At 54.7% G+C, this 57671-nt stretch carries 52 protein-coding genes (1 of these 52 running past the window's edge); 16 read left to right on the forward strand and 36 right to left on the reverse strand.

Going from position 1 to position 57671, the window contains the following annotated elements:
• Nucleotides 1-356 precede the first annotated feature (356 nt).
• Nucleotides 357-917 carry a D-glycero-beta-D-manno-heptose 1,7-bisphosphate 7-phosphatase gene (gene gmhB / locus OOJ60_RS14010; protein ID WP_042289808.1) on the reverse strand — a complete coding sequence of 187 codons (561 nt, stop codon included), beginning with the start codon at nucleotides 915-917 and terminating at the stop codon, nucleotides 357-359.
• A 190-nt stretch (nucleotides 918-1107) separates the two neighbouring features.
• Between gmhB and metN the strand changes: the two genes are divergently transcribed.
• The 6 genes from metN to proS all read left to right on the forward strand — a co-directional run bounded on the left by metN (nucleotide 1108) and on the right by proS (nucleotide 6696).
• Nucleotides 1108-2139: a methionine ABC transporter ATP-binding protein MetN gene (metN, locus tag OOJ60_RS14015; RefSeq protein WP_042289810.1), complete on the forward strand. Its 1032-nt coding sequence runs from the start codon at nucleotides 1108-1110 to the stop codon at nucleotides 2137-2139.
• Complete coding sequence (locus tag OOJ60_RS14020; protein WP_042289812.1) at nucleotides 2132-2785, forward strand: methionine ABC transporter permease MetI; 654 nt, start codon at nucleotides 2132-2134, stop codon at nucleotides 2783-2785. The genes metN and OOJ60_RS14020 overlap by 8 nt, the downstream gene beginning before the upstream one ends.
• A 39-nt stretch (nucleotides 2786-2824) precedes the next feature.
• A complete protein-coding gene (gene metQ / locus OOJ60_RS14025; protein ID WP_060570041.1) occupies nucleotides 2825-3640 on the forward strand; it encodes a methionine ABC transporter substrate-binding lipoprotein MetQ in 816 nt (271 codons plus the stop codon).
• Nucleotides 3641-3758: 118 nt separating this feature from the next.
• The gene (rcsF, locus tag OOJ60_RS14030) at nucleotides 3759-4163 is read left to right on the forward strand and encodes an Rcs stress response system protein RcsF (RefSeq protein WP_042289817.1); all 405 of its coding nucleotides are present in this window, start codon (nucleotides 3759-3761) and stop codon (nucleotides 4161-4163) included.
• Complete coding sequence (gene tsaA / locus OOJ60_RS14035) at nucleotides 4160-4867, forward strand: tRNA (N6-threonylcarbamoyladenosine(37)-N6)-methyltransferase TrmO (RefSeq protein ID WP_060570040.1); 708 nt, start codon at nucleotides 4160-4162, stop codon at nucleotides 4865-4867. Before rcsF ends, tsaA begins: the two co-directional genes overlap by 4 nt.
• Before the next feature lie 110 nt (nucleotides 4868-4977).
• Nucleotides 4978-6696, forward strand: coding sequence for a proline--tRNA ligase (proS, locus tag OOJ60_RS14040; RefSeq protein ID WP_060570039.1), 1719 nt, complete (start codon nucleotides 4978-4980; stop codon nucleotides 6694-6696).
• A 50-nt stretch (nucleotides 6697-6746) separates the two neighbouring features.
• Here the strand turns inward: proS and nlpE are convergent, their stop codons facing one another.
• Genes nlpE through OOJ60_RS14055 form a run of 3 tightly spaced genes read right to left on the reverse strand, consistent with a single transcriptional unit; the run spans nucleotide 6747 to nucleotide 8443 of the window.
• Nucleotides 6747-7466, reverse strand: coding sequence for an envelope stress response activation lipoprotein NlpE (gene nlpE, locus OOJ60_RS14045; RefSeq protein ID WP_042289824.1), 720 nt, complete (start codon nucleotides 7464-7466; stop codon nucleotides 6747-6749).
• A gap of 15 nt (nucleotides 7467-7481) precedes the next feature.
• Nucleotides 7482-7901, reverse strand: coding sequence for an alternative ribosome rescue aminoacyl-tRNA hydrolase ArfB (arfB, locus tag OOJ60_RS14050; protein ID WP_042289827.1), 420 nt, complete (start codon nucleotides 7899-7901; stop codon nucleotides 7482-7484).
• Nucleotides 7898-8443, reverse strand: coding sequence for a YaeQ family protein (locus OOJ60_RS14055; RefSeq protein WP_042289829.1), 546 nt, complete (start codon nucleotides 8441-8443; stop codon nucleotides 7898-7900). Before OOJ60_RS14055 ends, arfB begins: the two co-directional genes overlap by 4 nt.
• Before the next feature lie 188 nt (nucleotides 8444-8631).
• Here OOJ60_RS14055 and OOJ60_RS14060 point away from each other — a divergent pair, with 188 nt between their 5' ends.
• Together OOJ60_RS14060 and rof are read left to right on the forward strand one after the other, a co-directional pair.
• On the forward strand, nucleotides 8632-8832 hold the full coding sequence (locus OOJ60_RS14060; RefSeq protein WP_042289831.1) for a YaeP family protein: 201 nt from the start codon (nucleotides 8632-8634) through the stop codon (nucleotides 8830-8832).
• Nucleotides 8819-9079, forward strand: coding sequence for a Rho-binding antiterminator (gene rof, locus OOJ60_RS14065; protein ID WP_042289833.1), 261 nt, complete (start codon nucleotides 8819-8821; stop codon nucleotides 9077-9079). The genes OOJ60_RS14060 and rof overlap by 14 nt, the downstream gene beginning before the upstream one ends.
• A gap of 86 nt (nucleotides 9080-9165) precedes the next feature.
• On the opposite strand, the gene tilS is transcribed toward rof, so the two are convergent.
• The 20 genes from tilS to rpsB all read right to left on the reverse strand — a co-directional run bounded on the left by tilS (nucleotide 9166) and on the right by rpsB (nucleotide 32970).
• The gene (tilS, locus tag OOJ60_RS14070; RefSeq protein WP_205612752.1) at nucleotides 9166-10464 is read right to left on the reverse strand and encodes a tRNA lysidine(34) synthetase TilS; all 1299 of its coding nucleotides are present in this window, start codon (nucleotides 10462-10464) and stop codon (nucleotides 9166-9168) included.
• 61 nt (nucleotides 10465-10525) lie between these two features.
• Nucleotides 10526-10915, reverse strand: a complete 390-nt coding sequence (locus OOJ60_RS14075) for a VOC family protein (RefSeq protein ID WP_042289838.1) — start codon at nucleotides 10913-10915, stop codon at nucleotides 10526-10528.
• A 65-nt stretch (nucleotides 10916-10980) separates the two neighbouring features.
• Nucleotides 10981-13119, reverse strand: a complete 2139-nt coding sequence (gene ldcC / locus OOJ60_RS14080; protein WP_042289839.1) for a lysine decarboxylase LdcC — start codon at nucleotides 13117-13119, stop codon at nucleotides 10981-10983.
• Nucleotides 13120-13217: 98 nt separating this feature from the next.
• On the reverse strand, nucleotides 13218-14177 hold the full coding sequence (gene accA / locus OOJ60_RS14085; RefSeq protein WP_042289841.1) for an acetyl-CoA carboxylase carboxyl transferase subunit alpha: 960 nt from the start codon (nucleotides 14175-14177) through the stop codon (nucleotides 13218-13220).
• 12 nt (nucleotides 14178-14189) lie between these two features.
• The gene (dnaE, locus tag OOJ60_RS14090) at nucleotides 14190-17672 is read right to left on the reverse strand and encodes a DNA polymerase III subunit alpha (protein ID WP_042289844.1); all 3483 of its coding nucleotides are present in this window, start codon (nucleotides 17670-17672) and stop codon (nucleotides 14190-14192) included.
• Between the two features lie 24 nt (nucleotides 17673-17696).
• A complete protein-coding gene (rnhB, locus tag OOJ60_RS14095) occupies nucleotides 17697-18293 on the reverse strand; it encodes a ribonuclease HII (RefSeq protein WP_205612753.1) in 597 nt (198 codons plus the stop codon).
• Nucleotides 18290-19438, reverse strand: coding sequence for a lipid-A-disaccharide synthase (gene lpxB / locus OOJ60_RS14100; protein ID WP_199956855.1), 1149 nt, complete (start codon nucleotides 19436-19438; stop codon nucleotides 18290-18292). The genes rnhB and lpxB overlap by 4 nt, the downstream gene beginning before the upstream one ends.
• Entirely contained in the window at nucleotides 19438-20226 is a 789-nt protein-coding gene (lpxA, locus tag OOJ60_RS14105) for an acyl-ACP--UDP-N-acetylglucosamine O-acyltransferase (RefSeq protein WP_042289853.1), read from the reverse strand. The genes lpxB and lpxA overlap by 1 nt, the downstream gene beginning before the upstream one ends.
• Before the next feature lie 3 nt (nucleotides 20227-20229).
• A complete protein-coding gene (fabZ, locus tag OOJ60_RS14110) occupies nucleotides 20230-20685 on the reverse strand; it encodes a 3-hydroxyacyl-ACP dehydratase FabZ (protein ID WP_003018528.1) in 456 nt (151 codons plus the stop codon).
• A gap of 103 nt (nucleotides 20686-20788) precedes the next feature.
• On the reverse strand, nucleotides 20789-21814 hold the full coding sequence (lpxD, locus tag OOJ60_RS14115; protein ID WP_199956857.1) for a UDP-3-O-(3-hydroxymyristoyl)glucosamine N-acyltransferase: 1026 nt from the start codon (nucleotides 21812-21814) through the stop codon (nucleotides 20789-20791).
• A 3-nt stretch (nucleotides 21815-21817) separates the two neighbouring features.
• Entirely contained in the window at nucleotides 21818-22303 is a 486-nt protein-coding gene (gene skp, locus OOJ60_RS14120; protein ID WP_042289857.1) for a molecular chaperone Skp, read from the reverse strand.
• Between the two features lie 122 nt (nucleotides 22304-22425).
• Complete coding sequence (bamA, locus tag OOJ60_RS14125; RefSeq protein WP_042289859.1) at nucleotides 22426-24855, reverse strand: outer membrane protein assembly factor BamA; 2430 nt, start codon at nucleotides 24853-24855, stop codon at nucleotides 22426-22428.
• A 31-nt stretch (nucleotides 24856-24886) separates the two neighbouring features.
• Entirely contained in the window at nucleotides 24887-26239 is a 1353-nt protein-coding gene (rseP, locus tag OOJ60_RS14130; RefSeq protein ID WP_042289862.1) for a sigma E protease regulator RseP, read from the reverse strand.
• Nucleotides 26240-26250: 11 nt separating this feature from the next.
• Nucleotides 26251-27108: a phosphatidate cytidylyltransferase gene (gene cdsA, locus OOJ60_RS14135; RefSeq protein ID WP_042289864.1), complete on the reverse strand. Its 858-nt coding sequence runs from the start codon at nucleotides 27106-27108 to the stop codon at nucleotides 26251-26253.
• A 12-nt stretch (nucleotides 27109-27120) separates the two neighbouring features.
• Entirely contained in the window at nucleotides 27121-27879 is a 759-nt protein-coding gene (gene ispU, locus OOJ60_RS14140) for a (2E,6E)-farnesyl-diphosphate-specific ditrans,polycis-undecaprenyl-diphosphate synthase (RefSeq protein WP_042289866.1), read from the reverse strand.
• A 306-nt stretch (nucleotides 27880-28185) separates the two neighbouring features.
• Nucleotides 28186-29382, reverse strand: coding sequence for a 1-deoxy-D-xylulose-5-phosphate reductoisomerase (gene ispC / locus OOJ60_RS14145; RefSeq protein ID WP_042289867.1), 1197 nt, complete (start codon nucleotides 29380-29382; stop codon nucleotides 28186-28188).
• A 103-nt stretch (nucleotides 29383-29485) separates the two neighbouring features.
• Nucleotides 29486-30043 carry a ribosome recycling factor gene (gene frr, locus OOJ60_RS14150; RefSeq protein ID WP_042289871.1) on the reverse strand — a complete coding sequence of 186 codons (558 nt, stop codon included), beginning with the start codon at nucleotides 30041-30043 and terminating at the stop codon, nucleotides 29486-29488.
• 333 nt (nucleotides 30044-30376) lie between these two features.
• Nucleotides 30377-31102 (reverse strand): UMP kinase, encoded by a 726-nt coding sequence (gene pyrH / locus OOJ60_RS14155; RefSeq protein ID WP_042289874.1) that lies wholly within the window; start codon nucleotides 31100-31102, stop codon nucleotides 30377-30379.
• Between the two features lie 152 nt (nucleotides 31103-31254).
• Nucleotides 31255-32106: a translation elongation factor Ts gene (gene tsf, locus OOJ60_RS14160; protein ID WP_042289878.1), complete on the reverse strand. Its 852-nt coding sequence runs from the start codon at nucleotides 32104-32106 to the stop codon at nucleotides 31255-31257.
• A 138-nt stretch (nucleotides 32107-32244) separates the two neighbouring features.
• On the reverse strand, nucleotides 32245-32970 hold the full coding sequence (gene rpsB, locus OOJ60_RS14165; protein WP_012904553.1) for a 30S ribosomal protein S2: 726 nt from the start codon (nucleotides 32968-32970) through the stop codon (nucleotides 32245-32247).
• 322 nt (nucleotides 32971-33292) lie between these two features.
• Between rpsB and map the strand changes: the two genes are divergently transcribed.
• The 4 genes from map to OOJ60_RS14185 all read left to right on the forward strand — a co-directional run bounded on the left by map (nucleotide 33293) and on the right by OOJ60_RS14185 (nucleotide 38218).
• A complete protein-coding gene (gene map / locus OOJ60_RS14170; protein ID WP_042289882.1) occupies nucleotides 33293-34087 on the forward strand; it encodes a type I methionyl aminopeptidase in 795 nt (264 codons plus the stop codon).
• A gap of 106 nt (nucleotides 34088-34193) precedes the next feature.
• On the forward strand, nucleotides 34194-36866 hold the full coding sequence (gene glnD / locus OOJ60_RS14175; RefSeq protein WP_205612754.1) for a bifunctional uridylyltransferase/uridylyl-removing protein GlnD: 2673 nt from the start codon (nucleotides 34194-34196) through the stop codon (nucleotides 36864-36866).
• A gap of 31 nt (nucleotides 36867-36897) precedes the next feature.
• Nucleotides 36898-37722: a 2,3,4,5-tetrahydropyridine-2,6-dicarboxylate N-succinyltransferase gene (gene dapD, locus OOJ60_RS14180; RefSeq protein WP_042289888.1), complete on the forward strand. Its 825-nt coding sequence runs from the start codon at nucleotides 36898-36900 to the stop codon at nucleotides 37720-37722.
• A gap of 109 nt (nucleotides 37723-37831) precedes the next feature.
• Nucleotides 37832-38218, forward strand: a complete 387-nt coding sequence (locus OOJ60_RS14185; protein WP_042289892.1) for a DUF3461 family protein — start codon at nucleotides 37832-37834, stop codon at nucleotides 38216-38218.
• A gap of 88 nt (nucleotides 38219-38306) precedes the next feature.
• Here the strand turns inward: OOJ60_RS14185 and cdaR are convergent, their stop codons facing one another.
• The 3 genes from cdaR to dgt all read right to left on the reverse strand — a co-directional run bounded on the left by cdaR (nucleotide 38307) and on the right by dgt (nucleotide 42680).
• A complete protein-coding gene (gene cdaR / locus OOJ60_RS14190) occupies nucleotides 38307-39464 on the reverse strand; it encodes a DNA-binding transcriptional regulator CdaR (protein ID WP_042289894.1) in 1158 nt (385 codons plus the stop codon).
• Nucleotides 39465-39611: 147 nt separating this feature from the next.
• Nucleotides 39612-41033: a serine endoprotease DegP gene (gene degP / locus OOJ60_RS14195; protein ID WP_042289896.1), complete on the reverse strand. Its 1422-nt coding sequence runs from the start codon at nucleotides 41031-41033 to the stop codon at nucleotides 39612-39614.
• Between the two features lie 129 nt (nucleotides 41034-41162).
• Nucleotides 41163-42680 carry a dGTPase gene (gene dgt, locus OOJ60_RS14200; protein ID WP_060570030.1) on the reverse strand — a complete coding sequence of 506 codons (1518 nt, stop codon included), beginning with the start codon at nucleotides 42678-42680 and terminating at the stop codon, nucleotides 41163-41165.
• A gap of 80 nt (nucleotides 42681-42760) precedes the next feature.
• Here dgt and mtnN point away from each other — a divergent pair, with 80 nt between their 5' ends.
• The 3 genes from mtnN to OOJ60_RS14215 are packed head-to-tail and all read left to right on the forward strand — an operon-like array spanning nucleotide 42761 to nucleotide 44913.
• The gene (gene mtnN, locus OOJ60_RS14205; RefSeq protein WP_042289900.1) at nucleotides 42761-43459 is read left to right on the forward strand and encodes a 5'-methylthioadenosine/S-adenosylhomocysteine nucleosidase; all 699 of its coding nucleotides are present in this window, start codon (nucleotides 42761-42763) and stop codon (nucleotides 43457-43459) included.
• On the forward strand, nucleotides 43452-44252 hold the full coding sequence (gene btuF / locus OOJ60_RS14210; protein ID WP_205612755.1) for a vitamin B12 ABC transporter substrate-binding protein BtuF: 801 nt from the start codon (nucleotides 43452-43454) through the stop codon (nucleotides 44250-44252). The genes mtnN and btuF overlap by 8 nt, the downstream gene beginning before the upstream one ends.
• Nucleotides 44253-44289: 37 nt before the next feature.
• Nucleotides 44290-44913 (forward strand): TRIC cation channel family protein, encoded by a 624-nt coding sequence (locus OOJ60_RS14215; protein WP_042289905.1) that lies wholly within the window; start codon nucleotides 44290-44292, stop codon nucleotides 44911-44913.
• Between the two features lie 120 nt (nucleotides 44914-45033).
• Here OOJ60_RS14215 and erpA read toward each other — a convergent pair whose 3' ends face one another.
• Genes erpA through clcA form a run of 3 tightly spaced genes read right to left on the reverse strand, consistent with a single transcriptional unit; the run spans nucleotide 45034 to nucleotide 46881 of the window.
• Nucleotides 45034-45378 (reverse strand): iron-sulfur cluster insertion protein ErpA, encoded by a 345-nt coding sequence (erpA, locus tag OOJ60_RS14220; protein ID WP_012904541.1) that lies wholly within the window; start codon nucleotides 45376-45378, stop codon nucleotides 45034-45036.
• On the reverse strand, nucleotides 45375-45425 hold the full coding sequence (gene yadW, locus OOJ60_RS24860) for a small protein YadW (RefSeq protein WP_350396263.1): 51 nt from the start codon (nucleotides 45423-45425) through the stop codon (nucleotides 45375-45377). Before yadW ends, erpA begins: the two co-directional genes overlap by 4 nt.
• 34 nt (nucleotides 45426-45459) lie before the next feature.
• Nucleotides 45460-46881: a H(+)/Cl(-) exchange transporter ClcA gene (clcA, locus tag OOJ60_RS14225; protein WP_042289908.1), complete on the reverse strand. Its 1422-nt coding sequence runs from the start codon at nucleotides 46879-46881 to the stop codon at nucleotides 45460-45462.
• A 168-nt stretch (nucleotides 46882-47049) separates the two neighbouring features.
• On the opposite strand from clcA, the gene hemL reads away from it, so the two are divergent.
• Nucleotides 47050-48330: a glutamate-1-semialdehyde 2,1-aminomutase gene (gene hemL / locus OOJ60_RS14230; protein ID WP_060570028.1), complete on the forward strand. Its 1281-nt coding sequence runs from the start codon at nucleotides 47050-47052 to the stop codon at nucleotides 48328-48330.
• 113 nt (nucleotides 48331-48443) lie between these two features.
• Here hemL and fhuB read toward each other — a convergent pair whose 3' ends face one another.
• The 6 genes from fhuB to OOJ60_RS14260 form a co-directional block, all read right to left on the reverse strand.
• Complete coding sequence (fhuB, locus tag OOJ60_RS14235) at nucleotides 48444-50426, reverse strand: Fe(3+)-hydroxamate ABC transporter permease FhuB (RefSeq protein WP_205612756.1); 1983 nt, start codon at nucleotides 50424-50426, stop codon at nucleotides 48444-48446.
• Nucleotides 50423-51313 carry a Fe(3+)-hydroxamate ABC transporter substrate-binding protein FhuD gene (gene fhuD / locus OOJ60_RS14240; protein WP_060570026.1) on the reverse strand — a complete coding sequence of 297 codons (891 nt, stop codon included), beginning with the start codon at nucleotides 51311-51313 and terminating at the stop codon, nucleotides 50423-50425. The genes fhuB and fhuD overlap by 4 nt, the downstream gene beginning before the upstream one ends.
• Entirely contained in the window at nucleotides 51313-52110 is a 798-nt protein-coding gene (gene fhuC, locus OOJ60_RS14245) for a Fe3+-hydroxamate ABC transporter ATP-binding protein FhuC (protein ID WP_042289917.1), read from the reverse strand. The genes fhuD and fhuC overlap by 1 nt, the downstream gene beginning before the upstream one ends.
• Nucleotides 52111-52158: 48 nt before the next feature.
• Entirely contained in the window at nucleotides 52159-54408 is a 2250-nt protein-coding gene (fhuA, locus tag OOJ60_RS14250) for a ferrichrome porin FhuA (protein ID WP_200034838.1), read from the reverse strand.
• Between the two features lie 213 nt (nucleotides 54409-54621).
• A complete protein-coding gene (locus OOJ60_RS14255; protein ID WP_199956879.1) occupies nucleotides 54622-55641 on the reverse strand; it encodes a fimbrial protein in 1020 nt (339 codons plus the stop codon).
• A 4-nt stretch (nucleotides 55642-55645) separates the two neighbouring features.
• Nucleotides 55646-57671: the 3' portion of a fimbria/pilus outer membrane usher protein gene (locus tag OOJ60_RS14260; protein ID WP_199956881.1), read on the reverse strand. The gene runs 467 nt beyond the window's last position; 2026 of the gene's 2493 nt are visible here — the last part of the coding sequence; the start codon falls outside the window, past its right edge — the gene reads right to left on this strand; its stop codon occupies nucleotides 55646-55648.

Here is a 57671-nt window from a genome sequence, read left to right on the forward strand (position 1 = left end):
ATTAAACTTCGTAATGAATTACGTGTTCACTCAGAGACTTGGTATTCATTTTTTGTCTTTCGACATTAAGAATCCATGTCACTTTGAGTGCCCACACAGATTGTCTGATAAATTGTTAAAGAGCAGTTGCGACGCGCTTCAGCGCTCTGTCGCGAGGTGGCGTATATTACGCTTTCCTCTTTCAGAGTCAACCCTGAATTTCAGGATTTTTCTCTTCAACCGGACCGGCTGTTTGTGTGAAGTGATTCACATCCGCCGTGTCGATGGAGGCGCATTATAGGGAGTCGTCTCAGGAAGACAAGCGGAAAAATGCAGATTTATTTCAACCGCTCACCTTTTGAGCACAACGCTTACTTTTACTGCTGTTTTATCGCTAAAGGCAGGTCTGCCAGACTATTAATCACCCAATCCGCGGCATTTTCTGCTTCTGGCGTCACAGGCTTACCGGTACGTACCAACACTTTGGTTCCGACCCCTGCCGCCAGCGCGGCCTGCATGTCTTCTAATTTATCGCCCACCATATAAGACGCCGCCATATCAATATGCAGAAAATCGCGAGCAGAGATCAGCATGCCTGGATGCGGTTTACGACAATCGCAAACCTGACGAAACTCCTCTACGCTTCCCTGTGGGTGATGGGGACAATAATAGATGCCGTCGAGATCAACATCGCGGTCTGCCAGCGACCAGTCCATCCATTCTGTTAAGGTTTCAAACTGCGCTTCAGTAAATTTGCCGCGCGCAATGCCGGACTGGTTGGTGACAACCACCAGCGCATAGCCCATTTTTTTGAGTTCACGCATGGCGTCAATGACACCGTCGATGAATTCGAATTCGTCGATCTCATGTACGTAGCCGTGGTCCACATTGATAGTGCCGTCGCGGTCGAGAAAAATTGCGGGTACAGACTTTGCCACCTTTTATAGCTCCTGAATAAGGCATGTGGCGCTAGTATCGCATTTTTCGGCAGGCAAGAAAGTGCTCATCGTAGAAAGCCTGATTGATTTAGACGTCTGGATGCCTTAACATCCATTTTGTTGACGGCGATTCACCGCTTCAGACAGACAAAAATGCTACGGCTAACTTCATTACGATAATAAATAATCAATGATTAAACTTTCGAATATCACCAAAGTGTTCCAACAAGGGACCCGCACCATTCAGGCGTTGAACAACGTCAGCCTGCATGTCCCTGCCGGACAAATTTACGGTGTGATTGGCGCATCAGGCGCCGGTAAAAGTACGCTAATCCGCTGTGTCAACCTGCTGGAGCGCCCGACAGAGGGGAGTGTGTTGGTAGGCGGGCAGGAGCTGACCACGCTTTCTGAATCTGAGCTGACCAAAGCGCGTCGCCAGATCGGCATGATTTTCCAGCACTTTAATCTGCTGGCCTCCCGTACGGTTTTCGGCAACGTGGCGCTGCCGCTGGAGCTGGACAACACGCCGAAAGAGGAGATCACACGTCGCGTGACCGAATTGCTGGACCTGGTGGGTCTGGGCGATAAGCACGACAGTTACCCGGCCAATCTTTCCGGTGGTCAAAAACAGCGTGTGGCGATTGCCCGTGCGCTGGCAAGCCAGCCCAAAGTGCTGCTGTGCGACGAAGCCACCAGCGCACTGGACCCGGCAACCACACGTTCGATCCTCGAATTACTGAAGGACATTAATCGTCGTCTCGGTCTGACCATTCTGCTGATCACACACGAGATGGATGTGGTTAAGCGTATCTGTGACTGCGTGGCCGTGATCAGCAACGGCGAACTGATAGAACAGGATACGGTCAGTGAAGTGTTTTCCCATCCGAAGACCCCGCTGGCGCAAAAATTTATCCAGTCCACGCTGCATCTCGACATTCCGGAAGATTATCTGGAGCGTCTGAAACCAACCCCCGAAGCCGATAGCGTACCGATGCTGCGCATGGAGTTCACCGGTCAGTCGGTTGATGCGCCGCTGCTTTCCGAAACAGCGCGTCGCTTTAACGTCAATAACAACATTATTAGCGCGCAAATGGATTACGCTGGCGGCGTGAAGTTCGGCATTATGCTGACGGAAATGCACGGCACTCAAGAAGAAACACAAGCCGCCATTGCCTGGCTGCAAGAACACCATGTAAAAGTAGAGGTACTGGGTTATGTCTGAACCGATGATGTGGTTGCTGGTTCGTGGCGTCTGGGAAACGCTGGCGATGACCTTTGTATCCGGATTCTTTGGTTTCGTTATCGGTTTACCGGTTGGCGTGTTGCTCTACGTCACGCGTCCCGGGCAAATTATCGAAAACGCGAAGCTCTACCGCATTCTTTCCGCGGTGGTGAATATCTTCCGGTCAATTCCGTTTATTATTCTTCTGGTCTGGATGATTCCGTTTACTCGCGTCATTGTCGGAACCTCAATCGGACTGCAGGCCGCGATTGTGCCGCTTACCGTTGGCGCCGCGCCGTTTATCGCCCGCATGGTGGAAAACGCGCTGCTGGAAATCCCAACAGGATTGATTGAAGCGTCACGCGCGATGGGTGCGACGCCGCTGCAAATCGTGCGTAAAGTTCTGCTGCCCGAAGCGCTGCCGGGTCTGGTGAACGCGGCGACTATCACGCTGATTACCCTTGTCGGCTATTCAGCCATGGGAGGCGCTGTGGGCGCTGGCGGTCTGGGCCAGATCGGTTACCAGTATGGCTATATCGGCTACAACGCGACCGTGATGAACACGGTGCTGGTATTACTCGTCGTTCTGGTTTATTTAATTCAGTTCGCAGGCGATCGCATCGTTCGGTCTGTAACGCACAAGTAACGTTAACCACAACACAAATAACTCATTAAGGAAATAAGCATGGCGTTCAAATTCAAGACCTTTGCGGCAGTAGGAGCCCTGATTGGTTCTCTGGCTCTTGTGGGTTGCGGACAGGATGAGAAAGATCCCAACCACATCAAAGTGGGCGTTATCGTCGGTGCTGAACAGCAGGTTGCCGAAGTTGCGCAGAAAGTCGCAAAAGAAAAATACGGGCTGGACGTAGAACTGGTGACGTTCAATGACTACGTGCTGCCTAACGAAGCGCTGAGCAAAGGCGACATTGATGCCAACGCCTTCCAGCACAAACCGTATCTGGATCAGCAGATCAAAGATCGCGGCTACAAACTGACGCCTGCGGGCAATACTTTTGTCTACCCGATTGCGGGCTACTCCAAAAAAATCAAATCGCTGGATGAACTGCAGGATGGCGCGCAGGTCGCCGTACCAAACGATCCGACCAACCTCGGTCGTTCGCTGCTGCTACTGCAAAAAGTGGGTTTGATCCAACTGAAAGACGGCGTGGGCCTCCTGCCAACCTCACTGGACATTGTCGGAAACCCGAAAAATCTGAAAATTGTCGAACTGGAAGCCCCGCAACTGCCCCGTTCTCTTGATGATGCGCAGATCGCCCTGGCGGTGATCAACACCACCTATGCCAGCCAGATCAACCTGACCCCGGCGAAAGACGGTATCTTTGTGGAAGACAAAGATTCCCCGTACGTCAACCTGATCGTCACCCGTGAAGATAACAAAGATGCGGAAAACGTGAAGAAATTCGTGCAGGCCTATCAGTCTGACGAAGTCTACGAAGCTGCCAATAAAGTCTTTAACGGCGGCGCAGTGAAAGGCTGGTAATTTTTAGGCTCTTTTCTCAAACTGTAATATCATTCAGGACGGGCACTTGCCCGTCTTGTCATTTATGCAAGCTCCTGATTCAATATCTGACAGTTAGATCATTCATTGAGGAAATATTATGCGTGCTTTACCGATCTGTTTATTGGCACTCATGCTGAGCGGCTGTTCCATGCTAAGCAGATCCCCCGTTGAACCTGTTCAAAGCACTCCAACCCCACCTAAAGCGGAGCCGGAAAAACCTAAAGCGCCGCGCGCAGCTCCTGTCAGAATTTATACCAGTGCTGAAGCGCTGGTCGGCAAGCCGTTCCGCGACCTGGGTGAAGTCAGCGGCGACTCATGCCAGGCAACGAATCAGGATTCTCCACCGAGCATCCCTACGGCGCGTAAGCGTATGCAGATTAACGCGTCAAAAATGAAAGCGAATGCCGTCCTGCTGCACAGCTGTGAAGTGACCAGCGGTACGCCGGGCTGCTACCGTCAGGCTGTCTGCATTGGTTCTGCGCTTAACATTTCGGCTAAATGAGTCATTTTCAGTTTGAGCAAATCGGTGTCATTCGCTCACCTTACAAAGAAAAGTTCGCCGTCCCTCGCCAGCCGGGTCTGGTAAAGAGCGCGCATGGCGAACTGCACCTGCTGCCGCCCTTTAATCAGGCCGATGCCGTGCGTGGTCTGGAGGCGTTCAGCCATCTGTGGGTGCTCTTTGTGTTTCATCAGACAATGGAAGGCGGATGGCGTCCGACCGTACGTCCGCCTCGCCTTGGCGGCAATGCGCGCATGGGGGTCTTTGCCACCCGCTCGACGTTTCGCCCAAACCCTGTCGGCATGTCGCTGGTTGAGCTGAAGGACATTTCCTGCCACAAAGAACGCGTCATTCTGAAGCTCGGCAGTCTGGATCTGGTTGATGGAACGCCGGTTATCGACATTAAGCCTTATTTGCCGTTCGCCGAATCGCTTACAGATGCCCGGGCCAGCTATGCGCAACATGCGCCAGTGGCCGAAATGCAGGTAAGCTTTAGTGATGAACTTGAGCGGCAATTCCCGACGCTGGAAAAACGCTACCCGCAGCTTAAAACATTTATTCGCGATGTGCTGGCGCAGGATCCGCGTCCCGCTTATCGTAAAGGTGAAGAAACAGGGAAAACGTACGCGGTCTGGCTGCATGATTTCAACGTGCGCTGGCGCGTAACGGAAACGGGATTTGAAGTCTTTGCGCTCGAACCCCGCTAATTTCATGCCCTTCTCTTTTGACATCCCTTTCTCGCTGGTAAACTAAATCACTTTTTTTGTGTCAGGCTCACGTTGAGCCTGTTCGATCGTCCAACTGGAACCGTAACAACATGCGTACTAGCCAATATCTGCTCTCCACTCTGAAGGAGACACCTGCCGACGCCGAGGTTATCAGCCATCAGCTGATGCTGCGCGCCGGGATGATCCGCAAGCTCGCCTCCGGGTTATATACCTGGCTGCCGACTGGCCTGCGCGTTCTGAAAAAAGTCGAAAACATCGTGCGTGAAGAAATGAACAACGCCGGCGCGATCGAGGTGTCTATGCCAGTGGTTCAGCCAGCTGACCTGTGGCAAGAGAGTGGCCGTTGGGAACAGTACGGTCCGGAACTGCTGCGTTTTGTTGACCGTGGCGAGCGTCCGTTCGTACTCGGCCCAACCCACGAAGAAGTCATCACCGATCTGGTGCGTAACGAACTCAGCTCATATAAGCAGCTGCCGCTAAACTTCTTCCAGATCCAGACGAAGTTCCGTGACGAAGTGCGTCCGCGTTTCGGCGTCATGCGCTCCCGCGAGTTCCTGATGAAAGATGCCTATTCTTTCCACACCTCGCAGGAATCCTTGCAGGAAACCTACGACGCGATGTACGCAGCCTACAGCAAAATCTTCACCCGTATCGGTCTGGAATTCCGCGCAGTGCAGGCTGACACGGGTTCGATTGGCGGTAGCGCGTCTCACGAATTCCAGGTGCTGGCGCAGAGTGGCGAAGATGACATTATCTTTTCTGACACCTCCGATTACGCCGCCAACATCGAGCTGGCCGAAGCCGTCGCGCCAAAAGCCCCGCGCGCTGCCGCGACGCAGGAGATGACGCTGGTTGATACGCCAAACGCGAAAACTATCGCGGAGTTAGTTGAACAGTTTGCTCTGCCGATTGAGAAAACCGTGAAAACGCTGTTGGTGAAAGCGGTTGAAGGCAGCAGCTATCCGCTGGTCGCGCTGCTGGTTCGCGGCGATCACGAACTGAATGAAGTTAAAGCGGAAAAACTGCCGCAGGTCGCCAGCCCGCTGACCTTCGCAACTGAAGCGGAAATCCGCGCCATCGTCAACGCAGGCCCGGGTTCACTTGGTCCGGTCAACATGCCGATCCCGGTTGTCATCGACCGTACCGTTGCGGCGATGAGCGATTTCGCGGCAGGCGCTAACGTTGACGGCAAGCACTACTTCGGCATCAACTGGGATCGCGACGTGGCAACGCCGGAAGTGGCAGACCTCCGTAACGTGGTCGCAGGCGATCCGAGCCCGGATGGTCAGGGTACGCTGCTTATCAAGCGCGGCATCGAAGTGGGTCATATTTTCCAGTTGGGTACCAAATACTCCGAGGCGCTGAAAGCCGCCGTTCAGGGTGAAGATGGCCGTAACCAGATCCTGACCATGGGCTGCTACGGAATCGGCGTAACACGTGTGGTTGCAGCCGCGATTGAACAAAACTACGACGAGCGCGGCATCGTGTGGCCCGACGCTATCGCACCGTTCCAGGTCGCTATTCTGCCTATGAATATGCATAAATCTTACCGTGTGCAGGAACTGGCGGAAAAACTGTATGCCGAACTGCGAGCCCAGGGCATTGAAGTGCTGATGGACGACCGTAAAGAACGTCCAGGCGTGATGTTCGCGGATATGGAGCTGATCGGTATTCCTCACACTATCGTGCTGGGCGACCGTAACCTCGACAATGACGACATCGAATACAAATATCGTCGTAATGGCGAGAAGCAATTGATTAAAACCGGTGACATCGTTAGCTATCTGGTTAAACAGATCAAAGGCTGATGCACAAAAAACCCCGCAGCCGCGGGGTTTTTCTTTTTCATACTCATGCACTATTGCTGAGCACAGCTTTTACCCGGCATAAACGTAATCGCTTTATCCGCGTTCAAGGTCTTCACTGGCGCTCCCGTGTCCGGGTTAGCTTCAAGCGTGAAGTGCCCTTCTACCGACAACAGGACGGGTTTTTCGCTGTTCCCCCTGGCAGCAAGATAACCGCGCTCAAGCTCGGCGTTATTCGCCACAGAAACACGCTTACCGGTTGCACAATCGGTAAAGGTCGCTGCATCTGCCATATAGAAATACATACCGCGCATCGGCATTGGGGTTACCGGTAAAGTGGCCTTCACGGGTTCAAGCGTATAGTTAAACTGCGACTCAACCGGGTTGCCTTCACGGTCGAGCATCTCAAGCGCATCGCCTTTTGCGCGATAATACGCTTTCTCGCCCTTACTGTCGGTGAGCACCAGCTTATCGGCGGTCCGCGCCCAGGTACCATAGGAAGCAAAGGAAGATGGTTCGTCACGGACGCCCTGGTAGCGTTCATTCATCACCCAGGTGCCATCTTTTTCAAGAAACAACGAGGTTTCAATTCCTTCACAATCTGCGCACGGTAAAATGCCCCGCCAGCTTTGCTGCATCGGTTTAAGTTCCGCAGCCTGCGTCGGTTGCAGGACATCGACTTCTGAACGGTTGTTACAACCTAACAATGAAAAAAGCGAAAGCGCTGCTATCGCCGAAATGAGTGTCTTTTTCACCCCGAATTCCTTCTGCATTTTTATTCCTGCCCGTCAATCCACGCGACGGACTTTACCGCGGAGGGCTTTCACTGTGGATTTTTGCGCTTTCGAAGACAATCTTCGTTCTTTCGAGGCGCGCGTTGGCCGGGTTGCCCGTCGGCTTTTTTGTTCCGCGGTGAGTTCTTTGATCACTGCCACCAGTCGGGCCAGCGCCGCTTCACGGTTTAGCGTCTGGCTTCGGTATTCCTGCGCCTTAATGATAATGACGCCATCAGGGCTAATCAGGTGATGACTGGCAGCAAGTAAACGTTCTTTGTAATACTCTGGCAGGCCAGAGGCCCGGATGTCAAAACGCAAATGGATCGCCGTTGAGGCTTTATTCACATGCTGTCCGCCTGCGCCCTGCGCGCGAATTGCCGTAATTTCCAGCTCATCATCGGCGATAGAGACGTTTCGCGAAATAACAATCATGCGGGTTGTTGCCAGGCAGCCAGATGAATTTCCAGATTATTCTGAGCATCCGAAAGCCAGATGGCTCCGTCCTGAATGGTGGCTTGCAACGTCATCGTCCGTTCCGCGAAGGCGCTTAACTTCGCCAGTTGCTCATCATCAAGATACCAGACTGCCAGATTCGGAAACTGTGCGCACTTATTCTGGTTCTGCTGCCACCAGATCTGCGCCGCTCGGCTGTTGTAAGCAAACAGCGCAACGTTTTTCGCCTGGGTGCAGGCTTTCTTGATCCGCCGCTCTTCCGGTAACCCCAGTTCAATCCACAGATCGATCCCCAAATGGTCGTTACGCAGCCAGGCTTCCGGCTCGTCTTCTGCGCTCAAACCTCGCGTAAACTGCAAGCGCTCATCCGCATATTTGATCCACGCCAGCAGGCGCAGCATCATGCGCTCCTGGGTTTCTGAAGGATGACGGGCCAGCGTCAACGGCGCGTCCAGAAACTGGTTGCGGTCCAGGTCCGCCACATTTACCACGGCTTTGTATATTGTCGCTTTAAGCGCCATGAAAAAACTCCTTTCGAATCAGGCAAACATTGTAACGAAAACGACGACAAAAGGCTGTTAATGGTTCGGCTATCAAGCTGCTGATTTCGGCGGAATGGCTGTGGTATAGTCACCTTGCTAAACAGAGTTTATCTTCATAGGCTTAGACTTGCATCCACGGTGAAGTCAGAATACTGACAGGAGGGCATGTGGAAAAATATTGTGAGTTAATACGCAGGCGGTATGCGGAAATAGCCAGCGGAGACTTAGGGTATGTCCCGGATGCGCTGGGGTGCGTTTTAAAGGTGCTTAACGAAATGGCCGCAGACAGCGACCTTTCAGAGTCGGTCAGGGAAAAGGCGGCGTATGCTGCTGCGAACTTACTGGTGAGCGATTATGTCAATGAATGAAACATATCAACCCATCAATTGCGATGACTACGACAACCTTGAGCTCGCCTGCCAGCATCATCTGTTGCTGACGCTGGAACTGAAAGATGGCGAAGTTCTGCAGGCAAAAGCCAGCGATCTGGTGTCGCGTAAAAATGTGGAATACCTGATTACCGACGTTGCAGGTGAAACGCGCGAACTGCGTCTCGACAAAATCGCCAGCTTCAGTCACCCGGAAATCGGTACCGTGGTGGTCAGCGAATCCTGAATAGTGGTCGCCGGATGGCGCTACGCTTACCCGGCCTACAATGTGCGGTTACTGTAGGAGGAATAAGCGTAGCGCCATTCGGCATTTTAGTCTGCTTCCCGCCATAACAGCTGTAGTCCCTCTTCCTCCACCGCCATCCCTTCATCAGTGACAAAAACGCCAGCGGCAGCAATGAGCGTATCGCCGTAAAACAGCAAAGGCGTAGTATCACGTCGCCAGGGTGGAACCCCGAGTTCCTGCCAAACCTTCTTCAGCTTACGTCCACCGTTCCGTCCGACGATATGCAGCAGGCCCGGCGCTTTAAAGCGAATGGAAACCGGTTCATCCGTTCGCGGTGTTCTCAGTTCACCGCCGGGCGCCAGCGCGACTTCGCCCAGCCCGGCGGGCAGCATGAGCGGCTTGCGCCTGTCTCGCCATGCCAGCGTCGTTTCACTCTGACCGCCAACCGATTTTATCCACCACAACTGCGCCTGGTAGCGGCGAACCTCATACGCGCCAAAACGCAAACAGGGCGCAGCGTCTTCACGCGCCAACGCCACTTCCTGCCAGATGCGCTCAAGGCCGTCACGCGAGGGCATCGGCGCATCCTTCGTCGCCAGCCAGCGGCGGATCACTGCGGCGCGGCGAGACTGGCTCATCGACAGCAGCGGCGCGAGCTGCAGCGTACCGTGCGGGGTCACGCAGCCTGACAGCTCTTCCGCCAGCAGTTCATCCAGCAGGCTTTCCTGGCTGGCGCACAGCGCCGCGCTGCGCGCCGTCGCTTCAGCAAAATGCGGCCAGCGCTGTTGCAGAAGCGGCAGCACACGCAGGCGCAGGAAGTTACGATCGTAGGCATCATCCTGATTGCTTTCATCTTCAATCCAGCGAAGCTGATGATCCGTTGCCCACTTTTCCAGGTCGCGACGGCTTTGCTGCAGCAAGGGACGAATAAGGTGGGTACCCGCAAACGCGGACACCTCGGCCATTGCGGAAAGTCCCGCCGGCCCACTACCGCGCTTGAGCGCCAGCAGAAATGTTTCACATTGATCGTCAAGATGCTGGGCGGTCGCCAGCACTTCCCCTGGCAACAGCGCCTGTGCGAATGCTTTATAGCGCGCCTGTCTGGCATGCGCTTCCGTGCCCAGCCCTTCATGCGCCAGCTGTACGCGCTCAACCACCAGCGGCACCTGCCACTGCGCGCATACCGCCTCACAGTGCGCCACCCACGCATCGGCATGAGTGCTCAGGCCGTGATGAATATGAATCGCCCGTAGCGTGATACCTGGCTGCTGGGCCCGCCATTGCACGAGTTGATGCAGAAGAACGGTAGAGTCCAGCCCGCCGCTGTATGCGACGAGAATTTGCTGAGCGCTAAACAGTGAAGTCTTCAGGGTGAGTGTAGTCATGGCGATTATTTACAGTGACGTTGCCCGGCACGTTACCGGGCAATCCTCGCGATCGCAAGTCTCACTGTTCATACAGTTCGAGCGGCAGGCCATCCGGATCGTTAAAAAAGGTGAAACGTTTGCCGGTAAACGGATCAACGCGTACAGCTTCGCATTTGACGTTTTTCGCCGCAAGGTGCGCGATAGCCTTCTCCACGTCATCAACGCTGAAAGCCAGATGGCGCAAACCGCAGGCCTCCGGTCGGCTTGGGCGCTGCGGCGGAAAGGGGAACGAAAACAGCTCAATGACATATTGCCCGTTCAGCGCGAGATCGCCTTTCCAGGAATCACGCTCCTCTCTGTAAGCTTCACTCATCAGGGTAAAGCCCAGCACATCGCAGTAGAACGCCTTACTTACCGCATAGTCGGTGGCGATAATTGCAATATGATGAACCTGTTTTAATCCCAGCATAGTGTCAGTGTCTCCATGTTATGTTATCTGCACGTTACCCGCCCGGGGTCCGCAAAAGCAAGCCGTTACGCGCTTTTTAAGACTCGTACGTGGTACACGCCATCATCATCCTGTTTTGCGCCGTGAATATCCGTTTCAAAGCCAGGATAGTGGTGCCCTATCGAGCAAAGCATCAGGAGAAAGTCGAGCACCGCGCGGCTCTGCTCGGTGATCATCTCCCCCGGCATCAGCAGCGGCACGCCCGGCGGATACGGCAGGATCATATTAGCTGACACTCGCCCAACCAGTTGATCCAGCGTTACCGTCTCCACCTCGCCTTTGATCTGCCGCTGCCACGCCTGATGCGGCGTCATGATCATATCCGGCAGCGTGTCGAACGCCCGCAGCATGAGCCCGGAAAGATCGTGTTGGCGAATCAGTTTATGGATCCCCTGCGCCAGATCCTGAATGCGCATATTGCGATAAAAATCAGGATCTTCAGCGTACAGATCCGGCAACATGTTCTTCACTCGCAGGTTAAGATCATAGGCCCGCTTAAATTCGGTCAAACCGCGCAACAGTCCCATTGCCCGGGTTTTATCAATACCGATACTGAACAAAAACAGTAAATTGTAGGGGCCGGTTTTCTCAACGACCACGCCGCGTTCATCAAGAAATTTCGCCACCAGCGCGGCGGGGATGCCCTCATCGCTCATGTTCCCTTGCTCATCCATCCCCGGCGTCAGGATCGTGACTTTCACCGGATCGAGAAACATATGATCGTCGTCGGCGTCGCTGAAACCGTGCCAGTCCGCGCCTGGCGCGACAGGCCAGCATTCGGCTTCATCGACCTCCTCCGGCTGCCAGATATCAAAGAACCAGCCCTCGGACTCCTCTCGAAGCCGCTGAATCTCTTTGCGAAAATGCAGCGCCCGCTCCACCGAGCGGTTAATTAACCGCTTGCCCGGGTTACCGCGCAGCATCGCCGCTGCCGTTTCAATGGAGGCGACAATGGGATAGCTCGGCGAAGTGGAAGTGTGCATCATAAACGCTTCATTAAAGGTCTCTTCGTCGTACTCACCTTTAATATGGATCAGCGAAGCCTGGGATAGCGCGGCCAACATCTTGTGCGTCGATTGCGTTTCGAAAATCACTTTGCCGGGCACCCGATCGCCACTCATCCCGCTTTTACCCTGGTAAATGGGATGAAAATGCGTATATGGCACCCAGGCGGAATCAAAGTGGATCGACGGCACATCCAGCGTCTGCTTGATCCAGTTGGTGTTGTAGAGCAAGCCGTCATAAGTTGAGTTGGTAATGACGGCGTGTACCGGCCACTGCGCCTGCGGCGTTTCGGTGACTTTACGTTCAATACTCGCGCGCGTGAACTCGCGTCGGGGGATGCCGCCCAGGATGCCGAGCGCATTCCGCGTCGGTTTCAGCCATAAAGGGACAACGTCGCTCATCATCAACAAATGCGCCAGCGACTTATGGCAGTTGCGGTCAATCAGCAGCGTGCTCCCCGTCGGCGCGGCGTACATGCCAACGATTTTATTCGATGTCGATGTCCCGTTGGTCACCATGTAGCTCTGTTCAGCGCCGAAGGTGCGGGCAATATACTCCTCGGCTTCCAGATGCGGGCCGCTATGATCGAGCAGCGAACCGAGTTCTGTGACAGAAATCGAGACATCCGCCTTCAGCGTATTGCCGCCGAAAAAATCATAGAACAGACAGCCTACCGGACTCTTTTGATAGGCGGTTCCCGCCATGTGTCCCGGCGTACAGAAGGTGTATTTCCCCTCTTTCACATAGGTGAATAACGCTTTGGTGAAAGGCGGCGTAATATTGTCGAGATACTCACCGGTATATTGACGGATACGCGTGGCGATATCTTCCGCCTGTCCCAGCGCGTACTCAAAAAACCACAGCGCCATACGCATATCATGTACGCTGACATCCATGGTGGAATGGGTATTGATAAAAGCGTACAGCGGCAGATATTCGTTTAACTGGTTAATGTCGCTGCACAGATCGAGACTGTATTCATCCCAGTCAAAAATAACGCCGCAAATACGCGGATTGTGTTCAATAAACTTCAGCAGGTCGACGCTGTTTTGTGGCCAGATAATCTGGAACCCTTGCGATTGCAGCGCGCGCTCAAGCTCCTTAATGGGCTCATCTTTATAAAAAACGCCGTGCGGTCCCATAATGGCAATGATATTCATGCGCTCCTCCTGGAAAATCCTTAGCTAATCATAGACTGTTCAAACCGCAGGTAAAAAAAAGGGCCACAATTCGTGGCCCTTTTCAGAATGGTCAACGCTTACGCGTAGCCGTAGCTCATCAGACGCTGATAGCGACGGTTTTTCAGATCGTCAGTGCTTAGCACATCAAGGTCCGCAAGGTCAGCCAGCAGTTGCGCTTTTAGCGACGCGGCCATTGCTTCCGGGTTACGGTGCGCGCCGCCCAGCGGTTCCTGAATAATGGAATCGATCAGCTTCAGCTCTTTCAGGCGTGGCGCGATAATCCCCATCGCTTCTGCGGCCAGCGGCGCTTTATCTGCGCTTTTCCACAGAATGGACGCACAGCCTTCCGGGGAGATAACCGAATAGGTGCTGTATTGCAGCATATTCACTTTGTCACCCACACCGATCGCCAACGCGCCGCCGGAGCCGCCTTCACCGATAACGGTGCAGATGACCGGCACGCTGAGGCGCGACATTTCGCGCAGGTTACGCGCGATGGCTTCAGACTGGCCGCGCTCTTCCGCCCCGACGCCCGGGTAAGCGCCCGGGGTGTCAATGAAGGTCACGATCGGCATCTTAAAACGTTCGGCCATTTCCATCAGACGCAGCGCTTTACGGTAGCCTTCTGGCGCTGGCATACCGAAGTTACGACGGATTTTTTCTTTGGTTTCACGGCCTTTCTGATGGCCAATGACCATCACCGGACGGCCATCCAGACGCGCGATACCGCCGACAATTGCTTTGTCGTCCGCATAGGCGCGGTCTCCCGCCAGTTCGTCAAATTCCTCAAACGCCAGGCGAACATAATCCAGGGTGTAAGGACGCTGCGGGTGGCGCGCCAGTTGGGCTACCTGCCATGCGCCGAGATCGGCGAAGATTTTGCGCGTCAGTTCTACGCTTTTTTCACGCAGACGATGCACTTCTTCATCGATGTTAATATCCAGTTTCTCGTCCTGACGGCTCACCGCAGTCAGAGAATCGATTTTTGCTTCCAGCTCGGCAATCGGCTGTTCAAAATCAAGGAAATTCAGACTCATAGTATTCCTGTATTAGTCAAACTCCAGTTCCACCTGCTCCGAACCAATGAGGCCACGGAGATCGTTGAGTAAACGATCGCTCGGAGAAACGCGCCACGTCGCGCCAAAACGCAACCGCGCGCGCGCATCCGCCCTCTGATAGTAGAGATGTACTGGAATTGTCCCCGAGCGGTGGGGTTCCAGAGACTGACGGAGTCGGTTTAAAAGCTGGTCATCAATTTGCCTGTCCGTCAGCGAGATAGCAAGCCCGCGAGCATATTTTTCCCGGGCTTCGTCAATATCCATCACTTCGCGGGCGGTCATTTTAAGCCCCCCGCTGAAGTCATCAAAGCTGACCTGTCCGCTGACGATAAGTATGCGGTCTTTTTCCAGCAGTTGCTGGTATTTATCCAGAGCGTCGGTAAATAACATGACTTCAAGACGTCCGGAACGGTCATCCAGCGTACAGATGCCGATACGATTGCCGCGCTTGGTGACCATAACCCTTGCGGCAATGACGAGCCCCGCAGCCGTGGTGACTTTACCACGTTCTGTCGGATGCATGTCTTTCAGCCTGTAGCCTCCGACATAGCGCTCAATTTCTTTTAAATACTGGTTGATGGGGTGCCCCGTCAGGTACAGACCCAACGTTTCGCGCTCGCCATCCAGCACCACCTGTTCCGGCCACGGCTGGCAGCTGGCGTAGGACTGTTCAATTTGTTCCGGCTCTTCCGCCAGTACGCCGAACATATCGGCCTGACCAATCGCTTCCGCTTTGGCATGTTGATCGGCGGCCTTTAACGCATCGCCGAGCGAATTCATCAACGCGGCGCGGTGGGGTCCCAGGCGGTCAAACGCCCCGGACATAATTAACTTTTCCAGTACCCGGCGGTTCAGTTTTTTGGTGTCAGTACGGGCGCAAAGATCGAACAGCTCGCGGAAGTATCCGCCGTTGTTGCGCGCCTCGATGATCGCCTCAATCGGGCCTTCACCAACACCTTTGATCGCGCCGATACCGTAAACGATCTCACCTTCGTCGTTAACGTGAAAGTGATACAGGCCGGAATTGATGTCCGGCGGCAGGATCTTCAGCCCCATCCGCCAACATTCGTCCACCAGACCTACCACTTTTTCCGTGTTATCCATATCGGCGGTCATAACCGCCGCCATAAATTCGGCGGGATAGTGCGCCTTCAGCCATAGCGTCTGATAGGAGACCAGCGCATACGCGGCGGAGTGTGACTTGTTAAATCCGTAACCGGCGAATTTCTCCACCAGGTCAAAGATTTTCATCGCCAGTTCGCCGTCGATCCCGTTTTTCTTTGCGCCCTCTTCAAAGACAGATCGCTGTTTGGCCATCTCTTCTGGCTTTTTCTTACCCATCGCACGACGTAACATGTCCGCGCCGCCGAGGGTATAACCAGACAGCACCTGGGCGATCTGCATGACCTGTTCCTGATACAGGATGATGCCATAGGTCGGTTCCAGTACGGGCTTCAGGCTTTCGTGCTGCCACTGTACGTCAGGATAAGAAATTTCTTCACGCCCGTGCTTACGGTCGATGAAGTTATCCACCATCCCCGACTGCAGCGGGCCCGGGCGGAACAGTGCCACCAGCGCGATCATATCTTCAAAGCAGTCAGGTTGCAGACGCTTGATCAAATCTTTCATGCCGCGGGATTCAAGCTGGAACACCGCCGTGGTTTCCGAGCGTTGCAGCATGTCGAAGCTTTTCTTGTCATCCAGCGGGATGGCAGCAATATCCAGCGGCGGCTCGCCGTTTTTCTCACGACGGGCGTTAATCATTTCCAGCGCCCAGTTGATAATCGTGAGCGTTCGCAGGCCGAGGAAGTCAAACTTCACCAGCCCGGCGTATTCCACGTCGTTTTTATCAAACTGCGTAACCGGGTGCAGCCCCTGCTCATCGCAATACAGCGGCGCAAAATCGGTAATTTTCGTTGGGGCGATAACCACACCACCGGCGTGCTTACCGGCGTTACGCGTGACGCCCTCCAGCTTACGCGCCATGTCGATCAGCGCTTTGACCTCTTCGTCGGCTTCGTAGATTTCCGGCAGTTGCGGCTCAGCTTCAAACGCTTTTGCCAGCGTCATGCCCGGATCGGGCGGCACCAGCTTTGAAATACGGTCTACGAAGCCATACGGATGGCCCAGCACGCGGCCCACGTCGCGGATAACCGCTTTCGCCGCCATGGTACCGAAAGTAATAATCTGCGATACCGCATCACGCCCATACATGTCCGCCACGTGCTCGATCACCTGGTCGCGTTTCTCCATACAGAAGTCAACGTCGAAGTCAGGCATCGAAACACGCTCCGGGTTAAGGAAGCGTTCGAACAGCAGGTCAAATTCCAGCGGGTCGAGGTCGGTGATTTTCAGCGCGTAGGCCACCAGCGATCCCGCGCCGGAACCACGGCCTGGTCCGACCGGCACGCCGTTATCCTTCGACCACTGGATAAACTCCATCACGATCAGAAAGTAGCCGGGGAACCCCATCTGGTTAATAACCTGTAGCTCAATGTCCAGACGCTCGTCATATTCCGGGCGGCGTTTTTTACGCTCTTCTGCATCCGGAAACAGGAATTCAAGACGCTCTTCAAGACCTTCTTTCGATTTCTTGACCAGATAGTCTTCGGTGGTCATATCACCGGTCGGAAACTGCGGCAGGAAATATTCGCCCAGACGCACCGTCACGTTACAGCGTTTGGCGATCTCAACGGTGTTTTCCAGTGCTTCCGGAATGTCCGAAAACAGCTCGCACATCTCCTCTTCCGTACGCATATACTGCTGCGGCGAATAGTTACGTGGGCGCTTAGGGTCGTCGAGAGTAAAACCGTCGTGAATGGCGACGCGAATTTCATGCGCGTCAAAATCATCGCTGTTAATGAAGCGCACGTCGTTGGTAGCGACGACCGGCAAGCCGCGCGCTTCCGCCAGTTCTACGGCTGCGTGCAAATAGCTTTCTTCATCCTGTCTGCCGGTACGGATCAGCTCAAGGAAGTAACGATCCGGGAAATGCGTTTCATAGAACGAGACGCACTCCTCAACCAGCGCGCTATTACCCCGCAACAGGCTGCGGCCAACGTCGCCCATGCGTCCACCGGAAAGCAGAATTAACCCCTCTTTCAGTTCGATCAGCCAGTCGCGATCGATAACCGGCCCCGCCGCGCCGTAGCCGCGTTGATAGGCTTTAGAAATGAGCAGCGTAAGGTTCTGATAACCGGTGTTATTCGACGCCAGCACCGTTAAATGGGTGAGTTCTTCGCCCATTTGTTCGCTCTGAACGTGGAAATCGGCGCCAACAATGGGTTTAATCCCGGCGCCATGACCTGCCCCGTAGAACTTCACCAGACCGCAAAGGTTGGTAAAATCGGTGATCGCCAGCGCGGGCATGCCCAGTGCGGCCGCCTTTTTCACCAGCGGTCCGGTTTTGGCCAGCCCATCGATCATGGAGTAGTCGCTGTGCACCCGCAGGTGGACGAAACGAGGTTCAGACATCTTCAGATTCCTTTAACCCAGAGATCAGGACGCGAGTCCCAGTGCGCGTTTGACCGGGCCAAAGCTGCGTCGATGGTGCTCTGTCGCGCCATGAGCAGCCAGCGCCTCCAGATGAAAAGCGGTTGGATACCCTTTGTGCTGGGCAAAACCGTACTGCGGGAAAACGCTATCCAGCGCGGCCATTTCCGCATCCCGCGTGACTTTCGCCAGAATAGACGCAGCGCTGATTTCCGCCACACGGCTGTCGCCTTTTACCACCGCCATCGACGGTACCGGCAGCGCAGGGCAGCGATTGCCGTCGATGAGCACGTATTCCGGCGCGATATGCAGACCAGCGACCGCACGCTGCATCGCCAGCATGGTGGCATGAAGAATATTCAGCTCATCTATCTCATGCGGCTCCGCACGGCCCAGACTCCAGCTTAACGCTTTTTCTTTGATTTCGTCATACAGCGCCAGACGGCGCTTTTCAGATAATTTTTTAGAATCGTTAAGACCCACAATCGGACGCGCCGGGTCGAGAATCACAGCGGCTGTCACCACCGCGCCGACCAACGGTCCCCGTCCAACTTCATCCACACCGGCGACTAAATGCATGTGCGGATAAACAAATTCGATCATTGTGCTAACTCCAGAACCGCGTCAGCCGCCTGCTCGTCGGCATTGCAGCGGATCTGCTGATGCAGCTCGCGGAAAGTATCATGCATCGCATGGCTGGTTTTACCGTTAGCCAGAAGCGGCAGTAGCGCTTGCGCGAGTTTCTGCGGCTCGCACTCTTCCTGCAGCAGCTCTTTGACGAGTTCTCTCCCTGCCAGCAGATTCGGCAACGACACATAGTCGGTTTTCACCAGCCGCTTCGCCAGCCAGAAGGTAAACGGCTTCATGCGATAGCCTACCACCATCGGGCACTTCGCCAGCATACACTCAAGCGCGGCGGTTCCCGACGCCAGCAGCGCGGCGTCGCTGGCGACCATCGCTTCGCGTCCCATCCCGTCAAGCAGATGCACGGACAGTTCCGGTGCGACATCCGCTTTGATTTTCTCAAACTGTTCACGCCGTTTGGCATTCACTAACGGCACCACGACTTCGAGATCGGGGTAATGCTGACGCAAAAGCTGCGCCGTTTTCAGGAAGTCGGCGCTGAGCATCTCCACTTCTGCGCCACGGCTACCGGGCAGCAACGCCAGGCAATGGGCGTCATGCGGAATGCCCAGGACATCACGGGCCGCGTTTTTATCCGGGTCAAGCGGCATGGCATCCGCCATCGTGTGTCCAATAAAACGGCACGGCACGTTATATTTATCGTAAAACGCTTTTTCGAAAGGCAGAAAAGCCAGCACCATATTGGTGGATCTGCCTATTTTGAAAACACGTTTCTGCCGCCACGCCCAGACGGACGGACTGACATAATGAATGGTTTTGATACCCTGTTTTTTCAGGTTGCCTTCCAGGGTGATGTTGAAGTCAGGCGCATCAATCCCTACAAAGACATCCGGCTTAAGCCCGGTAAAACGACGGGTTAAATCGGCGCGAATGTGCAGCAGGCGACGGAGGCGTCCAAGCACCTCAACAATCCCCATAACCGCCAGTTCTTCCATTTCGTACCAGGCTTCACAGCCTTCAGCCTGCATACGCGGACCCGCTACGCCGACAAAACGGGCGTGGGGGACACGCGCCTTCAGGGCGCGGATCAAGCCGGCGCCAAGAATATCGCCGGAGGTTTCTCCGGCGACCAGGGCAATCGTTAAAGGACGCTGTTCAGCCATTAACGAATCAAACCGCGCGTTGAGCGGGCAAAAAAGTCGCTGAACGGTTGCACTTCCGGATACTGCTTCGCCAGCTCGGCGATTTCCGGTTTTGCTTCATCCAGCGTTTTACCGCTGCGATACAGCGCTTTATATGCGTTGCGGATCGCGGTGATCGCTTCGCGGGTAAAGCCGCGGCGCTTCAGCCCTTCAATGTTCACGCCAAACGGCGTGGCGTGGTTGCCCTGCGCGATAACGAACGGCGGAACGTCCTGAGCGACGCCAGAACAGCCGCCCACCATCACGTGCGCGCCGATAATACAGAACTGGTGCACGGCAGTCATGCCGCCGATGATGACGTAATCGTCCAGCGAAACATGGCCCGCGAGGGTTGCGTTATTCGCCAGAATACAGCGATCGCCTATTGTGCAATCGTGCGCCACGTGGGCGTTGATCATCAGCAGGTTATCGCTGCCCACCTTCGTTAATCCACCGCCCTGCACCGTGCCACGATGAATGGTTACGCTTTCGCGAATGCGGTTACGATCGCCAATTTCCACACGGGTCGGTTCACCAGCGTATTTCAGATCCTGGTTCACTTCACCGATAGAGGCGAACTGATAAATCTCGTTATCGCGGCCAATTTTGGTGTGGCCATTCACGACAACGTGAGACTTCAGTACGGTACCCTCACCAATTTCAACATGGGGTCCAACGAGACAAAAAGGTCCAATGTGGACGTTAGCGCCAAGAGAAGCGCCTTCTTCCACAATGGCGGTTGGATGAATAAAGGCGGATTTATCAATCACGTATCAGGCCTCCCGGCTACGAGCGCACATCATCGTTGCTTCGCAAACTACTTTACCGTCGACCAGAGCAACCCCTTTGAAGCGAGTCAGGCCACGGCGCGTTTTCTCGAAAGTCACTTCCATGATCATCTGATCGCCAGGCACGACAGGACGCTTAAAGCGCGCTTCATCAATACCTGCGAAATAGTAAAGCTCTCCCGGCTCCAGTTTACCCACGCTTTTAAACGCCAGAATACCGGTAGCCTGTGCCATTGCTTCCAGAATCAGAACGCCCGGAAAGATCGGCTTGCCCGGGAAATGTCCCTGGAAAAACGGCTCGTTAACGGAAACATTCTTCACTGCGCGGAGAAAGCGACCTTCTTCAAAATCCAGCACCCGATCCACCAGCAAAAACGGGAAACGGTGCGGCAGAAGTTCTAAAATCTCTTCAATGTGCAGAGTATGAGTGTTAGTAGTCAAAATACTCTTCCTGTCCAAATATACTAAAAGCCAATAATAACACGGCCTGCCGCAATCGTATGAATGCCGACAGGCCGTAAAGTATGTGTGACCGGGTGAGAGTTTAGTCTTGTTGATTAACCTTGCGCTCAATCGCTTTGAGACGCTTGCTCATATCATCAATATTCATCACCAGTGCGGCTGTCTTACGCCATACTTTGTTAGGTTGCAGCGGAATGCCTGAGGAATAGACGCCAGGCTCCGTGATGGGGCGCATCACCATCCCCATGCCCGTCACCGTCACCTTGTCGCATATTTCCATATGGCCATTAATGACGCTGGCGCCGCCAATCATACAGTAACGGCCAATCTTCAGGCTGCCCGCCATAATGACGCCACCGGCAACCGCCGTATTGTCGCCAATCACAACGTTATGCGCAATCTGACACTGGTTATCAATGATAACACCGTTGCCGATCACCGTATCATCCAGCGCACCACGGTCGATGGTGGTACAGGCGCCGATCTCCACGCGATCGCCAATAATGACGCGACCAAGCTGCGGGATCTTCACCCAGTTGCCGCGATCGTTGGCATAGCCAAAACCGTCAGCGCCAATCACCGTACTGGACTGGATCAGGCAATTCTCACCTATCTGAATGTCGTGGTAAACCGTTACATTCGCCCATAAGCGCGAGCCGGCACCAATTTTCGTATTTTTCCCGACGAAGCAACCCGCGCCGATAACCACGTTATCGCCCAGCGCTACGCCTGATTCAATGACCGCATTTGCGCCGATTGAAACATTGCTACCCAGCGTCGCCGTCGCATCTACCACCGCACTTGGTGCGATATTCTGCGCCGGCTGCGGCGTGGTATCTAAAATTTGCGCCATTCGCGCATACGTGAGGTAGGGATTCTTCACTACCAGCGCGGCGCTTTTAGCAAAAGGAAGATCGTCCTGCGTCATGACAACGGCAGACGCCTGGCATAACGCCAGGTGCTCACGGTATTTCGGATTCACCATGAACGTAATGTGACCCGTTTGCGCAGATTGCATGGACGCAACGCCGGTGATGACGATATCGCCATCACCGTGTAATTCTGCATCCAACTGCTCTGCTAAATCAGACAGTCGAATTGAAGGCATTACTTATTTAACCTGTTTCAGTACGTCAGCAGTAATATCTTTTACATCGCTGCTGTTGTAAGCAACGCTGTTCGCGTCAACGACCAGATCGATGCTCTGGCTGTTGGCAACGGATTTCACCGCAGTCTGGATACGGGTAACCAGTTTGCCACGTTCTTCGTTGGAACGACGTGCGCGATCCTGCTCAAAAGCCTGCGCTTTCTGAGAGAACGTCTGGCGCTGCGCCATCACGTCTTTTTCCAGCTTGGTACGTTCGCCACCTGCTTTCATGGACTGCAGACGCTGCATTTTGGACTGCAGGTCAGTTTCCATACGTTGCAGTTCGCTGGCGCGGCTTTTGAACTCGTTTTCCAGCGTTTTGGAAACGCCAGTCTTCTGCGCAACCTGCTGGAACAGGCTACCCATGTTGACGATTGCAATTTTGTCAGCAGCCTGTGCAGACGTAACCATTGCTAAACCGAGACCTGCCGCTAATAACCACTTTTTCACAATAAACTCCTTACCATCCCATTTGCACCCGGAGGTGCAGTTCTTTGCGTGGCCAGGCGACCCCATGCAAGATCGCCTAAAGTCATCGCTACACTACCATTACATTCCCTTGTGAAGAACCGTTACCAGGTTTTACCAATGTTAAACTGGAACTGTTCTGCTTTGTCTCCATCGTACTTTTTAAACGGCTGGGCGTAGGAGAATACCAACGGCCCCAATGGGGACATCCATTGTAATGCGATACCAGCGGACATACGGATATTGCTCGGATCGCTGTAATCAGGATAGCCTGAGAAACGGCTGGAATCCCAGTTTGTATCCCAAACGGTACCCATATCCCAGAAGAAGGAGGTACGTACCGAGTTCGCGTATTTATCGCTGATAAACGGCGTTGGGGTAATGAACTCAAGGCTGGCGACAGCCATTGCGTTACCGCCCACTGCGTCATCGGATTCACACGGCGCCGTGTTGGTGCTTGCACATTCGTTATCGTAGTCATCATCGCCATCATGACGGCTGCTGGCTGGCAGATAGACCGCTTTCGGACCGATGGTGTTCGACTGGAAACCACGTACGGTGCTGGAGCCGCCCGCATAGAAGTTTTCATAGAACGGCATCTCTTTGCCGCCGATACCATCACCGTAACCCCAACGCGTACGACCCAGCACAACCCATTTGTGGTCGTCATCGATCGGCACATAAGTCGCGGTGTCCAGCGTCGCTTTGTAGTATTCGTTATCAGAACCCGGAATGGTCACTTTACCGTTCAGGTTGATACGCGTACCTTCCGTCGGGAAGAAGCCACGGTCGAGCTTGTTATACGTCCAGCCGTAGTTAAAGGTGAAGTCATCCGCGGCGAAGCTGTTGCGATCGTTCGTCGGATCCGGGTTTTCCCCCATCGAGTTCAGATAACGCCACATGGCGACCTGCGGCTGCATGTTGGACAGTTTGTTATGCACATAACCGAGGCCCGCGCGCAGCGTGTTGTATTCATTCACCGGGAAGCCCAGCGTCACGTCCGTACCGTAGCTCTTGTTGGTATAGTCGGACAGATCGGCGTCATCCGCCTGGAAATCGTTATAGAACACGCGACCGCCGAGACTTACGCCGTCAACGGTGAAGTACGGGTTGGTCACAGACAGTTCGGTATAGGTCTGGTAGTCGTTCTTCGTACCATTGATCCCTACCGCATAACCGGTACCCAACCAGTTATCCTGCTGTACGCCCGCCTGGAAGCTGACGCCGCTTTCTGTACCGTAACCGATACCGAAGTTGAAGCTACCGGTGTTACGCTCTTTCACCTTGTAGACCACGTCCACCTGGTCCGGGCTACCCGGAACGCGCTGGGTGTCAGTATCGACGGTTTCGAAGTAACCTAAACGGTTCAGACGTTCTTTACCCTGGTCGACCAGATCGCTGCCCAGCCATGCCCCTTCCATCTGACGCATTTCACGACGCAGAACGGCATCTTTAGAGGTGTCATTGCCTTCAAAACGGATCTTACGTACGTAGAAACGGTTACCCGCATCAACGTTGACGCGCAGGTTAACGGTTTTATCCGTATCGTTGATTTCCGGCTGAGACTGAACGCGTGGATAGGCGTAACCATAGCGACCAAGAAGCTTTTTAATGTCATCTTCCATTTTGGTCACTTTGGTGCCGTTATACAGCTCGCCCGGCTCGATTTTGGTCAGGCTTTCGATCTCAGCAGAGTGACCCGCCAGGTTACCGCTCACCTGCACGCCAGAAAGCTTGTACTGATCGCCTTCCGTGACGTTAACGGTGATATAAATGCCTTTCTTGTCCGGCGTCAGGCTGACCTGAGTAGAGTCAATGTTGAAGCGCGCGTAGCCGCGATCCAGATAGTAGCTGCGCAGGGTCTCTAAGTCGCCCGCCAGTTTCTGTTTCTGGTATTTGCGATCGCCGACCACATTCCACCACGGCACTTCGTCGCGCAACTGGAAGTGAGAGATCAGTTCGTTGGTACTGAAAGCATGGTTGCCAACGATGTTGATCTGCTGGATCTTCGCGGACACGCCTTCCTGGAAGACCAGTTTCAGGTCAACACGGTTACGCGGCAGCGGAGTCACCACCGCTTTAACGCTGGCGCTGTATTTACCGACACTGTAGTAGAAGTCTTCCAGCCCTTTTTCGATATCGGCAATGGTGGTGCGATCCAGAGATTCGCCGACACGCACGCCAGACGCCTCGAGGTTTTGCTTCAGCATATCGTCTTTCACCGATTTGTTACCGGAGAACGTGATGCTGGCAATAGTCGGGCGTTCTTTTACCTGAACCAGAAGGGTATCACCATCACGAAGGACGCGGACGTCCTCAAAGTTGCCGGTGGCAAACAGAGCGCGAATGGTATTACTGATATCTTCATCATTAACCGTGTCGCCTGTGCGCACCGGCATACTGAGGAGGGCCGCACCAACGGCGACACGCTGCAGGCCTTCGAAATGAATGTCCTTCACTACGAACCCTTCAGCACCGTATACGGTGGCGCTGCTAAACAGCAGCGACGCTATGAGCAACTTTTTCATCGCCATCGTTATTATGCGTTCTTCCTAACTAACTCTCTTACAACCGAGAGAAATCATTGAAAAGTGCAAGCCCCATTAACAGCACCAGCAAAATCGAGCCAATGCGATAACTAAAGTCTTGAACCCGCTCGGATACCGGCCCGCCCTTAAGCTTTTCAATCGCCAGGAACAGCAGATGCCCCCCGTCAAGAACGGGCAGCGGAAACAGGTTGATTATCCCGAGGTTCACGCTGATAAGCGCAAGGAACATCAGGTAATATATCACCCCGAACTCCGCTGACATCCCAGCCCCCTGAGCGATAGAAATCGGCCCACTGAGGTTGTTCAGTTTCACATCACCGGTTATCAATTTTCCCAGCATACTGACCGTCAGCTTCATCAACTGCCACGTTTTATCCGTGGCCTGTGCGATGGCGCTAAACGGCCCATACTGGCGTACTGTCTTGTACTCATCCGGCAGAGGAATGATTTTCGGCACAACGCCGGCAAAACCTTCCGCCTTTCCGTTACCCGATTTGGTATCCGGGATTAACGTTAAAGACAAGGCACTCCCCTGCCTTTCAATTTCCAGCGCTAACGGCTTACCGGGATTATCGCGCACAAGCGTCACGAAATTCATCCATTGCGTTAACGGTTGACCATCGACTTTAACGATCCTGTCGCCAGCTTGCAAACCCGCTTTACTTGCCGCGGACTGCGCCTGCACTTCTGACAGCACCGGTTCGATCTGAGGCCCGCGCGGTCGAATCCCCAAAGAAGATACAGGATCTTCCTTGTCTGGCTCAAATGCCCAATGACGCAAATCCAGCGTTTTCTCCTGACGCTGGTTACTGCCAAAAGGCGCGACGCTGAGCGTCGTCTGCTCGTCGCCGATTTTCGCGACCAACTGTAAACGCACCGCATCCCAATCAGGGGTTTCGATACCGTCAATGGCTTTAAGTTCCGTTCCCGGCGCAATTTGCGCGTCGGCGGCAATCGAGTTGGGGGTTATTTCACCAACCACCGGACGAACGCCAGGGACGCCGATGATAAACACCAGCCAGTAAGCGAAGATGGCAAAAAGGAAATTAGCAACCGGGCCGGCGGCGATAATTGCCGCACGCTGACCTACGGTTTTGTTGTTGAACGCGTGGTGGCGCAGTTCCGGAATCACCGGCTCAGCACGCTCATCCAGCATTTTGACGTAACCGCCCAGCGGGATAAGGGCGATAACATATTCTGTACCAGACCTGTCGGTACGGCGCCAAAGCGCTTTACCAAAGCCAATGGAAAAGCGCTCTACACGGACACCGCAACGCCGTGCAACCCAGAAATGACCAAATTCATGCACGGTGATAAGCACACCCAGTGCAACAATGAATGCAGCCAGATTCCAGAGAATACTCAGCATAAAACCTTCCGTTAAAGCGTTTTGAATACCAGTAACAACAGGCACGCAAAGACCGGTACTGCCGCCGTCAGGCTATCAATACGGTCCAGAATACCACCGTGTCCTGGAATCAAATGACCGCTGTCTTTAATTCCTGCTTCACGCTTGAACATGCTCTCAGTAAGATCGCCCAGCACAGAGGCCAGCGCGGCAATAATAGAGCAAATTAGCAAGGTGACCGGCGCAACGTCCAGGTTCGCCCACATGCTGTAACCCCAGGAGATTACCGCTGCTGTCGCGAGACCGCCAAAAAAGCCCTGCCAGGTTTTCCCTGGCGACACCTTCGGCGCCAGCTTATGTTTGCCAAACAGTTTGCCAAACATATACGCCCCGGAGTCCGCGCCCCAAACGAGGATCATGACATAGAGTAGCCATATCGCGCCACTGTAATGATTATCGTCATAATGCCAGGCGCGAAGCGCCAGCATGCCCCAGAAAAAGGGAACGATAGTCAACACGCCGAAAATTATGCGTAATGTCTTCGAATTACGCCAGATCGCCGCTGAACCGGGATAGAAAAACACCAGGAGTAAAGCAACGATCCACCAGCCTAACGACGCCCAAAGTGAGACCTCGACCAGCGGCTGGTGAATATTATGATGGTATTCCGGCAGTAAAAACAGCATTAGCGCGAGTAACAGCCCGCACAGTACCGCCAGCCATACGCGTTGCGTGCGAGTGGCAAAACCGCTTAACTGTCCCCATTCCCACGCAGCCAGCATACACACCAGCAGCGTAACAATAGCGAACCCCACCGGCGGCAGCAGAAACAGCGCCGCGATGACCACGGGTATTAAAACAAAAGCAGAAATCAGGCGATACTTCAGCAAAAGCGACCCCCATCAGGCTTTGTCATCACCGGGCTCGGTGCCGCCGAAACGACGCTCTCGATTAGCAAAGGCATGCAGCGCACCTTCAAAGTCTTGTTCATCGAAATCGGGCCAGAGCACATCAGTAAAGTAAAGTTCGGCGTAGGCAATTTGCCAAAGCAAAAAGTTACTTATTCTATGCTCTCCCCCAGTCCTAATTACTAAATCCACAGGAGCCAGCTCATGCATACAGATTTGTTGGTTGAGCATTTCTTCATCAATCTGTTCCGGGCGCAGTACACCGTCCTGCACCTGTTCCGCCAGTTTTCTGACTCCCTGGACAATATCCCAACGTCCGCCGTAATTCGCCGCAATGTTCAGCGTCAGCCCGGTATTCTGGGCAGTTAGCGCTTCCGATTTACGAATACGTTCCTGCAAACGCGAGTTAAATCGACTGGTATCGCCAATAATGCGCAGGCGGACGTTATGGCGGTGCAGACTTTTGACTTCGCTGTCAAGCGCCCACACAAACAGCTCCATTAACGCGCTAACTTCCTGCGCTGGTCGGTTCCAGTTTTCACTACTAAAGGCATACAGCGTTAACGCATCAATACCGTTGTTGGCAGCAAAAGAGACGGCCCGGCGGACGGATTTCGCTCCGGCCTTATGCCCGAATGCCCGAATCTTCCCTTGCTTTTTTGCCCAGCGACCATTGCCATCCATAATGATCGCGACATGACGACAGCCATGTGCTGGCAAATTTTCGCTTACTGGTTGAGTTGCAGACAACATAACGCGTTTTTAGTCCCTGAAAGGATTTAGCGGTACTCAGGAATACAGAAGCCTTTTACACTTCATCTCTCAGGCTGCCTCTTGTCAGCTTGCTGTCCCGCGTCACGTACCGCTGTACGCGCCCGGGAACGCATCCACTCGCCGCCCTGATGCAACCTGAATGATTTTGCGTATCCACAAAAAAGCCGTGTCAAACCACGGCTTGCCTGACCGAAAAAAGCCAAATACCTGCGATCAGGTGGCGCAGACTATATCACTGAAGCCCAACGCTAACAAATAGCACGATCTTCTGTAGCCGGATTATCCTCAGCTTGCGAGACGCGTCACTTGTTTTCTGGCGACTTCTCGCGCAATGGCATCCACTCGCAGGACGTCATCCACACTCTGAGGCTCTTGCAGGTCCATCTGTTCCAGCACAGCTAAATTGAGATCGGCAATATCGGTAAAGCGAAGTTCTTCAGCAAGAAATGCAGCTACGACGATTTCGTTTGCCGCATTCAACGCAGTGGTTGCCGCCTGCCCTTGCTCAAACGCTTCCATTGCCAGTTTCAGGCACGGATAGCGCTCATAGTCCGGCGCGCTAAAAGTCAGCGCGCTGAGCTGGCAGAAATCGAGCGGCTTAACCCCCGAGGTCACGCGATTCGGCCAGGCCATGGTATGGGCAATTGGCGTACGCATATCCGGCTCCCCCAGTTGCGCCAGTACGCTGCCGTCCTGATAACGCACCATTGAGTGAATAACCGACTGCGGATGAATCAGCACGTCCATCTGGCGGGCACTGGCGTTGAACAACCAACGCGCTTCTATGTATTCCAGACCTTTATTCATCATGGTGGCGGAGTCGACGGAAATTTTACGCCCCATCGACCAGTTCGGGTGACGGCATGCCTGCTCGGGCGTCATTGAGGCCAGATCGCGCAGCGGCGTTTCCCGAAACGGGCCACCAGACCCGGTAAGCAAAACCGACATCACGCCATTTTGCTCAAGGTCAGCGTATCCCAGATTGTGTTGAATGGGTTGGGGCATACTCTGAAAAATAGCGTTATGCTCGCTGTCCACCGGTAAAAGCCGTGCGCCACTTTGCTTTACCGCATCCATAAACAGGCGTCCGCAGGTGACCAGCGACTCTTTATTGGCCAGCAGAATGGTTTTACCGGCGCGAATAGCGGCCAGCGTCGGCAACAGCCCTGCTGCGCCCACAATGGCCGCCATGACTTGATCCACATCATCCAGCGCCGCCATCTCACAGGCTGCCTGTTGCCCGCTAAGAACCTCTGTGCGGCAACCGTGTTGCTGCAACGTGGCTTTTAGCAGCGTTGCGCTGGCTTCATCATCCATCACCGCGTAATGCGGGGAGAATTCCAGGCACTGCTCCACCATGCGGGTGACATTTTTACCTGCCACCAGCGCGACAACGCGAAAGTCGTCAGGGTTCTGGCGCACCACGTCAAGCGTGCTGCAACCAATAGAGCCGGTCGAGCCCAGAAGGGTTATGTGCTTCATTGAACGTCCAGTCTGAAAGTGAGACAGGGTAAAAGGTAAAAAGCAAAACGCCGCCAGCCGATCCAAAAGATCTTCTGAGCGGCGTTTTCGTCGTACCGGTGAATCAGAACTGCATCAGTTCCGCTTCTTTGTCTGCCAGCGCCGCTTCCACTTTCTTGATAGCGGCATCGGTCAGTTTCTGAATATCGTCCTGAGAACGACGGTCATCATCTTCGCTGATCTCTTTGTCTTTCAGCAGCGCCTTGACTTTATCGTTAGCGTCACGACGCACGTTACGCACGGCAACGCGAGCCTGCTCCGCTTCGCCACGCACGATTTTCGTCAGGTCTTTACGACGTTCTTCAGTCAGCGGCGGCAGTGGAACACGGATATCGCTGCCGGCAGAACTTGGGTTCAGACCGAGGTCAGACGCCATGATCGCTTTTTCAACGGCCGGGCTCAGAGAGCGGTCAAATACGTTGATTTTCAGGGTACGGGAATCTTCTACCGTTACGCTTGCCAGCTGACGCAGCGGCGTCGGCGTACCGTAATATTCCACAACAATGCCATCCAGCAGGCTGGGAGAAGCACGACCCGTGCGAATTTTGCTGATTTGGGTTTTGAATGCTTCAACGCATTTGTCCATGCGTACTTCAGCATCTTTTCTGATATCGCTAATCACGTTACGAATCCTTGGAAACTAGTCTCAGTCAGACCAGACAATTGCACATAGTGGAAATGCGCTTAGTATAGCCCTGATTAAAATATTACGGGTAGTCCCGCGATACTGACGCAAAATCTTACCGCGATTTCTGCACAAAATCATTCAGGTTGTATCAAGGCGGCAGCTGAACGACAAATTTGTCAGGAACAAATTTGAACAGCCGCAGGCGTCCTTCAGTGAGGGACAAGGATGCCCCTCATTTATTCCCAGCAGCTTACACATGTAAGTGACTGGGGTGAGCAAAGGCAGCCAACGCAGAGACAGCCTGAAAGATGAAGTGTAACACGGGAATTACTCCGTGATTAACGTCCCTTCTTTCTCACCCATGACCACACGACGCAGCGCGCCCGGCTTGTTCATGTTGAACACGCGAATCGGCAATTTGTGGTCACGCGCCAGCGTAAACGCCGCCAGATCCATCACTTTTAGCTCTTTTTCCAGCACTTCGCTGTAGGTCAGCTGCTCGTACATGGTGGCCGACGGATCTTTTGCCGGATCGGCGGTGAATACACCATCCACCTTGGTTGCTTTCAGGACAACGTCCGCTTCAATTTCAATACCGCGCAGGCAGGCTGCAGAGTCGGTAGTAAAGAACGGGTTACCGGTCCCGGCAGAGAGGATCACCACGCGGTTATTACGCAGCAGGCTGATCGCTTCCGCCCAGCTGTAGTTGTCGCACACGCCGTTAAGCGGAATCGCCGACATCAGGCGAGCGTTCACATAGGCGCGATGGAGCGCATCGCGCATCGCCAGGCCGTTCATCACGGTGGCCAGCATGCCCATGTGGTCGCCCACAACGCGGTTCATTCCCGCTTTCGCCAGACCTGCGCCACGGAACAGGTTACCGCCACCAATAACCACACCAACCTGAATCCCCAGTTCAACCAGTTCTTTGATTTCCTGAGCCATACGATCCAGTATGCTTGCGTCAATACCGAAGCCTTCCGAACCCTGCAGAGCTTCGCCACTCAACTTAAGCAGAATACGTTTATAGACGGGTTTTGCATTGGTAGCCATGTTTCTTTCCTGAGACTGTCAACGATTTAAAAAGGGGGTAAATTCTGGCGACAATGATATGTCGCTTCTCAGTACAACGAAATAAGAGCCATACTGATTTTGCGTGACGGGTGACAAAAAGAAGCCGCCCTCAGGCGGCTCCTTTTCAATCATTAAGACTGCTTGGACATTGCAGCAACTTCTGCTGCGAAGTCAGTCTCAACTTTTTCGATGCCTTCGCCCACTTCGAAGCGGATGAAGCCAGTCACGTCAGCGTTGTGCTCTTTCAGCAGCTGACCAACAGACTTGCTCGGATCCATAACGAAAGGCTGGCCAGTCAGAGAAACTTCGCCGGTGAATTTCTTCATGCGGCCTTCAACCATTTTCTCTGCGATTTCTTTCGGCTTGCCAGACTGCATGGCGATGTCCAGCTGTACCTGGTATTCTTTCTCTACCACTTCAGCAGACACGTCTTCCGGCTTAACGAATTCCGGCTTGCTTGCCGCAACATGCATTGCCAGCTGCTTAACCAGTTCTTCGTCAGCGCCTTTCGCGGCAACCAGAACACCGATGCGCGCACCGTGCTGGTAGCTACCCAGAACGTCGCCTTCCAGGGAAGCGATACGACGGATGTTGATGTTCTCGCCGATTTTCGCAACCAGCGCAACGCGCTCTTCTTCGAACTGCGCTTTCAGTACTTCAACGTCAGTGATTTTACCCGCAACCGCTGCGTCCAGTACTTTGTCAGCGAAAGCCTGGAAACCGCCGTCTTTCGCAACGAAGTCAGTCTGGCAGTTAACTTCCAGAATGAACGCGATATTGCCTTCGATTTTGGTTTTGATTACGCCGTCAGCAGCAACGTTGCCTGCTTTTTTCGCTGCTTTGATCGCACCGGACTTACGCATGTTTTCGATTGCCAGCTCAATGTCGCCATTCGCTTCAGTCAGTGCTTTTTTGCAATCCATCATGCCTGCGCCAGTACGCTCACGCAGCTCTTTTACCAGGGATGCGGTAATTTCAGCCATTCTAAAATCCTCGGAAGATTTGATCTGCCCGGCGTCAAACCGCACAGATTTAAAAGTGAAAAAGGGGGCCATTGATAGGCCCCCTAACCAAACGTGATACTACCTGGTCCAAAAAGGGGCTCGAACGAGCGTTCCTTATTATTCAGCTTCTACGAAGCTTTCTTCCGCCTGGGAAGCCAGATCCTGAGAACGGCCTTCACGAACGGTTGCAGCGACAGCGCCCAGGTACAGGCTAACAGCACGGATTGCGTCGTCGTTACCCGGGATAACGAAGTCAACACCGTCCGGATCAGAGTTGGTATCAACGATAGCAAATACCGGAATACCCAGGTTGTTTGCTTCTTTGATAGCAATGTGCTCGTGGTCAGCATCGATAACGAACAGCGCGTCCGGCAGACCGCCCATGTCTTTGATACCGCCCAGGCTGTTTTCCAGTTTCTCAAGCTCACGCGTACGCATCAGCGCTTCTTTCTTGGTCAGCTTTTCGAAAGTACCGTCCTGAGACTGAGTTTCCAGGTCTTTCAGACGTTTGATGGACTGACGAACGGTTTTCCAGTTAGTCAGCATACCGCCCAGCCAGCGATGGTTCACGAAGAACTGATCGCAGCTGTTAGCAGCTTCTTTCACCGCTTCGCTTGCAGCGCGTTTAGTACCAACGAAAAGGATTTTACCTTTACGAGAAGCAATCTTGTTCAGCTCAGCCAGGGCTTCGTTGAACATCGGTACCGTTTTCTCAAGGTTGATGATGTGAACTTTGTTACGCGCACCGAAGATGAACGGCTTCATTTTCGGGTTCCAGTAACGGGTCTGGTGACCGAAGTGAACACCAGCCTTGAGCATGTCGCGCATGGAAACAGTTGCCATGATTAAAACCTCTATAGATAAAGTTGGGGTTATGCCTCCACGTATCCCATATTACCGACCCCAAAGGGCACCCCGGAATATGTGCCGATACGTGTGTGTTGTTACACAAAGTGAGATATGTCGCTTCCGTCCATCTTGTGTAGTCTCGAATGGAACGGAAGTCCGGCGCGCTTTATACCACAAATACGCCGCCGACACCAATAATTGTTGGCTGAGTGTGCTGTTAATGATTCTCAATTTGGCACGGGGTGCGCCTGACTGATACCATTGACAATACTTACACTAGTATTGTCGAAAAAATCGACACCGATGGACAGATTACATGGCTATCTCAATTAAGACCCCTGAAGAAATCGAAAAAATGCGCGTCGCGGGCCGTCTGGCCGCGGAAGTGCTGGAGATGATCGAACCGCATATCAAACCGGGCGTCAGCACGGGCGAACTGGATCGTCTTTGTAACGACTACATCGTCAACGAGCAGCACGCGATTTCCGCCTGCCTCGGTTACCATGGTTATCCGAAATCCGTCTGCATCTCTATTAATGAAGTGGTATGCCACGGGATCCCGGACGATGCCAAGCTGTTGAAAGACGGCGATATCGTCAACATTGACGTCACCGTCATCAAAGACGAATACCACGGCGACACCTCAAAAATGTTTATCGTCGGCAAGCCGACTATCCTTGGCGAGCGTCTGTGCCGCGTCACGCAGGAGAGCCTGTATCTGGCCCTGCGTATGGTAAAACCGGGCATCCGTCTGCGCGCCCTGGGCGCGGCGATTCAGAAATACGCGGAAGGCGAAGGTTTCTCTGTGGTGCGCGAATACTGCGGACACGGTATTGGCCGCGGCTTCCATGAAGAACCGCAGGTACTGCATTACGATGCGGACGACGGCGGCGTGGTGCTGCAACCGGGCATGACGTTCACCATTGAGCCAATGCTGAATGCCGGTGATTACCGCATCCGCACCATGAAGGATGGCTGGACGGTAAAAACCAAAGACAGAAGCTTGTCTGCACAATATGAGCACACTATTGTAGTAACCGAAAACGGCTGCGAAATTCTGACCTTACGCAAGGATGACACTATCCCGGCGGTCATTACGCACGACGAATAACTGATTGCCTGATGGCGCTGTCGCTTATCAGGCCTGGAAATTGCAGTGTTCCCTGGGCCGGATAAGGCGTTTCGCCGACATCCGGCTTTTTAATGGGTGGCGCATAATGAATATTCTTCCTGAACAGCACGCGAATACCGCACTTCCCACCCTTCCCGGCCAGCCGCAGAACCCAGGCAGTTGGTCGCGTGACGAACTCACCGTCAGCGGGATAAAGTCCCACATCGATACCTTCCAGCAGTGGCTGGGCGACGCGTTTGACAGCGGGATCTCCGCCGAGCAGCTGATCGAAGCCCGCACCGAGTTTATTGATCAACTGCTGCAACGGTTGTGGATTGACGCGGGATTCGGGCAGATTGCCGATCTGGCGCTGGTCGCCGTCGGCGGCTACGGGCGCGGCGAACTGCATCCGCTTTCCGACATCGATCTGCTGATCTTAAGCCGCAAAAAATTACCCGATGACCAGGCGCAGAAAGTGGGTGAACTGCTGACGCTGCTGTGGGACGTAAAGCTGGAGGTCGGTCACAGCGTACGTACGCTTGAAGAGTGTCTGCTGGAAGGGCTGTCGGATCTGACCGTCGCCACCAACCTGATCGAAACCCGGCTGCTGATTGGCGACGTGGCGCTGTTCCTTGAACTGCAAAAACACATTTTCAGCGAAGGCTTCTGGCCGTCCGACAAGTTCTACGCCGCCAAAGTCGAAGAACAGAACCAGCGCCACCAGCGCTATCACGGCACCAGCTATAACCTCGAGCCGGATATCAAAAGCAGCCCCGGCGGCCTGCGCGACATCCATACGCTACAGTGGGTCGCCCGCCGTCACTTTGGCGCCACCTCCCTTGATGAGATGGTCGGTTTTGGCTTTTTGACCCAGGCCGAACGCGCGGAGTTAAACGAGTGCCTGCACATACTCTGGCGGATCCGCTTTGCGCTGCATCTGGTGGTGCCCCGTTACGACAACCGTCTGTTGTTTGACCGCCAGCTTAGCGTCGCCCAGCGTCTCAACTACCGTGGCGAAGGCAACGAGCCGGTCGAGCAAATGATGAAGGATTTCTTCCGGGTGACGCGGCGGGTCAGCGAACTGAACCAGATGCTGCTCCAGTTGTTTGACGAAGCCATCCTCGCCTTGCCGGCGGACGAAAAGCCGCGCCCGATCGACGACGACTTTCAACTGCGCGGCACGCTGATCGACCTGCGTCACGACGATCTGTTTATCCGCGAGCCGGAAGCGATCCTGCGGATGTTCTATACCATGGTGCGCAATAGCGCGATCACCGGGATCTACTCCACCACCCTGCGCCATCTGCGCCACGCCCGACGTCATCTGAACCAGCCGTTGTGCTACATCCCGGAAGCGCGTTCGCTGTTTCTCAGCATGCTGCGTCACCCTGGCGCGGTCAGCCGCGGCCTGCTGCCCATGCACCGCCATAGCGTGCTGTGGGCCTATATGCCCCAGTGGTCGCACATTGTCGGACAGATGCAGTTCGATCTGTTCCACGCTTACACAGTGGATGAACACACCATTCGCGTGATGCTGAAGCTGGAAAGCTTCGCCAAAGAAGAGACCCGCCAGCGCCACCCGCTGTGTGTGGATCTCTGGCCCCGTCTGCGTCAGCCGGAGCTGATCCTGATCGCCGCTCTGTTCCACGACATCGCCAAAGGACGCGGCGGCGACCACTCCGTGCTGGGCGCGCAGGACGTGCTCAAATTCGCCGAGCTGCATGGCCTGAACTCGCGGGAAACCCAACTGGTGGCCTGGCTGGTACGGCAACATCTGCTGATGTCAGTTACCGCCCAGCGCCGCGATATTCAGGATCCGGAGGTGATCAAGCAGTTTGCCGAAGAAGTACAGACGGAGCACCGCTTGCGCTTTCTCGTCTGCCTGACAGTGGCCGACATATGCGCCACCAACGAAACGCTGTGGAATAGCTGGAAGCAAAGCCTGCTGCGCGAACTGTACTTCGCCACAGAGAAACAGCTGCGCCGCGGCATGCAGAATACGCCAGATATGCGCGAGCGCGTACGCCATCATCAGCTTCAGGCGCTGGCGCTATTACGGATGGACAATATTGATGAAGAGGCGCTGCACCATATCTGGTCGCGCTGTCGCGCCAACTATTTTGTCCGTCACAGCCCAAATCAACTGGCCTGGCACGCGCGACATCTGCTTCAGCACGACCTGAGCAAGCCGCTGATTTTGCTCAGTCCGCAGGCGACGCGCGGCGGAACGGAAATTTTTATCTGGAGTCCGGACCGCCCTTACCTGTTTGCCGCCGTCTGCGCTGAACTGGACAGGCGTAATCTCAGCGTCCACGATGCGCAGATCTTCACCACCCGCGACGGCATGGCGATGGATACGTTTATCGTCCTGGAGCCGGATGGCAGCCCGCTGTCATCGGATCGGCATGAAGCGATCCGCTTCGGACTGGAACAGGCGATCACCCAGCGCAGTTGGCAACCGCCGCAGCCGCGTCGCCAGCCGGCTAAATTGCGCCACTTTACCGTGGATACCGAAGTGACGTTTTTGCCGACGCACACCGACCGGAAATCGTTCCTCGAACTGATTGCACTCGACCAGCCCGGACTGCTGGCGCGGGTCGGGCAAATTTTTGCCGATCTGGGAATTTCGCTTCACGGCGCCCGAATTACAACCATTGGCGAGCGAGTAGAAGATTTATTCATAATCGCCACCGCGGACCGGCGTGCCCTTAATAATGCGCTTCAGCAGGAAGTGCATCAACGGTTGACAGAGGCCCTCAATCCAAACGATAAAGGGTAGTGTGTTTTTTTATTAGGGAAAGAGTTTACCAATGCAGCAGTTACAGAACGTTATTGAGACCGCTTTTGAGCGCCGTGCCGAGATCACGCCGGCGAATGTAGATACCGTGACCCGTGAAGCGGTGAATCAGGTGATTTCCCTGCTGGATTCCGGCGCACTGCGTGTTGCAGAAAAAATCGACGGCCAGTGGGTAACGCACCAGTGGCTGAAGAAAGCGGTACTGCTCTCTTTCCGTATTAACGATAACCAGGTTATCGACGGCGCGGAAAGTCGCTACTTCGATAAAGTGCCGATGAAATTTGCTGACTATGACGAAGCGCGTTTTCAGAAAGAAGGCTTCCGCGTAGTGCCACCTGCGGCGGTGCGCCAGGGGGCGTTCATTGCCCGTAACACCGTGCTGATGCCGTCTTACGTTAATATCGGCGCCTATGTTGATGAAGGTACGATGGTTGATACCTGGGCGACCGTCGGCTCCTGCGCGCAGATCGGTAAAAACGTTCATCTCTCCGGCGGCGTCGGCATCGGCGGCGTACTGGAGCCGCTGCAGGCGAACCCGACCATCATCGAAGATAACTGCTTTATCGGCGCGCGTTCAGAAGTCGTGGAAGGCGTGATCGTGGAAGAAGGTTCCGTGATTTCGATGGGCGTTTACATCGGCCAGAGCACCCGTATTTATGACCGTGAAACCGGCGAAGTGCATTATGGCCGCGTTCCGGCAGGTTCTGTTGTCGTTTCCGGCAACCTGCCGTCGAAAGATGGCAAATACAGTCTTTACTGCGCGGTGATTGTGAAAAAGGTCGATGCCAAAACGCGCGGCAAGGTCGGCATCAATGAGTTGTTACGTACCATCGACTGACAATGATTTGAAAAAGCGGGCATAGCCCGCTTTTTTTATCGCCTGAAGTGGCGGAAACGGGGCTTTTCGTTAATTATTCATAGGTTATGTTGAGATTAAGGGTACCGCTATGTACGACAATCTGAAAAGTCTGGGCATTACCAATCCTGAAGAAATCGATCGTTACAGCCTGCGGCAAGAAGCCAACAACGATATCCTGAAAATCTATTTCCAGAAGGATAAAGGCGAATTCTTTGCCAAGAGCGTGAAGTTTAAATACCCACGGCAACGTAAAACCGTGGTCGCCGACGGTATTGGGCAGGGTTACAAAGAGGTGCAGGAGATCAGCCCCAACCTGCGCTATGTTATCGACGAGCTGGATCAGATCTGCCAGCGCGATCGCACCGAAGTCGATCTGAAGCGCAAGATCCTTGACGACTTACGCCATCTGGAAAGCGTGGTCGCGAATAAGATCACCGAAATTGAGGCCGATCTGGAAAAATTGACGCGTAAGTAAGCGATTGTTGCCAGATGGCGCCGCCCACGTCCAGCCTACGCCCCCTGTCCTTTGTAGGCCCGATCAGTGCTGCGCCATCAGGCAAAAATTACCGTTGTTCATCAAGTTGTAGCGCCACATACAATAACAATCTGTCGTCAAAATTCCCCAGATCCAGCCCGGTCAGCTCTGAAATACGGTTCAGTCGGTACTCCAGCGTATTACGATGAATAAACAGCGCCTTTGACGTTGCCAGCGGCTGCACATTATGACGGAACCACGCCGCCAGCGTTCGGCGCAACAGGCCGTTATTATCCATTGCCTTCAGTCGCGCTAAAGGGCGCGCCAGCTCGTTAGCCTGCCAACCGCCGCGCAGACTGTCGAGCAGCACCGGCAACATTAAATCCTGATAAAAATAACTGCGGCTGTCCGGCATGCGCTGCTTGCCGACCATCATGGTGGTGCGGGCGGTACGGTATGAACGGGCGATACTGCCGGGGCCGGTAAAGTAGTTGCCCAACGCGACGCGAAAACGCAGTTGCCCATTCTCTTTCATCCGCGAAATAAGCTGCTCAACGCGCCTGCGGTGATCTTCTGCATCCCAGCGACCAAACTGATTCAGCGCCGGTTTTAACACCACCATTTCGGTCAGCGAGACAATCGCGATCAGGTTATTGCGCTCGGGGGTGGTCAGCGCATTTTGCAATTGCTGCAGTTCCGCCATGGCGCTGTCGACGCCAAGCTGTCCGCTGTCGACTTCCACCACCGCCACCACGCGCGGCTGATTGAGATCGATGCCCAGACGCTGCGCCCACTCGGTCAGCGCCGGGGTGTTTTCTTCCGCCTGAATCAGGTTCATCACCAGTTCTTCACGCAGGCGGCTGTCCTGCGCCAGCAGGTGCATCAGACGTGACTGCTCCAGCATCATTTCTGCCGTCATGCATACCAGCTCGCCATATTTGCGCAGGTGCTCCGGCTCGCCGGTCAGACCGATCACGCCAACGATCTCCCCTTCCAGACGCAACGGCAGGTTGATCCCCTGACGCACACCGTGTAAGTGCCGCGCCACCGCGTCGTCAATATCAACCACGCGTCCCTGAGAGAGCACCAGCAGCGCGCCTTCGTGCAATTCACCAATACGCTCACGATCGCCGCTGCCGATAATCCGCCCGCGGGCATCCATTACGTTGATATTGGTATCAATGATGCGCATCGTCCGCGCCACGATATCCTGCGCCATTTTGGTATCAAGATGCCAGCCAGCCATAAACCCTCCTGTGAGCAGAGCTCAAGCATAAGGAAGATGACTAATCGCAGCATTGTGCAAATGCACAAAGCGAAGCAAAGAAGTATGGAGTTGTGGGGGGTATCACAAAAAGAGCCCCCTTCCCTGTTCGGGAAGGGGGTGAGGAGATTACTGCATCAGCAAATAGATGGAGCTATCGCCACGCTGAATATTCAGCGCGAGGACAGACGGCTTGCTGTCGAGGATCTTGCGCAGCTCAGCGATGTTTTTCACCGCCTGCTGGTTAGCGCCGACAATCACGTCACCTTTCTTCAGACCAATCTGCGCCGCTGGAGAATTCGCTTTCACGTTATTCACCACCACGCCTTGATCCTTGCCTTTGTTGCTCATTTCAGCGCCCTCAATGCCGCTGAAAATAGAGCTGGAATCCACCTGATTCTGGCTGCTCTGCTGCAGTTCCAGATTCACGGTCACCGGCTTGCCGTCACGCAACAGTCCGAGGGTGAGCTTGCTGCCGACCGGCATGGTGCCGACCTGCGCGCGCAGCGCGGCAAAGCTGCTGATGGGCTTGCCGTTCAGGGAGGTAATAACATCCCCGGCTTTAATGCCCGCTTTCGCCGCCGAAGAGTTTGGCATCACCTGGCTGACGAACGCGCCGCGCTGTGCGTCGACTTTCATTGCCTTCGCCAGCTCAGAGTTCAGTTCGGTACCCATAATGCCCAGCTCGCCGCGTTTCACCTGACCGAATTCCACCATCTGGGATGTGAGGTTTTTCACCATGTTGCTTGGGATGGCGAAGCCGATACCAATGTTGCCGCCGTCCGGCGCAAGGATAGCGGTGTTAATACCGATCAGTTCACCATTAAGGTTAACCAGCGCGCCACCAGAGTTACCGCGGTTGATCGCCGCGTCGGTCTGGATAAAGTTTTCATAGTTTTGCGCGTTCAGACCGCTACGGCCCAGCGCCGAGACGATACCGGAAGTGACGGTTTCGCCCAGACCAAACGGGTTACCGATGGCCACCGTGTAGTCGCCGACACGCAGCGCGTCGGAGTCAGCCAGTTTAATCGCCGTCAGGTTTTTCGGATCCTGGATTTGGATCAGCGCGATGTCAGAGCGCGGATCTTTGCCGACAATTTTGGCGTCGAATTTACGGCCATCGCTCAGCTGTACTTTGATTACCGTGGCGTTGTCCACCACGTGGTTGTTGGTGACGACATAGCCTTTCGCGGCATCAATGATGACGCCAGAACCCAGCGCCATGAATTTTTGTTGCTGGCCGCCGTTACCCCCAGGGCCTCCCTGACAGAACGGGGAACTCTGGAACGGAGAACCCTCCTGGCAGAACGGGGAGTCATCACCAAAGAACTGCTGGAAATTACGCGGCATACGCGGCGTATTTACGGTTGTGCTACCTTCAACGTTAATGCTGACCACCGATGGCATCACTTTTTCGAGCATCGGCGCCAGACTTGGCATCTGCTGAGCGGTCGTTGCTGAGGCGGTTTCAGCAGCCGTGGCAGAAAGCGGAGATAACGCCAAACCTAAACTCAGAGCCAGTGCACTCATTGCTAATGTGGTTTTTTTCATGTGTATCAATCTCGATTAACATATAACGCAAAATTGCTGTGTACGTCAGATTCATTTTATAGCGCTAAGTTCCGGACAAAAGTTTATGGAAAAAGTAAAAATTTATTGTCCGTCTTTACAAAAGTTGCTTTATTGCTCGACCGCCATGAGCCGTCGATATTCATCCCACGCGTAGAGGTCTGTCATGCCGCTGATATAATCCTGGATCAGACGGCAACGGTAATAATATTCCAGCACCGGATACTCGGGGGAATCTGACGCTAATTTACTGACGGCTTCAATGTACGCCAGTCGATGACGAGTGGAGAGTTTCTGAAATAATCTGGATTCTATCGGAAAGCGTATCAGCCGCTCTTTTTCCACCAGCTCGCTGAAGTCTGCTAATGGAAGACTTAATAAAGGCCGGTAAATGTCTAATAAACCACTGATAACGCGATACCCCTGCAGCTCGAGCTGTTCCACGTCGGGGTGGCTAAACACATGTTTTATGGCGACATTTTTATAGAGCTTAAGCAAACGGCTAACGCTGCTGCCATCTTCCAGTAACGCCTGATTAAAGGTGCCCTCAAAGATCTGCTCAAGATTATCAATAAAACGCTGCGCGGCATAAGGCACCAGCTTATTTAGCGTGTTCACCCGCAAATACATAAAGAATTGATCTTCCGTACTCCGACTCAGCGTATTTGCGCGGGATTTCTCCCACGCATTTTCCACCACCTGCGCAAACAGAGAGCCTTTTTCGTGCTCGCCCCAGGCCTCGTGCAAATGGTGATACAACTGCTCTACGCTGAAAATTCTTTTCTCTACGGCGTCCTCAAGATCGGCCACGCAATAAGAAATATCGTCAGCGGCTTCCATGATCCAGGTTAATGGAAAGCGACTGTAAAGCGCGAGATCAAGTTCCTGACGTAACCTTGCAATATAGGACTCTTCAGAAAGATAGTAGCCCGGTTTTTTCATTAAATAATGATGCGTCGTAGGCGTTTCCCCCCGCCACCATGCCGGACGGGTATATTTTAAAATCCCGCCCACCTGCGCCCAGGTCAGGTTCATGCGCATTAAGGTATGCACCAGACGTATCCCCTGCGCATTGCCTTCGAAATGGCATAAATCCTGGCGGACTTTGCGCCGGATGTCATTCAGGGACTCCTCCCCTTCGCTCAGGCGCAGCGCGGCGACAATACAGCGGTCCTCCGTCAGCGGCTGGCTTTCGGCATCTGCCGGATGCAGACGCTGGCGAAACCAGTCGTTGATTGCCGCTTCGCCAAAATGACCGAACGGCGGATTCCCAATGTCGTGCATCAGGCAGGACATTTCGACAATGCTTTCGAAGGGACCGGTCAGTTCGTCCAGCCCGTAATGCGCCAGCAGTTGCAGTTCCTTAAGACGGCTCAGCACTTCTTTGGCGATATAGCGTCCCACCTGCTGCACTTCCAGCGAATGGGTAAGACGGGTGCGCACCGCCGCGTTGCGCTCCAGCGGAAACACCTGCGTCTTTTGCTGCAAACGGCGGATCGCCGGAGAGTTAATAATGCGCCCACGGTCACTCTCAAAGATGCGCAGGATCTCATGCTCAGTCTTCACCCCCTGAGGTGAGCGGTAACGACGATGCCAGTTTATTTTTTTGCGGAAATCAATCTGAGCCATCTCCTCCCCCATGAACATGCACTTCCCGTTAAGCGCATGATAGACTATGCCTTTAAATCTCACCTGGCGCGAGTAAATCTATGAAAATCGGCATCATTGGTGCAATGGAAGAAGAAGTTACGCTGCTGCGTGACAAAATCGAAAACCGTCAAACGTTCAGCCTGGGCGGTTGTGAAATCTACACCGGTCAGTTAAACGGCACCGACGTTGCGCTGCTGAAATCCGGCATTGGTAAAGTGGCTGCAGCGCTGGGCGCGACGCTGCTTCTTGAACACTGCAAGCCGGACGTGATTATTAATACCGGTTCCGCAGGCGGTCTGGCGCCAACGTTAAAAGTGGGCGATATCGTGGTGTCTGATGAAGCACGCTATCATGACGCCGATGTTACCGCCTTCGGCTATGAATTCGGTCAGCTTCCGGGCTGTCCGGCAGGGTTTAAAGCCGACGAAACGCTGATCGCGGCGGCGGAATCCTGCATTGCGGCGTTAAACCTGAACGCGGTTCGCGGGCTGATTGTCAGCGGCGACGCCTTCATTAACGGCTCCGTAGGGCTGGCGAAAATCCGCCATAACTTCCCGCAGGCGGTTGCTGTTGAAATGGAAGCTACCGCGATCGCGCACGTCTGCCATAACTTTAAAGTTCCGTTTGTGGTGGTTCGCGCTATTTCTGACGTCGCAGACCAGCAGTCGCACCTGAGCTTTGACGAGTTCCTGGCCGTCGCGGCCAAACAGTCCAGCCTGATGGTCGAAACGCTGGTGCAGAAACTGGCGCATGGTTAACGCATTCTTCAGGGCGTTTGTCGCCCTGCTGATTCTGCTGCCGGTGTGGCTGTCAGCCGCACCGCGCGTGATTTCCCTTTCTCCCGCCAATACCGAACTCGCCTTTGCCGCAGGCATCACCCCCGTCGGCGTCAGCAGCTATTCCGACTATCCGCCAGCAGCAAAGAATATTGAACAAGTGTCCACCTGGCAGGGCATGAATCTGGAACGCATTGTGGCGCTGAAACCCGATCTGGTTATCGCGTGGCGCGGCGGCAATGCGGAACGACAGGTTAATCAGCTCACCTCGTTAGGGATCCAGGTGATGTGGGTGGATGCCGTCACCATCGAACAAATTGCCGACACGCTGAAAAAATTAGCCGCCTGGAGCCCGGAGCCGGAAAAAGCGCAACGCGCCTCACAAAGTCTGCTGGACGACTATCATCAACTAAAATCGGCGAACGCGGCGAAAGCCAAAAAACGCGTCTTTCTCCAGTTTGGCATCAATCCGCCGTTTACCAGCGCAAAAGGATCGATTCAAAACCAGGTGCTGGAGCTGTGTGGCGGAGAAAATATCTTTGCCAATAGCCGGGTTCCCTGGCCGCAGGTAAGCCGAGAACAGGTGCTGGCGCGCGCTCCGCAGGCGATCGTGGTGGCAGGCGATGCGGATGAAACCCGCAAAATTCAGCGATACTGGGGCGATCAGCTCACTATTCCGGTTATTCCTTTAACCAGTGACTGGTTTGAACGCGCCAGCCCGCGTATTATCCTCGCCGCAAAACAACTCTGTAGTGCGCTTTCACAGGTGAAGTAAAACCCGTCACAGCACGGCTGGTCTTGAGGATAACGTGATGCTCGTCTATTGGCTGGATATTGTCGGTACCGCGGTATTTGCTATCTCTGGCGTATTGCTGGCTGGAAAATTGCGCATGGACCCGTTCGGCGTACTGGTTCTGGGCGTCGTGACAGCCGTCGGCGGTGGAACGATCCGTGATATGGCGCTGGATAACGGGCCGGTGTTTTGGGTGAAAGATCCAACCGATCTGGTGGTAGCGATGGTCACCAGTATGCTGACGATATTGTTGGTGCGCCAGCCCAGGCGCTTGCCCAAATGGATGCTGCCGGTACTCGACGCCGTCGGTCTGGCGGTATTCGTCGGGATTGGCGTCAATAAAGCGTTTATTGCCGGCACCGGTCCGTTGGTCGCAATCTGTATGGGCGTGATCACCGGCGTCGGCGGCGGGATTATCCGCGACGTGCTGGCGCGTGAAATCCCGATGATTTTGCGGACTGAGATTTACGCCACAGCCTGCATTATTGGCGGAATTGTTCACGCCACCGCGTTTTATACTTTTGCGATCCCGCTGGAAACGGCAAGTATGATGGGGATGATCGTGACATTATTCATTCGCCTGGCGGCGATCCGCTGGCATCTGAAGCTGCCGACGTTTGCATTAGATGAGAATGGGCGTTAAGGCATCGGGGCGAGAAGCGCAGGCCGGATAAAACGTTAGCCGCCATCCGGGACATCGCCCGGCGGCGTTACGCTTACCGGGCCTGTAGAACGGTTAACCGGCGGGACAACCGGCAACTGATCAAATACTGAACGAAGAACCACACCCGCAGGTGCTTTTCGCATTCGGGTTGGTTACGACGAAGCGTGACCCTTCCAGACCTTCAGTGTAATCCACGGAGCCGCCAACCAGATATTGCAGGCTCATCGGATCAACCACCAGACCCACCCCCTGTTTCTCGATGGTCATATCACCTTCGTTGACCTGATCGTCAAAGGTAAAACCATACTGGAAGCCGCTGCAACCACCACCGGTAATATACACGCGCAGCTTCAGATTCGGGTTATCTTCGTCAGCGATCAGGCTTTTCACTTTATTGGCTGCTGCTTCAGTAAATTGCAGTGGCAGCGCTACGTCATCACTCATATTTTTGCTCCAAACGACATCGGCAATTGGGCAAATTCTGACCCAATACGAAAATCATTATCTAATACCCTGGTATTTCATTCAAGTATTCTCGCCAGCGGCCGCCGTCTGGCTTTTTGCCGCCTGTTCCGCTTCCTGCTTCGCCAGGGTGCGGGCAAGAATGGTGGAGTATAGCGGTTTTCCGCCGAGGAATTGCGCCAATAGTGTTGCGCCGAGACAGGTAATAATCATTGGCAAAATGAGCTGATAATTGTCGGTCATTTCCAGCACCAGCACGATGCCGGTCAGCGGCGCGCGTACCGACGCCGCCATCAGCGCCCCCATGCCGGCGATAGCAAAAGTGCCAGCTTCCAGCTGATAGTGCGGAAAGAAGGCCGCCGCCGCCATGCCGAACGCGGTTCCCAGCAGCGTGCCGAGCGCCAGCATCGGGGCGAAGATTCCACCCGGCGCGCCGGAGGAGAAACAAAGCAGCGTAGTGATTACCCTGGCGACAAAGATAAACAACAGCAACCCGACGCTAAAATTGCCCGCCGCAGCGATGGGGATCAGATTAAACCCGCCGCCTGCCGCTTCGGGTTCAATCAACCCGAGAATACCGCACAGTCCGCCAATCGCGCCGCCCATCAGCACCCATTTGGTGATATTGCCGCCGTGAAAGCGCTGGAACATATCCTGCGTACGCAGCACCAATCTATTAAACAGCGGCCCCACGCAGCCAAAAATCATACCGAGGATCAGATAGAGCCACAGCGTATTCACCGGCGCGTTAGACAGTTTACCGACCTCGATAATCGGTGCTTCGCCATTGACCACGCGAAAGACAATGCTCGACATAATCACGCCCGTGAACACAGCCTTAATGGAAATCAGGTTATAGCGAAACTGCGGACGCATCTCTTCGATGATAAACAAAATGCCCGCCAGCGGCGCATTAAACGCCGCGGAAAGACCGGCTGCCGCCCCGGTAGCCAGCAGCGTATGGCGAGCTTCGGCGCTGCGCATACGAAAAATATCCAGCACCATCCGGCCAATGTTGCCGCCGATCTGGACCGTTGGCCCTTCGCGCCCCAGCACCATACCGGCCCCCAGCGTCCCCATCCCGCCGATAAATTTCACTGGCAGCACGCGCCACCAGCGCACCGGACGCAGCTCTTCCAGCGCGCCTTCGATCTCCGGGATCCCGGAACCACCGGCTTCCGGCGCGAATTTGCGCACCAGAAAATAGCCCACCATGGCGAGCAGAGCGGAAAGCACAAATGCCAACGGCCAGACGAGAAACGCGTGATCGGCAACGCTGACCAGCGTGCTGATACGCATGTTCTGCACCCAGGTCACCGCTTTTTCGAACGCCACGCCGACCAGGCCGGTCACGGTGCCAACCACCGCCGCCATCAATAAGATTGCCAGTGGCGTTTTGTCCCGCTCAAGCAATCGACGGATTTGATCCCGGCGCCGCAAGCGCACGATTTGCTGTGCTTCAAAAGAGGGAGTTTCTGTCTTCATCAAATGATCATTAATTGGTAATACAAATGCAGAGGCGGCATTGTACTCGCCTCTCGCCGGAAAATCCCCTGCAAATCGTGATGTTTCAAATGCGCAAAACTTTCATAACCTTCTCTGAATAATTAGAATAGCGGGCATTCACTTTTTCTACGAACCAGGAATCCATCCATGAGTAAGTCTGAAAACCTCTATAGCGCGGCGCGTGAGCTCATCCCCGGCGGCGTTAACTCTCCTGTTCGCGCCTTTACTGGCGTGGGTGGCACTCCGCTGTTTATCGAAAAAGCTGACGGCGCGTATCTGTACGATGTCGATGGTAAAGCCTATATCGATTACGTCGGCTCCTGGGGACCGATGGTGCTGGGACACAACCACCCGGCCATCCGTAATGCGGTGATCGAAGCCGCTGGGCGTGGTTTAAGCTTCGGCGCGCCAACCGAAATGGAAGTGAAAATGGCGGCGCTGGTGACGGAGCTGGTGCCGACGATGGACATGGTGCGCATGGTAAACTCCGGTACCGAAGCGACCATGAGCGCCATTCGTCTGGCGCGCGGTTTTACCGGGCGCGATAAAATCATTAAATTCGAAGGCTGCTACCACGGCCACGCCGACTGTCTGCTGGTGAAAGCCGGCTCCGGCGCGCTGACGCTGGGTCAGCCAAACTCGCCTGGCGTGCCGGCGGATTTCGCCAAACACACGCTAACCTGCACCTATAACGATCTGGATTCCGTCCGCGCCGCGTTTGAGCAGTTCCCGCAGGAGATCGCCTGCATCATCGTTGAGCCGGTCGCGGGCAACATGAACTGCATCCCGCCGCTGCCGGACTTCCTGCCGGGTCTGCGCGCCCTGTGCGATGAATTTGGCGCATTGCTGATCATTGATGAAGTCATGACCGGCTTCCGCGTCGCGCTGGCGGGCGCGCAGGACTATTACGGCGTAACGCCGGATCTGACCTGTCTGGGCAAAATCATTGGCGGCGGTATGCCAGTGGGCGCCTTCGGCGGCCGTCGCGAAGTGATGGATGCGCTGGCGCCAACCGGTCCGGTGTATCAGGCAGGGACGCTGTCCGGAAACCCAATTGCGATGGCGGCAGGGTTTGCCTGTCTGAACGAAGTGGCCCAGCCGGGGGTCCATGATACGCTGGACGAACTGACGACCCGTCTCGCCGAAGGTCTGCTGGCAGCCGCACAGGAAACGGGTATTCCACTGGTAGTAAACCATGTCGGCGGCATGTTCGGCCTATTCTTTACCGATGCGAAAACTGTCACCTGCTATCAGGACGTGATGGCATGCGACGTAGAACGCTTTAAGCGTTTCTTCCACCTGATGCTGGAAGAAGGCGTGTACCTGGCGCCGTCGGCGTTTGAGGCGGGCTTTATGTCGATCGCACACAGCATGGACGACATCAACAACACTATCGACGCCGCGCGTCGGGTGTTTGCAAAGCTGTAATAACGAGAAGGTTATCCATCGCAGGCCGGGTGAAGCGAAACCGCTACCCGGCCTTTTTATTGTCTGAAGGCGACGCCAGACGTTTTATCTGGCCGACAACGCAGACTGCCGTCTTATCGACTCTGCTTACGCAGCAGATAAATAAAGTATGGCGCGCCAATAAAGGTGGACAGTATTCCGGCCGGGATCTGATACGGGAACATCAGCATTCTGCCGCACCAGTCAGCAAACACCAGCAGTAATCCCCCCGCCAGGGCCGACATCACCATATGCGGCAGGGTGCGGCGAAAGCCCAGCATTCGCGCGATATGCGGCGCCATCAGCCCGACAAAACTTAACGGGCCGATGGTCATCGTCGCCGTGGCCGTCAGGCATGCCGCCAGCAGCAGCAGCGCAATACGCGACGGCGTCAGCGCCATCCCCACCGCCCGCGCGGTATCGCCACCCAAGGGTAAAATCGTCAACCAGCGACGGCACAGCGGCGCGATCGCCAGCAGAATCACCATCACCACGCCAGTTCGCAGCACCTGCTCTTCCGACGCGTTATAGGTTGACCCTGAAATCCAGGTCAGCACTTCCGCCATGCGCGGATCGCCGCTGGCCTGTAGCATCATCAGCAGCATCGTAAACGCCGTGCTGAGCGCCATCCCCGCCAGCAGCATCCGGTGAGGTGAAAAACCCCCGCGCCCGGCGGCAATCATAATGATCAACAGCGTCCCCGCTGCACCGAGACTCCCGGCGGGCAGCAGCCAGCCAAACGCGTTGCCTGGCACCAGAAACAGCATCAGGACGACGCCAAACGCCGCACCGGAGCTGATCCCAAGCACTTCCGGACTCGCCATTGGGTTACCGGTCAGACGCTGGATAATACACCCCGCCACCGCCAGCATGACGCCGGCGATAAGCGCCGCCAGAATACGCGGCCAGCGCCACGGCATCAGTTCATCCAGCAGCGCCCCGCTCGCCCAACTCCAGCCATGGGCGTCGCGACCCAGCGAAAGCGCCACACACGCGCCAAGCAACAGAATGACCAGGCCCGCCAGCGCATAACCCGCCACGTGCTGGCGCTCTGCGGCCACGCGATTGCTGACGTTCATATCCGGCGCGCTCATACTGCGTAAACGCGGCAGCAGCCACAGCAGCAGCGGCGCGCCAATCAACGCCGTCACCGAACCGGTAGAGACCTCCATCCACACGCGGCTCAGCCAGATAATCACCTGATCGGAAAGCCAGAGGATCAGCGCGCCGATCAGCGGCGCGAGAATCAGGCGCGGCAGCAGGCGTCGCGCGCCGAGCATTTTCGCCAGTAGCGGCGCAAACAGGCCAATAAAGCCGATGATCCCGACCGCGTTGACCAACAACGCGCTAAGCACTATCGCCAGCGTCAGAGCCGCCAGACGCGCCAGCGACAGCGCCAGGCCCAGATTACGCGCCACGCCGTCATCCAGCCCCATCAGCGTCAGCGGACGCAGCAGCAACAGCGTAAGCATCACGCCACCGAGCAGTTGCGGCCAAAGGCGCTGCACGCCGCTCCAGTCAGTCTGGGTCAACGTACCGGTGCTCCAGAGGAACATGCTTTGCAACTGATCGTGATGGAATAACACTAACAGCTGGTTAATCGCCCCGCAGTAGAGGCTTACCACCAGACCCGCGAGGATCAGCGTGACGGGTGAAAGGCGCTTGCCCCACGCGACGCCAAATACCAGCGCGCCAACGATACACGCCCCGGTGAGCGCGGCAAACTGCGCCGCCATCGCTCCCGGAATCGCCCATAGCGTCGTTACCGTAATCCCCAACTGAGCGCCCGTCGCCACGCCGAGCGTGGTCGGTTCCGCCAGGGGGTTACGCAGCACCTGCTGGAACAACACGCCCACCAGACCCAGTCCGGCCCCCACCAGCAGAGAAATCACCAGCCGCGGCAGCAGGCTGTAGTGAAACATCATCTGTTCGATAACGTTGATATCCGGCGCCCACAACGCCTGCTGCCACTGGCTACGCGGCAGCGCGAGGGAAAGGTTTCCCCAGGTTAAGCCCGCCGCGATAACACACAGCAGAACCAGCAAAAAAGCCGGGAAGAACGCGATACGTTTACTCACGCTTTGCCTCCCAGCGCGTTATCGAGAATGCGTACAAAGTGCATTGTCGATAACGTTGCGCCATAAAACCACACTGCCGGCACGCGCTGGAAGCGCCCTTCGCGTACAAACGGCATCGCCCGCCATAGCGGCGTACGCATCAGCGTAGCCATCTCTTTAGTGTTGCCATGATCAAAACAGAGCACATCGGCATCTTTGTACGCGGCAAGGCGATCGATCCCCACCGCCGTGCTGCCCCAGAAGTTGGTTTCCCCCTGCCAGGCGTTGCGGATCCCGTACTCATCCAGCACCTCCTGGAACAAACAGTTCGGACCAAAGACCAGCATATGACGGGCATCAAGCAGGGTAATCAGCAGCAACGGACGCGTGCCTCGTTGAACGAAGCGCGGCTTTTTACTTTCGATAAACCGATCGAATTCACTGAGATGCCGGGCTGCCGCCGCGTCCAGATTCAGCAGTTGCGCCATCTCATTCAGCGACTTACGGGCCACCGCCAGGGGCTTATTGCCGTCGCTAAAGTTAAAGCCGCGCCCGGGCGCGATGCGCGCCAGCTTCTCCGGGGACGGACCATAACCTGTCGACCAGAACATGTACGAAGGCTTCATTTCGGTCAGCAGTTCGAGATTAGGTTCGGTACGCAAACCAATATCGATGACCGACGCCGGGAGCGGCGGCTCGTTCACCCATAGCCGGTAGTTAGGAATATCTGCAACGCCATATGGCGTGATACCGAGCGCCAACAGTAGCTCGACCGGCAGCCATTCCAGCGCCACAATGCGATGCGGATCAACAGATGCCGCACGCGCCTGGCTCATCTGCCAGATGAGCGGAGAGAGCGCCATCGCCGTTAATAAACGACGACGCGTTAATTGGTGTAATCCGTTCATTAATAAACAAAACTCACGGGAGCAGCACCGGTCGGATGCGGCAGAATACCCATCGGGATACCGTATATTTGCTCCAGCGTCTCGCTGCGCATCAGTCCGGCAGGTGTGCCCTGGGCTATCATTTCACCGCCGCGTAGCGCAACCAGGTAGTCGCAATAGCGCGCGGCCATGTTGATATCATGCAACACGGCAATGACCGTCAGACCACGCTGCTGGCTTAAGCGGTGCACCAGCGCCAGCACATCCACCTGATGGGCAATATCCAGCGCCGAAGTCGGCTCATCGAGCAGCAGGCAGCGGCTGTCCTGCGCCACCAGCATCGCAATCCACGCGCGCTGACGTTCGCCGCCGGAGAGGCTGTCCACCAGACGATGCGCCAGCGGTTTTAAGCCCACCAGCGTAATGGCTTCCTCCACTTTTTCTCTGTCCGCTACGCCAAAACGCCCCAACGCCCCGTGCCACGGATAACGCCCAATCGCCACCAGTTCGCGGACGGTCATGCCCTCCGCCTGCGGCAACTGCTGTGGCAGATAAGCCACCTTTCGGGCGAAAGCTTTGCTGCTCCAGCTGTCCAACGGCTGATCGTCAAGGAGGATCTCCCCTTCGGACGGCGGCTGATGGCGACCCAGCATTTTCAGCAAGGTGGATTTACCGGAGCCGTTGTGACCGATCAGCCCCGTCACTTTCCCCACCGGGAAGGTTAACGACAGAGGATGCAGAAGCGTGCGCCCGGGAACGCGAAAGGCGACATCACGCAGTGCAAAAGTGGTATCGGGAAGAGGGGTGTGTTCCTGCATAGCGGCCAACTTGTAAAACGGGCACGCAAAGCGTGCCCAAAAGAGAAATTAGAAACGGAAGGTTGCAGTTGCAACGACCTGACGTTCCGCGCCCCAGAAGCAGCCATAAGTGTTAAAGCAGCTGGCGACATATTCGCGATCAAACAGGTTGTTCACATGCAGGGCGACATTCGACCCCGCCATGCCCACGCGTGCCAGGTCGTAACGGACCAGCGCATCCACCAGGGTATAGCTGCCGACTTTAAAGGAGTTCGCCGGATCGCCGTAGCTGGAGCTGGTATAGCGAACGCCAGTGCCCAGCGTCAGGCCGGAGAGCGGGCCGTCAAAGACCGTGTAGTCGCCCCACAGGGAAGCCATGTGTTTTGGCACCTGTGCCGGGGTGTTGCCTTTGTAGTTGGTGTCGGTGGTATATTCCGCATCAGTATAAGTATAAGAGCCTACCACGTTAACGCTGGCCGACAGCGCTGCTTTCGCTTCAATTTCCACGCCACGCGAGCGAATTTCACCGCCTTCAACCGAGAAGAATGAACCGTTCGGGTCAGCCATCAGGTTGTTGGTTTTGGTCAACTGGTAAACGGCGCCGGTGATAACGATCGGACGATCGTTCGGCACATACTTCACGCCCGCTTCGTACTGCTTACCTTTTGACGGCGCGAAGATGTTGCCATTTTGTCCAACCTGTGAAGCCGGTTCAAATGACTCGCTGTAGCTGAAGTATGGGGTTACGCCGTTATCAAACAGGTAGTTAACGCCGCCGCGCCAGGTGAACTGGTTATCATCACGCGAGTCCTGGACGCCCGTTTCACGGTTCAGGGAGTCCTGCTTCGCCCAGTCATAGCGACCGCCGAGGGTCACCAGCACTTTATCCCACTGCATCTGATCCTGCACGTACAGGCCGGTCTGCTTCTGTTTGTTCAGCACGCGGTAGGCGCCTGACGGGCCAGGATGCGCACCGAAGTCGAAGTCACCGCGGTCAAGGTTATAGATATCAGATGGCGTTACGGAACCGGCATAGCCAAACCAGGAATCGATATCGTTACGCATACGCATAAAGTCAACGCCGGTCAGCAGCGTGTGATCGACAGAGGCGGTGGTAAACTGACTCTGCAGTTGGGTATCCACCGCAAAGTTCTCCAGCTTCTCATTGTCGATAACATACTGACGGGTCAGGGTGTGGCCCCATTGCGACTGAGGAACGCTGGCGCACGGGCTGGAAGTCGGGTTGCTTGAATAGAGCGGATCCGAGCACATGCCGTAACCGTAGACGCTGTTCTGCTCAACTTTGTTCTGCGCGTAACGCAGGTTCTGACGTACGGTAAAGGTATCGTTGAATTCGTGGTCGAAGCTGTAGCCCACCATCTTCTCGTTACGGGAATAGGTGTTGTTGTTCGCCCCTTCGTTGAAGTCGGTCGGCAGACGCTTACCGTTCGGCAGCGTGGATACCGTCCCCTCTTTCGGCAACCAGCCGTAATAACCGGTTTCCGGCTCGTTCTGGAAATACGAGAGGAAGGTGAAGTTGGTTTTATCATCCGGACGCCAGCTGAATGACGGCGCGATGGCGTAACGTTGTTCTTCCGCGCCCTGCTGCTGGGCATTCGCCGAGCGCGCCAGACCGGTTAAACGGTAAGAGTAAACGCCGTCATCATCCAGCGCGTCGCTGAAGTCGAAGCCGGTCTGGAACAGGCTGTCGGTGCCCATTTTAAACTGCACTTCTTTCAGCGGTTCGGTGGTGGGACGCTTACTGACCATATTCAGCAGGCCGCCCGGGTTGCTCTTACCGTACAGGACGGAAACAGGACCGCGCATCACTTCTGCGCGTTCCAGCATGTAAGGGTCGATCACCGCGTCGTTATAGAAGTTACCCTGCATCTTCAGACCGTTCAGATAGTTATTCTGGCTTTGGCCGTCAGCAGCGAAACCGCGGATGATCAGATAATCATAGGTATTGGACGCGCCGCGAGTGCCGACAGCAACGCCTGGCGTATAGCTCAGCGCCTCTTTCACTGATTTAGGCTGATGCAGCGCCATCTCTTCCGCAGTGACCACTGAAATGGACTGCGGTACTTTCTGGATCGGGGTATCGGTTTTGGTCGCCGTGGCAGACTGTCGCGCCGCGATGGTCGCCGCCGGACCCCAGGCGCTTTCCTGCGGAGCAGGCGCAGCAGTTACGGTAATGGTTTCTTCTTTCGGTTGAACCGCCGCCTGTGCATAGACAGACATGCCGCTAACCGCTGTGGCTACTACAACTGCGATTTTACGCAGAGAGTATGTTGGCTGAGCAGTTTTATAACGCGCCATTGGTATATCTCTGATGGAAAGTGAATGATAACGTAAACGAGAATTATTATTATGATGGCAGAATAATATTCGAAACGCTGGCGAGATAGCAAGCAATACGCGTCCCTGGCAAAACTAAGGGGTTAAGAATTATCCAGATGAAAAGAAAGGGTTAAAACAAGCGCCCTGAGGTTAACAAAATGCTCAGGGCTCAGAGAGAACAAAAACCGAGGTTTACCGATAATAAACTTCAAAGGTCGCTACAGCATCGACCTGTCCGCCCTTTATCGTACCGGTTTTGATATATCGGGCTTTAAGCGGAATGGTCACTGACTGGTCCTGAACCGTGTTACCTGTTGCGGTGTAGTCCTGATCAAACTGAAGCACCGTATCATTGCTGTCAAGAATCTGGATGCCAATGCCCTCAGCCGCATTTTCGCCTGTCGCAATAGAAAGCACATCCCCATCCTGCACGCCCGTTGAGCCTGACGTTGTGAAGCGATAATCAACCTTAATGCCCGCATCACACCGCTCAAGCTGAATTTTAAAACTGTCGTCAGAAACCACTTTCGAGAGATTGTTCGTAAAGTCGTGCGCCGTAATCGCCGCTAACGGTACCGTGATATTGTTTTCCATCAGCTGACAGGTGTTGGATTTAATATCGATTGTGGTTGCATTAAAGCGTAACTGACCGATGACTTTATCGTCGTATTTCCAGTCCGCGATCAGTTTACTGGTGTCGAGCACACCCGATGAAACAGGTCCGGTAACCACGAGCTGAACGGCAGCATGGAGAGTAATGGGATAGGCAGCATCTATTTTTTTTACCATGGCGCTTCCCATGTGCCAGGGGGTGATCAGGTTTTCTGCGCCTAACGTTTCATTTGCGAAATTAGCCCATGCAGCGCGAAAGCCAATTCCTGGAATGCCCGTTGCGTAAACCCCCTCAAGGGAACCCGTTGTAACCAGATCGGCGTCACTAAGTCCGCCGGTATATCCTTGATGAATATTGCCGTCAGCATCGCAGGCAACCGTTATTTGCGCACTGGTCAGTTCCTCCGAATAAAGAATTTGACCTACAGCGGCATCTTTACTGACGACCAGTGGCGGCAAGGTAAAGGTAACCTGCGCTGCATCAGGTCCCCCTTTAGTAATGACACAGCTTGCCGTGGCGTAAAAACTCAGGCCATTGCCAGTAAGCACCAGCAGTGCAATGGCAAGACCCCGTAAAATCCTCTCGCGTATTCTGTTCATCTTTTTACCTGCTCTGTAGGCATGCGACGGACGCCGTATAGATTCTGGCCTCCAGGGTTTCCGGCACAGTGACGCTTCCTTCACATTGCGTATCCGGCGTTTTTCCCCACTGGACGGTAAACCGCTGTGTCCCGTTTAAGCCTGTGACATACGCTTCGCCGTCATCACCGACAAGGGCTGTCGTCCCCTCCAGACTCAGCACCGCGCCGAAAGGCACTTTCCCCTGACCCAGGTTGAGCGTGAGCAGCGCGCGTTTTCCTTTACGCGCAGTGAAATCCGCCGCCACCGCTGCGCCTTTTGTCGGCGTGACATCAACCGAAGCATCCTGAATATCAATGTCATCGTGGCCAAGCGTGTTTACCGTTACGGTATTTCGTCGATAGTTGGTCAGCGTAGGGACAATCGCATTTCCCCAAAAATCGGTATAGATCCCCTGAGAATTCTGCACTTTCACATTGTCGCCATGATCAATATGAACGACTGCAAACGCATCCTGCAGCGACTGTCCGAGCGTGATGCCATTAGGATGGGCCACCACGGAGCCTTGTACGCCATAGCTCCACTGTTTCGTCTCTTTTTGATAGCTATAGCTGGTGTTGAACTCGCCATAGGAGGCGCGATAGCGAGAGGATAAATAGGCGCCATAACCTTTATCATGGTTAGCATAGGTTTGCTGCACGTTATAACTTAAGTTATTGTCTTGTAATAAGGTTCCACTGACGCCCACCTGATGAGAGGTTTCTCCGTGCCGGGTGCTGCTCAGATTGTATGTCGCCCAGGAATTAGCCATCCAGCGCGACAGCGGAACGGTAAAGCTCAATGACACTTGCTGATCGTTATCCGATGAGGGCGTCTTCGTCAGGCTGTAGTTCAGTGACCAATTGATCCCCTCCCAACTGCTGCTGTAGCCCATACTGATGCTACGTTCATGCCCGTCCATATCCCAGTAGTCTTGCTGGTAAGCATTGGCGTAGATCGATCCCCAATCGTTGAGCGACTGGGAGAGATTTAACTGCAAGCGGCTACGGCGATTATTGGTACTGCGATAGCTGTAAATATCATCTTCATCGTAGTCTTCGTTACGCTGATCAAGCGCTTCCTGAAACGTGTAAAAACCCGATGTGGAATAGCGATAGCTGGCCAGGGTTAACGTGGTGTCGGTTACGGGAAAATCTTTGGCGTACTGGGCGCGCCAGGATTGCCCTTTCGCGTCATTGCGATCGTGATTAAACGCGGTTTTCGCCGTAGTAAAATCAAGAGAGAAGGAGCCGTATCCCTGGAGATCGGCGCCGACACCAAGCAGAGCCGCATGGTACATCGACGCGCCAAGTCCTCCACCGTAAACGGTGATGCCATACGGTAACCCGTAGATCAGCGTTGCCTGACCAAAACCGGGCTCTTCACCGTTATCGACATCACGGTACTTCCCGGCGGCAACGCTGTATTTCACCGCGCCGTCTCGTAACATGACGGGAACCGACGAACTCACCTGGATGAAACTGCGTTCCGTACCATCCGATTCCTGTACAGTCACCTCCAGGTCCGCGCCAGCCGTCACTTGCGAAAGGTCGTGAATTTCAAACGGCCCGGGGGAGACATTGGTCTGATAAATGGTGTACCCGTTTTGCTTAACCGTCACTTTTGCGTCGCTATTCGCAATGCCGCGAACCACCGGGGCAAATCCTTGCAAACTGCCTGGCAGCATACTTGTGTCCGTTTCCAGCTTCACGCCAGTCATCTGTACGCTGTCAAACAGCTCGCCATTTGTGTACGTTTGCCCTACCTCAAGCTGGCTTCTTAGCCACTTGATATCGCGTTCCAGCGTAGTGCTAAGCGACTGCCATCCCTCTTCGTCACCCCAGTTACTGCTGTTCCGCAAGCGCCATGCGCCAAGATTGATACCCGAGTTCAAACTTGCCCAGTTAGAGATATTGGTCGTGCTATTTGAATGCTGACGAGAGCCGGAAAAATAATAGCTCGTCCACACAGCGGGCATTCCGTCATCCCAGGTTCTCGGGTTGCTGTCCCCT

Source organism: Citrobacter sp. R4 (assembly GCF_026719175.1).
Lineage (GTDB): Bacteria > Pseudomonadota > Gammaproteobacteria > Enterobacterales > Enterobacteriaceae > Citrobacter_A > Citrobacter_A sedlakii.

Bases quoted from the DNA above. Each gene is read 5' to 3' on its own strand.
- metN (WP_042289810.1), top strand. From the start codon at position 1,108: ATGATTAAACTTTCGAATATCACCAAAGTGTTCCAACAAGGGACCCGC.
- OOJ60_RS14020 (WP_042289812.1), top strand. From the start codon at position 2,132: ATGTCTGAACCGATGATGTGGTTGCTGGTTCGTGGCGTCTGGGAAACG.
- metQ (WP_060570041.1), top strand. From the start codon at position 2,825: ATGGCGTTCAAATTCAAGACCTTTGCGGCAGTAGGAGCCCTGATTGGT.
- rcsF (WP_042289817.1), top strand. From the start codon at position 3,759: ATGCGTGCTTTACCGATCTGTTTATTGGCACTCATGCTGAGCGGCTGT.
- tsaA (WP_060570040.1), top strand. From the start codon at position 4,160: ATGAGTCATTTTCAGTTTGAGCAAATCGGTGTCATTCGCTCACCTTAC.
- proS (WP_060570039.1), top strand. From the start codon at position 4,978: ATGCGTACTAGCCAATATCTGCTCTCCACTCTGAAGGAGACACCTGCC.
- nlpE (WP_042289824.1), bottom strand. From the start codon at position 7,466: ATGCAGAAGGAATTCGGGGTGAAAAAGACACTCATTTCGGCGATAGCA.
- arfB (WP_042289827.1), bottom strand. From the start codon at position 7,901: ATGATTGTTATTTCGCGAAACGTCTCTATCGCCGATGATGAGCTGGAA.
- OOJ60_RS14055 (WP_042289829.1), bottom strand. From the start codon at position 8,443: ATGGCGCTTAAAGCGACAATATACAAAGCCGTGGTAAATGTGGCGGAC.
- rof (WP_042289833.1), top strand. From the start codon at position 8,819: ATGTCAATGAATGAAACATATCAACCCATCAATTGCGATGACTACGAC.
- tilS (WP_205612752.1), bottom strand. From the start codon at position 10,464: ATGACTACACTCACCCTGAAGACTTCACTGTTTAGCGCTCAGCAAATT.
- OOJ60_RS14075 (WP_042289838.1), bottom strand. From the start codon at position 10,915: ATGCTGGGATTAAAACAGGTTCATCATATTGCAATTATCGCCACCGAC.
- ldcC (WP_042289839.1), bottom strand. From the start codon at position 13,119: ATGAATATCATTGCCATTATGGGACCGCACGGCGTTTTTTATAAAGAT.
- accA (WP_042289841.1), bottom strand. From the start codon at position 14,177: ATGAGTCTGAATTTCCTTGATTTTGAACAGCCGATTGCCGAGCTGGAA.
- dnaE (WP_042289844.1), bottom strand. From the start codon at position 17,672: ATGTCTGAACCTCGTTTCGTCCACCTGCGGGTGCACAGCGACTACTCC.
- rnhB (WP_205612753.1), bottom strand. From the start codon at position 18,293: ATGATCGAATTTGTTTATCCGCACATGCATTTAGTCGCCGGTGTGGAT.
- lpxB (WP_199956855.1), bottom strand. From the start codon at position 19,438: ATGGCTGAACAGCGTCCTTTAACGATTGCCCTGGTCGCCGGAGAAACC.
- lpxD (WP_199956857.1), bottom strand. From the start codon at position 21,814: ATGCCTTCAATTCGACTGTCTGATTTAGCAGAGCAGTTGGATGCAGAA.
- bamA (WP_042289859.1), bottom strand. From the start codon at position 24,855: ATGGCGATGAAAAAGTTGCTCATAGCGTCGCTGCTGTTTAGCAGCGCC.
- rseP (WP_042289862.1), bottom strand. From the start codon at position 26,239: ATGCTGAGTATTCTCTGGAATCTGGCTGCATTCATTGTTGCACTGGGT.
- ispU (WP_042289866.1), bottom strand. From the start codon at position 27,879: ATGTTGTCTGCAACTCAACCAGTAAGCGAAAATTTGCCAGCACATGGC.
- ispC (WP_042289867.1), bottom strand. From the start codon at position 29,382: ATGAAGCACATAACCCTTCTGGGCTCGACCGGCTCTATTGGTTGCAGC.
- pyrH (WP_042289874.1), bottom strand. From the start codon at position 31,102: ATGGCTACCAATGCAAAACCCGTCTATAAACGTATTCTGCTTAAGTTG.
- tsf (WP_042289878.1), bottom strand. From the start codon at position 32,106: ATGGCTGAAATTACCGCATCCCTGGTAAAAGAGCTGCGTGAGCGTACT.
- rpsB (WP_012904553.1), bottom strand. From the start codon at position 32,970: ATGGCAACTGTTTCCATGCGCGACATGCTCAAGGCTGGTGTTCACTTC.
- map (WP_042289882.1), top strand. From the start codon at position 33,293: ATGGCTATCTCAATTAAGACCCCTGAAGAAATCGAAAAAATGCGCGTC.
- glnD (WP_205612754.1), top strand. From the start codon at position 34,194: ATGAATATTCTTCCTGAACAGCACGCGAATACCGCACTTCCCACCCTT.
- dapD (WP_042289888.1), top strand. From the start codon at position 36,898: ATGCAGCAGTTACAGAACGTTATTGAGACCGCTTTTGAGCGCCGTGCC.
- OOJ60_RS14185 (WP_042289892.1), top strand. From the start codon at position 37,832: ATGTACGACAATCTGAAAAGTCTGGGCATTACCAATCCTGAAGAAATC.
- cdaR (WP_042289894.1), bottom strand. From the start codon at position 39,464: ATGGCTGGCTGGCATCTTGATACCAAAATGGCGCAGGATATCGTGGCG.
- degP (WP_042289896.1), bottom strand. From the start codon at position 41,033: ATGAAAAAAACCACATTAGCAATGAGTGCACTGGCTCTGAGTTTAGGT.
- dgt (WP_060570030.1), bottom strand. From the start codon at position 42,680: ATGGCTCAGATTGATTTCCGCAAAAAAATAAACTGGCATCGTCGTTAC.
- mtnN (WP_042289900.1), top strand. From the start codon at position 42,761: ATGAAAATCGGCATCATTGGTGCAATGGAAGAAGAAGTTACGCTGCTG.
- btuF (WP_205612755.1), top strand. From the start codon at position 43,452: ATGGTTAACGCATTCTTCAGGGCGTTTGTCGCCCTGCTGATTCTGCTG.
- OOJ60_RS14215 (WP_042289905.1), top strand. From the start codon at position 44,290: ATGCTCGTCTATTGGCTGGATATTGTCGGTACCGCGGTATTTGCTATC.
- erpA (WP_012904541.1), bottom strand. From the start codon at position 45,378: ATGAGTGATGACGTAGCGCTGCCACTGCAATTTACTGAAGCAGCAGCC.
- clcA (WP_042289908.1), bottom strand. From the start codon at position 46,881: ATGAAGACAGAAACTCCCTCTTTTGAAGCACAGCAAATCGTGCGCTTG.
- hemL (WP_060570028.1), top strand. From the start codon at position 47,050: ATGAGTAAGTCTGAAAACCTCTATAGCGCGGCGCGTGAGCTCATCCCC.
- fhuD (WP_060570026.1), bottom strand. From the start codon at position 51,313: ATGAACGGATTACACCAATTAACGCGTCGTCGTTTATTAACGGCGATG.
- fhuC (WP_042289917.1), bottom strand. From the start codon at position 52,110: ATGCAGGAACACACCCCTCTTCCCGATACCACTTTTGCACTGCGTGAT.
- fhuA (WP_200034838.1), bottom strand. From the start codon at position 54,408: ATGGCGCGTTATAAAACTGCTCAGCCAACATACTCTCTGCGTAAAATC.
- OOJ60_RS14255 (WP_199956879.1), bottom strand. From the start codon at position 55,641: ATGAACAGAATACGCGAGAGGATTTTACGGGGTCTTGCCATTGCACTG.